Raw genomic sequence first — 57,671 nt, 5'->3', positions numbered from 1 at the left:
CCTAAACGCTCATTGAGAAAATCAAAATCAACAGTTTCCATATCCTGATCTTGATTGCTGCAGCTATAAACAAAACATTCTTCTCCTGTTTTTTGATCTATATGTCGTTGCACACACTGAGCACAAATCTCTTTCATCATACATTGCATCGGAGAATTAATTGATGATATTGCCACGTGGCTTGGTTTTAGATATGGTTTTAAGGTTGATTTTCTCGCTTCATTTACAGCTTTCATCATTCTGCCGGAACCAATAGTAATAATTTTATCTATAGCGTTTAAATTAATTGTGGGCACACCTAATTCTCCTTTTTGATAAGAGATTATTGCACCCACTATATTGCCGTGAAAGGATTTATCTTGATCTCTGTTTGTTTCTAATAATCCTTCTTCACATGCCCAAACTACCACACTTGATGCATTCTCTATCAGTGTTCGTTTAAATGCATCATTTAATTTTTTATAGCCAGCAAAATACAAAACCTTACTGTTATTTTCAAGGCATGCCTTACCTATCGAAAACAGTACTGCATTTCCAACTCCACCACCAATTAACATTATATTCTTCACGTACTATTTTAATCATGGCAATTTATTTTATTCAACTGTTTTTAGGCAATGCCATTTTTAGAAACATCGTCAAGTGTCATTATTAAAATTTATGGTAAATTAATCTATCAACACATACAACTCCGGGGAGTTTATTATTGACTATTTACAATAAATAGTATAATATAGTTAATAAATATTTAATATTTATAATAAATCATTAAGTTAATATATTAATAATTTGGAGTGAACTATGTTGACACAAACAGAACTTGATGAACAGCTTATCTGGGCTCTTAGTAAAGATCCTTGGAGAATAGATGAAGAAGAAGTAGAAAAATCAATAAAGGACGGAGCAAGTGCTAATGCAGTAAACCCTGATGGATATACTGCTCTTTATTATCCTTTGAGCTTGGGAAGATCTGACACTCCCACAAATTGTAGGAGGGTAATGGAGATACTTTTAAATGGAGGTTCAGACGTTAATAAAGTGTACCATGATGGATATACACCTCTTCATGACGCTTTGCAATTAGGAAAGTCTCATCCAACTGGAGATTGGAAGGAAGTAACGGAGCTACTTTTAAGTAGAGGGGCAGATCTCAACATTAGAGTAAAACACATCTATGACCACGGAAGTATAACTTTGTTACACGCTGCAGCTAGAGCAGATGTAAATGCTGAGAGAGTAACATTTTTATTGGATAAAGGTATAAATGCGAATGAGCTAGACAAGAAAGGTAGGACTCCTTTGCATCATGCTGCACAAAATGGACAGGTAGAGGTGATAAAAGCTCTTTTAGATAGAGGTGCAACAATTGATGCTCTCGATAAAGATAATAGTACTCCTTTGCATGAAGCCGCAGAAGAACGCAGAACAGGAGCAGTAAAGCTTCTACTCCAAAAAGGCGCAAAACCCAATATACAAGATCGCTATGGCAAGACACCGTTGTACGCAGCGATATCAAGCGCTAGTGGAAGGTTTCTTAAGGGTCACACCGAGATTTAATAAATGCACTTGTGGAAGCAGCCCTTGAGTGCGTTTATTTACCAGATAAGAGTGGAACAAACCCATTTGAATGGGCCAGTGATGCAGCTAATGAATATTACTTTGAATACCTACAAAGTGCTATTGCTAAAACTGAAGGTAAGGCAGCACAAAAATTAAAGGTATCTGTAGAACCGAAGCTTGGTATTAATAATGCTGAGCCAGATCCTAGTAGCAACCTCAGTACAGCAAATGTTAAAGCTAGACAACAAAGAGGAAAACAGTGTTTAATCATGTAGTATAAGTTTCTTTCATGCCATTCAAACTGGAATCCATCAATATGGATTCCAGTGTTATGGATTACGTTAGTTGCTTATCCTGCTTTTTTAACCACATAAACCCAAAAATAGCTATGAGTAAACATGCAGGGATAATGGATGTTGCTTTTATTAGCAATTCGGCACTGTAAACAGGATTTTCCTGTATAACCGTTCTATCCCAATATAAATCTATTATTTTTGCAATTCCAGTGTGAAAAAAATAACCAAAAACCATGATGATCATATTTGATACAGCTGTGGCCAGGCCCACCAAGTTATTATTTACATAACTTAGTGCTTTGTAAATTGTCACCACTTGATATCCAGATGCAAACCCAATAATGAAAAGTGCAGGTAGTGCAATGTATAAGCCACCAATCTGAGTAAAAAGTAATAGAAAACCAGCGATCATTGCAAATGAACACGCAATAATTGCCTCATAATGTTTGTTTTTATACTTTTCCAATAAATAAGCCAAAGAGAATGATCCTGTTAACATTCCTATCAATATTACGGAAGTGAGAGAAGATGCCAAGTCTTCACTTATTTCATATACTTCAAAAAAGAATGCCTTTGCCCAACCATCTGCAAAACCTTCCATTGTACCAACCATAAGCCCACCAAAAAAGCTAATTAGAATGATATGCTTGTTGAAAAACACTGTTTTTAAGTCTTTAATGCTGACTTTTTCTTGTTGAGTATTGATGCTCGGTGTTACAAAAAATAGTAACAGAGCAAGTAAACAACCGAATGCCGAAAATATATAGAAAACACAGCTCCAGCCAAATTTATTTAGCAAGAAGTCAAGCGGTAATCCTCCACATATACCTCCTAATAACCCTATTATTATGGATAAGCTTGCCATTCTTGCTGATTTTTCTTGTGAAAAATACATGCTTGCAACTTTAAAAAGTCCAATTGCTGAAGCAGATGATCCAATTCCCACAATTATTCTACCAATTATTGAATAACTCCACTCATCAAAGCATATGAGAGGTAATGTTCCAGTAAATGTTAAAACAATACATGCAGGCAAAACAAATTTTGGTCCAAATCTATCAAGAAGAATACCAATAGGAATATGAGCAAGCGTATAACCTATATAGTATATACCACCAAATTGACCCACATCTGCAATGCTTATATTAAATTTTGTGATTAATTCAGGTGCGATTATGTTTGGAATTACGCGCAATATGTATTGATAAGCATAGAACAGGGATGCCAACAACCATATTAAAAAATTTCTCTGTAGCATTAACTTTACCTCAAACCTGGGATTATAAACACTTTAGTTAGAAAAACAAAGTTTTATAAATATTTATTTTGCTTTAAACCTCTTGCATAATCATTTAAAGGGCGGTGATTACTGGGATTGTAAAGGTCACGCAATTCGACGGCAAAAAAGGGAAACAGGTGCAAAATTTTTCCTATGATGTTCTGTGATACCATAAAGATTAATGGCATTAATGTGTTCTTTTGTTCCATACCCCTTATTTTTATGCCAATTATATTCAGGGTGTTTATCATGTAGCTCTTGCATAAATCGATCTCTGGTTACTTTTGCAATTATTGAAGCTGCTGCAATTGATGTACTCAAATTATCGCCGTTTACTATGGACTGTACCTGCCATTTTACTTCAGGTGGTTGATTGCCATCCACCAAAACATAATCAAGCTCTAGATTCAGATTTATCAACGCACGTTCCATTGAAAGTTTCATTGCTTTTAAGATATTATACGCATTTATTTCCTCCACACTTGCTATTCCTACACAAAATTTTGCAACAGATATTATTTTTTCATATAGAATTTCTCTAAATTTAGGAGTCAATTTTTTCGAGTCGTTAATTCCATCGATAATTATACTTCTATCTGTAAACACCACAGCTGCAGACATTACTGGACCAGCTAGCGGACCTCTACCAACTTCATCCACTCCTGCTATAATTCCGGATAATCTATTTTCTAATGTAAAATCTGGGTATGTCATAAGTTTTTATAATAAGCAAGTTACTGTAAAAACTGAAAAGATAATAGAAATTATCCAAAATTTCATAACTATTGTGTTTTCAGGCCACCCTTTCTTTTCAAAGTGATGATGTATTGGTGACATAAGGAAAATTCTTTCCCCCTGCCCATATCTAAATTTTGTATATTTAAAATATGATACTTGAATGATTACAGAAAAAGTTTCTATCACAAAGATCATTCCAATAATAGCAAAAAGCACTTCTCTTTTAATGAGAATGCTAGTTAATCCCAGTGCTGCACCTATCGAAAGACTACCAACGTCACCCATAAATATTTTTGCTGGATGTGTGTTAAACCACAAGAAACTTAAAATTGCTCCTATAAATGCAATGCAGAATAAAATAATGTTTATGTCTGCTTGAGTTATGTATGCAATTAGCCCCAAAGCAGCAAAGGAAGTTATTACTTGAGTTGCAGCAAGGCCATCCAAACCATCAGCAAGATTTACGGCATTGGAAGAGCCTACAATTACAAATGCGGTAAATGGAACATATAGATAGCCAAGGTCGATTATCATCTCTTTAAATAGGTACGTTTTTGTAAAGCCTTCGGCGGAGTATACCTTAAGTATAGACATACCAATCAGAGCGACAATAAATTGAATAAGTATTTTAGCTTTTCCACTTAAACCTCGATGATGATTTGCCTTTAATTTTAAATAATCATCGATAAATCCAAGCAGAGCAAAACAGAGAGTTACAAATATCAAGAGCAGAATTTCAGGTGTTAACTTAACCCAAAGTAAAATCGGGAATAAAGAGGAAATCAATATTACTATCCCACCCATGGTCGGAATATCTTTTTTTGTAATCAAATGATTTTCTGGCCCGTATGGTCTAATTGGTTGCCCATCTTTACTGATTTTTTTTAGAAGCTTTATAAAATAAGGAAAAAGAATCAATCCAAAAAAAAATGAGGTAAAAAATATTTTTGTGGTTAAAGTCACCTATCTCTTTAAAATTTATTATTATACCCTGTTACTCACAAATGTTATAGCACATAAATATCTGCTATTTGGCATAAAAGTGTGTATGGTAAGAAATACTTTTCTTTTAAACAACAAATATGAAAAATCTGAATGACGCTATATCCAAAATCACTGACTATAAATTTACAAATGAGGATATACTGGAAGAAGCATTAACTCACCCAAGCGTCAATAGAAAAAATAGTCAAAACCAAATTATAAGCTATGAAAGATTAGAATTTTTGGGTGATAGCGTTTTGAACATGGTTGTATCTGCTATGCTGTTTAAATTATTTTCGGAAGAACAAGAAGGAGCGTTGGCAAGAAGAAAAACAGATTTAGTTTGTGGAAGCACCATTGCTAACGTTGCTAAAGAGATAGGGCTAAGTGATTTTATCATCATGAATAATAGTGAACGCTGTAATGGAGGAAAGTGTAACTTAAAAAATTTAGAAAATGCGCTCGAAGCACTGATTGGTGCAATTTATATTGATGGTGGATTTGAAAATGTTGCAAGATTTATCACTCAATACTGGGAAAAGTTAGCTAAAAACACACTCAATCCTCCTCAGGATCCTAAAACCTCATTGCAAGAGTGGACTCAAAAAAGCAAATTGCCTCTACCAGAGTATAAGCTTGTAAAACAAACTGGACCAGCACACATCCCTGAATTTACTATATCAGTTTGCATAGAAAATTATGGTGAAGTTTTTGCATGCGCTTCTAGTAAAAAAGTTGCTGAGCAAAAAGCTGCTGAATTGATGCTAGAAAAAATCGAAGAAAATAATTTGGAATCATAAAGCCAGTATCTGGCAGTAAACAAGACCTGCTGCAAAAGGGATTGCTATTTTTATAGTAATTTATTTTGAAAAAAAATCTTATTTTAAAGCCACTTACAGAAGCAAAGTACATAAATCTGGTCATTTTTTTAACCTTCAAAAATCTCCTCTTTTTCCTTTTGCAGCAGGTCTATAGAAAAAAGATAAGAAAATCAAGAAGTTGCAAGCAGAAAGGTGGTAGTCGAAAATGTGATTGGTTTGCTATAGTGTCAGATTTTAACTTATATAAATAGCGATAAGAGGGGCGGTAAAAATGAAGCTATCCATGCGATCGAGCACTCCCCCGTGGCCAGGTATAATACTTCCACTATCTTTAACACCATAAGCTCGTTTGATAAATGATTCAGTGAAATCGCCAAGTTGTGCTAAAATAGCAATTGCAAGACCAATGATTGGAGAGTAAAGAATTGAAAACAGGCCAAAAAATACCGATCCAAAAATTGTACACACCATTCCAGCTAATATTGCGCCAAGAAGTCCTGACCAAGTTTTACCAGGGCTAATTATTGGACAAATTTTTGCCCCACCAAAATTCTTACCAAATAAATAGGAAGTAACATCGACTCCCCAGATGGTTAAGATGAGCCATACTAACGCGTATTTTCCCTGCGGTAGATTATACAAATGTATTAACGAAGCATTTGGTAATGCAATTAGTAATAATGCAAAAATGTATAGAATTTTATTCCCTCCTGTTAAATTATACCACTCAAAAGAAGATAAAACTGCTATTGAAAAAATTAATAGGTAAAATGATAAATCGCTAAAGTATGTAGCAAAAGAAAATATAAACAATATCACTATTGCAGACAGCATCCTGATTATGAAATTATTATCTACCATATCTCCTCTTTCTTTTTTTATATTCTTCTAATGCTTCACTCAAATCTTGACAAGAAAAATCAGGCCACAAAGTGTCACAAAAGTGTAATTCGGCATAAGCTGCTTGCAACAACAAAAAGTTGCTTAGCCTCTTTTCCCCACCGGTTCGAATTAAAAGATCTAGCTCCGGAAGATCTTTAGTATACAGAAATTTTTTAAATTCATCTTCTGATATTTGACCGATATTACTTTTGGCAATACTATTAACAGCATGAATGATTTCTTGCTTCGCCCCATAACTGATTGCTACGGTGAGTAATAAACCATCATTCTTGTGTGTAATTTCTTCTACTTTTTTCATTCGATCCAGTACTTTAATAGGTAATAAACTTAAGTTACCAATAAAATTCAACCTAATGTTACAGTTGCAAACAAAGTTTATTTTATCTTCATTAGTTAAAAATGAGCAAAATAAATCAAATAGACTATCAACTTCATCTTTAGGCCTTAGCCAATTCTCCATGGAAAACGCATATAAAGTTAAGTAAGGTATAGTAAGGGCTGTACAATACTCAGCAATATCATATACAACCTCACCGCCTTTTCTATAACCATCAGCTTTTATTTTTCCTTGGTTATTTGCCCACCTACCATTACCATCCATAATAATTGCTAAATGTTTTGGTAAAGACTCAAAGTTCAATACATTTGTCATTTAGTGACTCAATATATCCTTTTCTTTTGTGGATAATTCGCTATCAATCTTTTTTATATTATCATTAGTAATTTTTTGTACTTCGTCGTGAAGGCTATGATAATCATCCTCCGAAATTTGTTTATTTTTTTCCATGTTTTTCAATTCTTCTATGATATCTCTACGTATATTTCTAATGGCGATTCGTGCATTTTCAGCAAATTGGTGCAATAATTTCACTAATTTTTCACGCGTTTCCTGGGTTAAGTCTGGAAGGGTTATACGTATGGTGCTGCCCTCAGCCACAGGATTTAAATTAAGATTAGCATTTAATATAGCATTTTTTACTTCACCTATAACACTTATATCCCAAACTTTAATTGATAGAGTTTTATTGTCTGTAACTGACACACCTGCTAGTTGGCTGAGTTTTTGGTGCCCTCCATAGATATTTACAACTATACCATCAAGCAATGATGCACTAGCTCTTCCGGTTCGGACACCTTTAATATCGTCGTTGAAAGATTGAATAGTTTTTAACATTCTATCTTTTGTTTTAGTTTTTATCTCATTTAACATAAATTACCTATTGTTTAGAATCTGAAACTATAGTATAAGTCCCTTTGCCTTTAATAATATTGACTATTTTTTCTTCCTTCAAAGAAAAAACTATAATCGGAATCGAATTCTCACGCGCAAGCGAAATTGCTGATGCATCCATAACTCTTAAATCGCGTGTCAGCAAATCTGTATAAGAAAGTCTGTCGTACATTACAGCATCCTCATTTTTTTTCGGGTCAGCAGAGTATACGCCGCTTACTTGTGTGCCTTTTAGAATTACATCACAATTCATTTCAACAGCACGTAAAGCCGCAGCTGTGTCTGTAGTAAAAAATGGATTACCTGTCCCCGCTGCAAATATTACCACTCTACCTTTTTCTAAGTGACGAATAGCTTTTCGTCTGATGTAAGATTCACATATAGCGGCCATTGGTATAGCAGACAATACTCTTGAAATTACCGAGTTTTTTTCTAAAAAGTTCTGTAAAATTAAAGCGTTGATTATGGTTGCAAGCATTCCAATATAATCACTGCTTGCTCTTTCACAGCCACTCAAAGAAGCAGATGCTCCACGAAAAATGTTTCCACCACCAACAACAATACACACCTGAACTCCAAGTTTATGAATATCGGCGATATCATTGCATAACTGGCTTATTATACCCATATCATGACCAAAAGGCTGTGACCCCATCAAAGCCTCTCCAGAGATTTTAAACAGTACCCTGGAGTATTTTACTTTACTTTGTTCACCGTCTGAGGTAGTCATTTTTAGCTATTTAATTTGCACCACCTAAAACAAGTAACTTGTAATCAGACAATTTAATAGGACAATTCAAGCTCAACTCACTTGATTTTATAAAATCAAAAACCTTCATCTTATCATCCTTTATAAATTTTTGCTCTAGTAAGACAACTTCTTCATAGTATTTAGCCATGCGACCATCTACTATTTTTTTTGTTACCTCTTCAGGTTTATTTAAGGCTTTTACTTGTTCTTCAATTATGTAACGTTCATTTTTTAATTTTTCTTGATCTAAATCATCTATAGACAAAGCCTCAGGTTTCATAGCAACTATATGCATTGCTATTTGTTTTCCAATCTCTTGTAACTTTGCTTTATTGCCGGATGATTGCAGTGCAACTAAAGCACCAACTTTACCGAGGCTAGAAGTAGAACCATGTACATAACCTGCAACAACTCCACCTTTAGTTTCCAAATAACAAATCTTATTTAGCTCCAATTTCTCACCAAGCACTGAGCTTCCATTCATCACTGCTTCTTGTGTCGTGCCAATATCCGCATATTTAACATTTTTTAATTCATTCACGCTAGTAGATCGCTCTTTGCAAGCAAGTAAAGCTAAATTTTCAGCCAGTTCAATAAACCTTTCATTTCGAGCAACAAAATCAGTTTCACAATTTAATTCAACCAGAACACCACAATTTTCAATCAAATGCATAGCAATCAGGCCATCTGAAGCTACTCTGTCGGACTTTTTATCAGCTTTAGCAAGTCCTACCGCACGTAACTTATCAGCTGCTTTATCAATATCACCATCACACTCTTCTAACGCTTTTTTACAATCACTTAGACCAAGTCCCGTTCTATCACGTAATCCCCTTATGTTATTTGGATTCACCTTCATCTGTTTCTACCTCCCTTTCGTCTTTTTTATAAATTTTACTACGCCTTTTTTTAGTTTGTACAATACCATTTTCCTTTTCATGAATAAATTCATCATCCTTTATATCATCAATGCTAACACCAGACCTCGTTAAGCTGGATTCTATACCAGCTAATATAAAATCAGCGGCCAATCTACAATATAGCTCTATTGATTTTCTCGAATCATCATTTCCAGGTACAGGATAAGTAATACCATCTGGATCAGAATTAGTATCAAGTATTGCAACTATTGGAATTCCTAATTTTTTAGCCTCGCTGACTGCAATATGCTCTTTATTAGTATCAATAATAAACAAGATATCCGGAATTGCCCCCATTTCTCTAATACCACCTAATGCCTTATCAAGTTTGTGTTTTTTCTTTTCAATATTTCCCAATTCTTTTTTCGTTAAAATGCTACCCTCATCATTCAATATTTTCTCATACTGGATTAAGGTCTTTATTGAAGAAGAAACAGTTCCCCAGTTAGTCAACATGCCACCGAGCCAACGGTGATTTACATAGTATTGACCACAACGAATTGCTTCACTTGCAATAATATCCAAAGCTTGAAATTTTGTACCAACAAATAGAATACGACCACCCTGAGATGCAACGTCATGCAAAGCTTTCATAGCAACCTGCAACAGTGGTAATGTTTTTCGCAAATCGATTATATGTATACGATTTTCTTGATGCACCCCATATATATAGGGAGCCATTTTTGCATTCCAGCGACCAGTTTTGTGACCAAAATGTACACCAGACCCGGCTAAATCACGCACAGTGACTTCAGGCAAATTTGCCATATTTATTCCTCCAAATAGTTTATCCTCCATGGCACGACCCTAATGGGACTACTTGTATTTGCCATGTGTGAAATCAAATTATTTATATAGTAATATAAAAGACAACAAAGCGCAAACAAAAAATATTGACAAATGATGGCATGTTTATTAACTTTAAAACTATAAGTCAGCATTACTTTAAAAAATGGGGGGTGTAGCTCAGTTGGTTAGAGCGCATGCCTGTCACGCATGAGGTCGTGAGTTCAAGTCTCATCACTCCCGCCACTTTGTTCTTTGCATAATAATGATGTAATTTGTGAAAAAATTTCCAATATAAAGAGTAGGGAGCATTTTGACATTAAAAAAAATAAATAACCCTTGTGTATATTGAGAAATTAACAGTTAGTTGACAAGATCATTAATTTAATTATTACTAATATAGTATTAATCCTGGAGGTTAGAAAAATGTCTGATTCACCTGATTCTGTTTTTGCAATACCATCTCCTTCTCTATCACTATCAGGGTGTGATTTAAAAAATTCGAAAAGGCCTGTTTCATGTTCAACCAACATAGATAAAGTAACTAAATTAAAGTTTATAGTCGCTATTTTTTCACTATGTGCATATAGTTTCACAGCTGGTCTATGTTTTCATTACGTTATTTCAACTGTTTCTATAGTGATTTTTGTTGTTTCTGCAATTATTGTATTGATTTCAGTAGTATATCTTGCCAGTTCAATTGTTTCTTCATTAAATGGTAAACAAAAAATAGATTTTAGTGAAAAAGAATCTGCCCAACCGGCTCAGCGACAAGAATATACGGCACTCCGACAATCAACGCAAGGGCTTGAGTATAATGCCACTCCTTCGCCTTCTCCGCCACCGCCTCCTCTGCCTCCACTGCCATTAAGTTAAGGAAGGAATGGCTAAAAATTGAACAAAAAAGTTTGTAGTGATTAAGGAGTTATGGCAAATGCTAAAACAAAATAGAGCAAACTTTAAAGTAGATAAACTCTTAGATGTAAATTAGTTAAGAAATAGCTTATTTAAAAGTCATTTTACAGAAGATTTGACAAAAGTTGCTCCAGGAATACTGTCTTTCAGAAATGAGTAGGGTAGTATTCAAAATACGTGTTTTCTAGCCCTTTTTTGGTAATTGAGTGAACGAACATCAGATATCTTATGAAGATCAACTTTCCTCCCCTTCCTTACAACTAAAGTGTTTGTTAAAAATAACTTAGATAATTGCTCCATAACGCAATCCATGTCCGATTCTGTAGAAAAAATATCGAAAGCTAAGTTTTTAATTGCATTAAATGAAACAGATTTATTAATGCTTTTTTCAAGCTTACTATCAGCTAGGTCTGCATTCAATGCCTCTTCTACATCTTCTGTCATAATACTTTCTAGGTTGCTAATAAAAATGGTTGACCAAAAATCCTGCTTAATAGTTTCAACACTTTTACCTGTAAAATTCTCTAAGCCTAACCTTCCTTTGAGTTTAGAAAAAAATGTTTCTATTCCCCAACGTAAGTAGTATAACTCTTCAAATTCCTCAACCTTAAATTGCTGCTCATCTAATAATGATGTAATTAGCACTTCAATTTCACCAGAGGAAAGTATGATTTTAACTAGCCTAAATTCCATTTCATCAGGTAATCCTAGCTTTCTTAGCTGCCTTGCCACTTTAATAGGTGCAGTAGCTACTGCTATTGTACTAGAGGGACTGCCCGGCTTAAACATATCGTTTACTTCACTAAAAGATGAACTTGGACAACGAATTACATAATTAATTTTCCTTTCCGTAAGCTCGGCAATAAATCGATAAGATACATACCCTCTATCACAGATTAGTAAGTCATCTGAACTGAGGCCTTCAAGCATATCGGTTGCTAAATCAACTTCATAACTGTCACCTCTACTTAACACCGATTTTATTGCAATATTATTTAGCACATCATAACAAGCTTCAAAGGTTGCACTTGTATAATCTTCAAACCTCTGAACTCCATTCCATACTGCTCTTGAGCCAAACTCCTCTATTACCTCATCACTTTTTGGTAGAATTAATATAGAAGCATCAAATGCAAGTACCCTGAAACCATGGTGAGTTTTAAACTCCTGATCCTGGTAATATAGGGAAACTACATCATCATTAAGTTCTGAAAATGCAGTATACTTTAGCTTCTGTCTTACTTGGGTAAAAGCACTTGCAGTAACTGTATAATCTCTCATCGTGTACAGAATAAATTCATTGAGCATCACTTGTAATGATTTCACACTTTTTCTGAAAATCAAAATGAATACATCAATAAAAGGCAATTTTCTTTTTCGTAGAAAGTCTTTTGGTGATACTTTGTGATCATTTATAAAGTTTAAACTTATCAATTTATTTTTTATGAATTCGATTATTGTTTTTTTTACTCATATTATTTTTCCTTTAAGTTTAGGAATTTTACTTGATTTATTAATATAGTCCATCCTTTTCTCTTAACTTAATGGCAGTGAACTTGTGGTGTTCCGTTATTTGCTGTAACAGGTTGAGAACCTATTGCAGTAGGCACAGTGGTGTTAGGCTGATCACCTTGTGGTTGTTCTTCAGGAGGTTTAGCGATTTGTGGCGCACTATCTGGTTGACTTTGAAGATTGTTCGAATCTACCACAAAAGCTTCTTCAAGGTTATTTCCACTTATAAGCGATGGTTCTAAGTCAAAATTTTCTGGAGTACTACTATAAAATTCCTATTCTCTTATTTTAAAGTCTATAGGGATAAAAGTAGAAAGCGGTGCTTGTTACCATAATAGATGATGATCATGTTTGATTGCAACTCTCATTACAGTGGTAAATTCAGATCTAATTTCGAATTTTAGGTGTATCAAGTTAAAAAAGAACCTTTACACGTGCCCATAGAGCGCAACTTTAAGCTTTGCTGGTCAAATTAAATCTTATCTTTTACTATCCCTTCTATAAATGCGTCTAGAAACTCAACACATCAATCTTTCATTTTGCATGATTTTATGTTAAGGCAGAAGTCGCTGCAAGCTCAAAATACTCAATTTGTTTTATAGTCTAGTTAATACTAATTGAAATTGTTACCTTATAGTCTAATCTTACTAAAAAAATTAAGAGCCTATCCAATGAAAAATTTGCAGTGTTTAATCTTTTAATCAGGGAAATGTCTGCAAGAGATGTTTGTAGTACATGTGCTGTCTCTTTATTGCTCCATTGATTATCATCTACTGATTTATTTATCATTTGTATCAGTGTTTCTTTTGTATGAGATTTAGTAACATCTAATATTTCCATTCATCTTACTATTATATTAAAGTTAACATAAAATTAGCAGAAACCTTACATAAATCCATCATAAATTATTGGAAAAACACCATAAACTATGAGAAAGTTGTGCTAGTAAGAAATATTAATGGCAACCTATAACGGTAGACCCCCTGCGAAACAACGTGAAGCAAGTTGCTGATAAAATCTGGTAAGAAATCCCCAGCCCAAAAATTATTAAAAACTATGCCGCAAATTCACAATTCCGGCAATAATATTAAATCTCAAGTTGTATTTCTTCTGAAAATTGCGGTAAATATTTGACATAATCTTAAAAATTTTGATCTCTCTAATCTTATTTTCCACACGCATCCTGAACGATGCCAGCTTTCGATTATGCTCCTTTTGCTCCTCCGTTAATGGCTTTTTACGGTATTTTTTGTACGGAATCACAACGTTTTTCTGCAACTTTTGCCAACCTTGATAGCCAGAATCAGCATATTTTATGCTATCTTTGGGCAACAATTTTTCCTGTTTTCTTATGCGAAAATCATCGATCAGGCAAAATAATTCTGTTATATTTTTATTCATGGGTAACCTCATTTAGTTTTCAAATATTTCCTGAGTTTACCCTGTTTCCTTGGCTTTTCTATTCTTTTCTAATCCATAGTTGGGGTTTATACAACTTTGTTATGGCCTATAACTACGCAAAAGACTTAAAACTCTTAAAGGTCTGACTCCATATCAATTTATATGCAACCAGTGGACAAATTCTCCTGAGTTATTTATACTTAATCCATGACATCACACTCTGGGACTGTACATACTGTTCTGATTAGCTATATAAAAACTTGGCATATTACTTACTTTTAGTTAATATAAATAATTATACAAATTAATAAATGAGCTATGGCAAGCAATCCAGAAGAAAAAAGTAGTGATAAACAAAAAGCACTAGATAATGCAATAAGTCAAATTGAAAAAGCATTTGGTAAAGGTGCGATAATGAGGCTAAAGCAGAATCCGGTGGAAAAAATAGATACAATATCTACAGGTTCGATTGCTCTTGATGCAGCTTTAGGTGTTGGAGGGCTACCAAAGGGACGTATAATTGAAATATTTGGCCCTGAGAGCTCTGGTAAAACCACTCTTACTTTACACGTAATCGCTGAAGCACAGAAGAAAGGTGGAGCATGTGCATTTATTGATGCAGAGCATGCACTGGACGTAATATATGCTCGTAAGCTTGGGGTGAACACCGATGATTTGGTAATTTCGCAACCTGATACTGGAGAGCAAGCATTGCATATCGTTGAGTATTTGGTATGTTCTGGTGCAGTTGATGTGATAGTTGTTGACTCTGTTGCAGCATTAACTCCAAGAGCTGAGATTGAAGGCGATATGGGTGATCAGCATATGGGATTACAGGCGAGACTTTTAAGTCATGGGCTCCGGAAACTAACTTCTGCTGTTTCAAAGGCAAACTGTATACTGATATTCATCAACCAAATTCGCATGAAGATAGGGGTGGTATACGGCAACCCAGAAACTACTACAGGTGGAAATGCATTAAAATTCTATACTTCTATAAGGCTTGATATAAGAAAAATTGGCACCGTAAAGGATAAGGAAAACATAACAGGAAACGAAACAAGAGTTAAAGTTGTAAAAAACAAAGTCGCACCTCCGTTTAGAGAAGCAAAATTTGATATAATGTATAATGAAGGCATATCGAAGCTTGGAGAAATAATAGAAATGGGAACAAAACTTGGTATTGTTGAAAAGGCAGGTGCTTATTACTCATATAATAATACACGTCTTGGACAAGGAAAAGAGAATGCAAAAACTTACTTAAAAACAAATAAGGAAGTTGCAAATGAAATAGAGATGAAAATAAGAGATTTGTTAAGAAACAGTGATAACCCTATTACGGATGATGAGGATAGCCAGCAGCCTTTAGAAGAATCAACTTTCTAATTTGAGAATGATTTTATCAACATCAAGTTACAAGTTTGTGGTTTTCAAAAAAAGCTTTTCATGAGAAGTTATAAGTGATAAGTTGTTAATAATAGATTATTGTTATAAGGTTATGTGTTTTAATTCGCCTAATATAAACAAGGAAGGTTACTTATTTATAATTGTTTCCTTTATAGTAACGTGTATAGCGTTCTCTATATCTTGGGGATTTGGTATTACATGCCTGTTTCCATCACTATTGTGTACTTATTTCTTTCGTGATCCAGCAAGGGCTGTCCCAAATAATCAGGACCTAATACTCAGTCCTGCTGACGGTGTGATTTCAAAAATTGAAGAGGTTAGTTATCCATTGTCAGCTGAAGAGAAAGAAGAGAAGAAATTCACGCTTGTTAGCATATTTTTAAGCGTCCTGAACGTCCATGTGAACCGCGTACCAATATCTGGTATAGTAAAAGAAATGAACTATAAAAAAGGCAAGTTTGTATCTGCAATGAGCAATAGGTCTAGTAATGAAAATGAAAAGCAGGTTATTGTTATTGAATATCAAGAGGGAAAAGAAATTATCGTAGAACAAATAGCTGGATTAATAGCACGGCGTATCGTTTGTAAATTAAAAGTGTCTCAAAATGTTAAAGCAGGTGAAAGATTTGGAATTATAAGATTTGGCAGTAGAGTTAATATCTATGTTCCAAGTGATATAGAAGTTAGAGTTTCAGAAGGGCAAACCGTTGTTGGTGGTGAAACAATTATAGCAAGCTTAAGCAAGGAAAGTGCTCAAGAGAAGATGACTTTTGATATTATATGAGCAGTGACGGCAGTAACGGTGGATTTTTACCTGTTGCTAAGTTATTCCCGAATTTTATCACTTTATTGGGCTTATGTTCTGGTCTTACTTCACTGAAGTTTACATTTAATGAACAATGGGAACAATCAGTAATTTTTATCATTATTGCTGCAATCATAGACGGAATGGATGGCAGAATAGCTAGAATTCTAAAGTCAACTAGCAATTTTGGAGCACAGCTTGATTCTTTTGCAGATTTTCTAAATTTTGGTGCAGCACCTGCTTTTCTTTTATATTTTTGGAAGTTAAAAGAAATTGAAGTCATAGGGTGGATACTGGTAATGATATACGTAATCTGCATCTCGATAAGGCTTGCAAGGTTTAATGTATCGTTAAATATAGAACAACTTGACTGGGAAAAATTTTTCTTTTCTGGCATTCCAGCTCCAGTATGTGCATTACTTTCTTTGTTGCCAATAATTATTACCCTTCAATCTCAGGAAAGCGAATATTTACTTCTTATAGAACAATTTTTAAATATAAGGAATATAGCTTGTTACTTTCTGGTTGTTTCATTTTTTTCAGTAAGTCACATTCCAACTTTCTCTGCAAAATACATCTATATTCCTAAAAGCCTATCTTATATATTTGTATCATTATTTGGAATATTCATAATATTTTTCATTAGCAAGCCTTGGATAACCTTACCAATTTTAGGTGTAGTGTATACACTTACTATTCCAATAAGTGCTGGGCTTTATATGTATTTTTCATATAAAGCTCGTTGATATAGTTAACTAAGTTCGCCCAAAATCCTTGTAATACAGCCTCTAAATTTATCCCAGAAAAATTCTCTGATCATTTTATTTTTTAGCTTTTTATTCTCTAGTATGAAATCAAAATCTAGTTCGCCAGATAATAACTTAATAGTCAGAGGGGAACTTTACACACAATTACTTATTTTCCCTTAAGTTGACCCCATTACGTGAACGGTTACTAAATGCGTATGTGCACCCTGAGCGACTTGAACGCCCGACCTTTTGATCCGTAGTCAAATGCTCTAATCCAACTGAGCTAAGGGTGCACTTATAAAATCGACTTTAGCAGATTTTATAGCTTAATTCAATTATTTTGGTTAAGCTCGTATTAACAAAATTAGATTTCTTGCAAAACTCTATATTTACAATTGGAAGCTGTTTATGTGAGTTAGGCAAGGTCTATTTTATGGCTCAATAATTTTATATTTGCTTTGGCATAACCTCTCCACATGTATTGTCTAATTGTTTATTCACTAAATCAAACTATTATCTATTATCGTGGTTATCCTTCAGTAAAATTCATTATTTTTCGCTTTTATTTGAAGCAGAAACTCCATTAAGCGCTTATTGGAAATTGTTCACCAAAAAACTTTTAAGCCCTTTTTGTTAGAGTAAGTATAGTTAACTATACATCAAGCTAATCGATAGTTCGGGTTCGTACAGTTGTGAGTCCATACCGCTCATTTTTTAGCTATATTGCCATAAATTATTGATATACTCGGCAATTTTTGCTCTAGTAATTGCTTGTTAATAGCTGAGTGTATACGGTTGATTATTTTAGGTGTGTCGTTTGTATTGCAGTTAACTAAAATAAAAAGCATTTTACTCTCATTAATATATCCTAGAAAGTCATCATTACGGCAATTTTTGTAAAAGTGCTCTATAACAACTTTCAGCGCATCATTTGTTTCACAGTCACTATTTAAACCAATCACTCCTATAGCTGCATTAATTTGATGTTGAAAAGCAAAATTCAATACAATGCATAACTCTAGAATAGTGGACTCATTATCTGGTATATCAAGCGAGTCATGGTTTTTATATTTTTTACTCATTAGATATTTATCTCTAAATATTCCTAATTTGTAAGAAAAGCTAATATCACGTACCAATAGTTCATAATTTATCTTATTACTAGTAAATTGTGTAGTGCGGAAAACTTTTACTTTTGTCTTTACGTTTTCTCCTTTAGCATCAATTAAAGAAAAATCTATTACTTTAGGCAGTATATCAAGTAAATCATGTCCATTTTCGGTATAATCCAAATAATTTTTCATATTATTAGCTGCTCTTGCACTTAAAATATCGACTAATGGTTTATTAAGTAATTTCTCGCTCTCGTATTTTAACAAATCCATTGCTGCTTGATTCAGCCCTAAAATTAACACAGTTTTTTTCTCATTATCTTGGCAGATAGAAATTACAGCATCATCTTTCCTCCTTGCAGTTATGAAATCATTCATACTTTTACTTTATATAATACATTTATAAGTATAATAACATTATATTAAGTTTTATTTACTTATTAATATACTTCATCAGGCATTATTGAAACTGCTCTTCAATATCTAGAGGTTCTAAGCTTAAATTAATAATTGAAATATTCTCTTCATTAAAGCCTATATCTTTGATTAACATATCCTCAGTGATATTTAAAAGGTCAGGTGGAGAAATAATAGTCCTATTATTGCCAGCTCTCATTCCCACAACCCCAAGCTCTATAGCAAGTGGTACTTTTTTATTGCCTACTTTAAATTGTACCGTTTGGTTTTTAACTATATACTCTCCATTACTCTCACTTACACTATATTTAACTGATATCTCATCACCACATTTTACTTGTTTTCCTGATTTATTAGCTAAGTCATTAAAAATCATCAGGTCATTTACTGACTCTGGATATCGATTCTTTATTTCGATAAGTTTGACATAATAAGAATTGAAATTCATTTTGTTATTATTAGCAGGATTGTTTATTGTAATTACACGTTCCCCGCCTTCCTTCATCCCCATTACCCCTAAACTCATCTCTTTTAGGTTGTCTTGACCTATTTCCAAAGTAACATCAGAAACTTGATTAAGAAGTGGAAGCGATGTTGCTAGATTATTATTCTGTATTTTATACATTTGTAACAGGACTTCCTGACCACAGAGGGCTTTGCTACCACTACCTTCGGTAATTTCATAAAAATTTATCGAATCTTTTTCTTTTTGCTGCGCTATTCCTTGTAAATATTCTGTGAGTCCATGCTTTTCGATATAGCGGTCAAGTGCTGATTCAAGTATTGGCTTCACCAGGTAGTATGCTATTGTTTGCACTAGACCATCATGTGTGGCATTTATTTCATAAAGCTTGTCCTTTTTTTCTGGCTTACCTTTATTTATATAGACAATAGTAAAAACGAAAGCAGAGGTTAAAGTAAGAATTATTACCATGTAGATAAGTAATTGTAATGTAATTTTCCTAACCATCTTTTTTTATTTGATTTAACAAAGTATATAAATAATCAGTATTCCCTGAAAGCACACTCAAATTATCCAAGGCCTGTTCAAAGAGATCATCTATATAATCCCCTACCCTACCTTTGCCAAGCATAGATACTAAATTTTTCACCTTATCTTGTTCATAATCTGCAATGTCATCCTTAGCTTGAAAAATAAGCCCTAGGTTTACCCCATAATTATACAATGCTTTTTGTTGTTCACCTTTAGCACCACCCATTATAGCGCCTATTTCACACGAAGCTGCAAATAGTTTCGCAGTTTTCATCAAATGGATTTTTTTTATTTTGTCAAAATCTATATGCTGGCTATCAATATCCAAAATCTGGCCACCTACCATTCCATTAGTACCTATTGCTTTAGAGAGCACTTTTATGATTTCACAACATCTGGCGCTGTCTTCATCTAGTAGTGAAGGTAATACTTCAAAAGCCAGAGTTAGCAGTGCATCTCCAGCAAGAATTGCTGTTGCTTCATCAAATTTTTTGTGACAGCTCAACTGACCGCGACGAGTGTCACTATCGTCCATGCACGGCAAATCATCATGTATAAGAGAGTAAGTATGGATAAATTCAATCGCTGCGGCAATTGGCATTACTTTTTCAGCTTTCACACTAAACACTCTCGATGAAGCTATAACCAAAAATGGACGTATATATTTCGCGGGCGCAAATAACATATAACGCATAGCTGATATGAGCTTATCCTCCCTATTTCCAGGTAAATGCTTATTTATTTCTGTAATGAGCAAATTTTTAATTGTTTCGTCTAGCATCTTTAAATTTATTAAATATTGCAAATACAAAACTTTTTTTATAACATCGAAGTATAAGTTATTTTTGGTAAAAAATGAACAGCGAACTAGCAAAAGCCACTAAAGAAGATATAGAAATAAAAGTAAAAAAGATTATATTAGAGCACATCAGTAAGGATGTAGAAAAATTCGGTAGTTCTTCAAAATTATCAGATCATGGTGCAGATAGTTTGGATGCAGTTGAAATAATCATGGCAGCAGAGGAAGAGTTTGGGATAGAGATTCCTGATGAAGATGCACAAAAAATGGAAACTATGGAGCAAATAGTTGAGTACATTAGTAGTAAAAAAGGCTAATAGTTAGTGTTAAATGAGCAGAAGAGTAGTAGTTACTGGTATTGGCTTGATCACTCCGCTAGCAGCGGATGTTAAAAATACTTGGGCCAGGTTAATAGATGGTAGATCTGGTATAAAAGCAATTAGTACGGATAGATTTGATTCTTCTGATCTTGCTTGCAAGGTTGCAGGGCAAGTGCCGTTGCAATCTGACAACATTGAAAATTACTTTAACCCAGTAAATTATATTTCGGAAAAAGACCTAAAAAGAACTGATCGTTTTATTCATTATGGCATTGCAGCAGCGATTCAAGCAGTAGATGACTCATTGCTTCTGGAAAATCAGAATATTAATCGAGAACGTGTTGGTGTAACTATTGGCTCTGGCATAGGCGGACTTCCGTCAATTCAAGAAAACGTTATCACTATGCAGGAAAAGGGTCCAAGACGTGTCAGCCCATTTTTTGTCCCTGCAAGTTTAATAAACTTAATATCAGGACATGTTTCTATTAAATATGAATTTACTGGTCCAAACGATTCAGCAGTAACAGCATGCGCAACAGGCGCGCACGCAATTATAAATTCAGCAAGAGCTATAAAACTTGATGAAGCGGATATAATCATCGCAGGTGGAGCAGAAAGTGCGCTATGTAGAGTTGGAATTGCAGGTTTTGCATCGATGAAGGCGTTATCAACTAAATTTAATGATAGGCCAGAAGAAGCTTCAAGGCCATGGGACGAAGAACGTGATGGATTTGTCATGGGTGAAGGAGCGGGTGTTTTAGTGCTGGAAGAATATGAGCATGCAAAAAAGAGGGGAGCAAAAATATACGCTGAACTTGTTGGATATGGGCTCACAGGAGATGCGTATCACATAACTGCACCACACCCAGAAGGAAGAGGTGCATTTAAAGCAATGGAGCTTGCTCTTCAAAGTGCACAAATCGATTCTAACAAAATAGGGTATATAAATGCGCATGGAACTTCAACACCACTTGGAGATAAAATCGAAGTAATAGCAATGAAGCAACTATTTGGTGATTACGCTTATAAAATACCAGTTTCTTCAACTAAATCTTCGATAGGGCACTTGCTTGGTGCTGCAGGAAGCGTTGAGGCAATATTTAGCGTCCTCGCATTAAACAGTGGGATTATCCCGCCAACTTTGAATTTACACAACCCATCAGAAGGGTGTGATTTGAATTTTGTACCATTTAAAGCTCAGGAACATAAAGCTCAATATGCACTTTCTAATTCGTTTGGTTTCGGTGGTACTAATGCATCGCTTATTTTTGGACAAGTGTAGTCGGTGCCATCCAAGTAGCCTTTCTCTTGTCACCCTTGTAAAGGCCAATGGGTTCTCAGTAGATTCGGCTCTTAATAGAGAAAAACTTTTGAAAAATTGGAAAAGGGAATGGAAAATCAATTTAGTTGCAAGAAAAAATCCAAACTGGTATGATTTGTATTACGAAGTTACTAACCAGTGTCCGCTACTTGGATGACACCATTAGTTAACACTTAACACTCGTTCTATCGCTTTGCAGGATGTTCGTACAGTTGTGGAATAAATCGTAGTATGACGTCGAGAAATCTTACTTATTTCAGCTATATATAATTTAAAAATCAACCCACTTTTACACAATATTGATCATCTTTAAACAGCAACCTGACATTTTTTATTCCCTGATTACGAAGCTTTGACGCCGTTGATTTGGCGGCATGAATGTTTTCAAAAAATGCAGTATATCCCTTACTTTCTGTAGAAATTTTTTTAGGATGACGTTCTTGTATTGCTTTTTCATACTGTTTTTTATAACGTGGATTTTTTTTGACTAATTGTTCTGACATTTTCTTTAAATATTTGATTTTTACTCTTGCAAGTCCATCTTCATGAAATCCTAAAATGCTTGCTGCCTCTTCTGAGAGATCTATTATTCTATTTTTAAAAAATGGCCCCCTATCGTTCACCCTTACAACAAGATTTTTTCCATTTTTTAAATTAGTTACATGCACAAAGCAAGGTAGTGGCAATGTCCTATGCGCTGCTGTTATTAAATGACGATTAAATATTTCACCATTTGCTGTCGGTTTATTGTGATCTTCTATCCCATACCAAGATGCTATACCTATTTCTTCATAGTTGTCATAACTTTTTGGATGATAAGTTATACCATTGATTGTATAACTACTACCAATTTTATAATGACCTGATTTGCCGTGATGTTTGTTGTGAAAACTACAATCACTTATTAAAGTGAATATTAGACATAAAAATACTAATCTTTTTATCATGACTTTAGTAAAAGGATTCGCTATTTAAGGATTTTAGATTATAATAAATTTAGTAACAAAGTAAATCCCTAAAGGTGAGCAGTACTAAAATAGTGCATATTATCGGCATAGGCGGAATCGGGATGAGCGCCATTGCTGAAATCCTTCATCATTCTAGCTATAAAGTGCAAGGCAGTGATGCACATTCAAATAATAACACAAATAGGTTAAAAAAGTTTGGGATAGAAGTGTATATTGGTCATAGCGCTGAGAATATTAACAAAGCTCAAATAGTTGTATATTCCTCTGCAATAAAATCTGATAATGTGGAATTAGTTGCAGCAAAAAGTAACAATAAAACCATTTTACACAGATCAGACATCCTTGCTGAACTTTTAAAAAATAAATATGTGATAGCAGTTTCAGGTTCAAGCGGAAAGACAACAACAACAGCAATGATTGCTTCCATTTTTGACCATTCTAATATTGATGCAACTGTCATTGTCGGGGGAATTTTAAATTCATATCAGAGCAATGCAAAAGTCGGAAAGGGTAACATTTTTTTGATTGAAGCTGATGAATCAGATGGAACTATGCTAAAGATTCCTGCTAATATTGCAGTTATAACCAGTATTAACGATGATCACATAGATCATTATGGTACATTTGACGATATCAAGGAAGCATTTCATCAATTTATTAATAAAGCAGATTTTGCAGTTTTGCCTGACTCTATGGATATTAATTATGATGGAAGTAACGCAATAACGTTTGGATTTGAGGGTGGCAATATTAAGGCTATTAACATTAGACAACACGACAATATCATAGAATTTGATGTGCTAATTGCCCCCTCTCTTTTGTCATCCCAGCTCGTGACACTGGGATCCACAATTATAAAAGATGTAATATTGTCAGATGCAATTGGAATTCACAAAGTGAGTAATGCTTTGGCTGCAATATCAGTTGCAATAAAATTAGGAATCAGTGAAGAAAGTATTAGAAAAGGTCTTGCAGAATTCAAGGGAGTAGCAAGAAGGTTCTCTTTAATTGCTGACGTTAATGGTGTTAAGTTAATTGAGGATTATGCACATCATCCAGATGAAATACAGGCGACTTTAACAGCTGCACGTTCAATTACTAACGGAAAAATTGTTGGAATTATTGAGCCACTTCGTTTTGCTCGCGTTCGTAATTTTTTCAACGAATTCATAAGAATTTTCATGATGTTTGATTACGTAATTCTCACCCCAGTTCACCCACCAGAAGATGAACCTATTCACGGGTTTGGAATTAATGATATACAAAAAGCTCTGATAAGTAATGGCTTTGATAATGTAAAGATTACGAAGGATTCTCTACTCATTTCACGTTTTATTAATGGTTCGACAAATTGCGGTGATATAGTATTATTTATTGGTGCTGGTAGTAATATCGCTAAGTTAGCAAAAGAAACTGCGGAGCATATGAAAAAAGTAAAGGTTTAATTCGATGAAAAAAATAATTAACAATATATTTGCAAGAGAAATTTTAGACAGCAGAGGTTACCCAACTGTTGAGGTAGAAGTTGAACTTTGTGATGGATCAATGGGTAGAGCTTCTGTACCTTCTGGGGCTTCAACTGGTAAACTGGAAGCTTTGGAGCTCAGAGATCAAGATGAGAAAAGATATTGTGGGAAGGGAGTGCTTAAAGCTGTTCAAGCTGTAAATGGCGTAATAGCGAATGAAATCATAGGAATGGATGCAGCAGACCAAGGCGCAATTGATAAAGCGTTAATTGAACTGGATGGAACAAAAAACAAGTCTAAACTTGGAGCAAATGCAACTTTAGGCGTATCACTTGCTGCTTCAAAAGCTGCGGCGAACAGTTTTAATATGCCTCTATATAGATATTTAGGGGGAATTCAGGCGAATATTATGCCGGTACCATTAATAAATATCATAAATGGTGGAGTACACGCAGATAATGAACTAGATTTTCAGGAATTTATGATTCTTCCTGTCGGAGCTGAAACTTTTAGCGATGCAATCAGAATGTCCGCAGAGGTATTTCACAACTTGCGTAATATTCTTAAGAAAAAAGGCTACAGTACAAATGTAGGAGATGAGGGAGGCTTTTCTCCAAACATTAAAAAAACTGAAAAAGCTCTTAATTTGATAATTCAAGCTATAGAATCTTCTGGTTATTCCACGAACAATCACTTTGCACTGGCACTCGATGTTGCTGCATCTACTTTTTATAAAAATAAAATTTATAAATTTGGAAATAAGGAATTAAGCTCAAAGGAACTTGTAAAATATTATGATAATCTTATGGAAAAATATCCAATAGTTTCCATAGAAGATGCGATGGATGAAGACGATGATGAGGGATGGAAGTTGCTTACTGAAAGACTGGACAATAAAGTGCGGCTGGTCGGTGATGATTTATTTGTTACAAATTGTGAGATGATAAGTCAAGGCATAGCAAAAAATATCGCAAATACTGTACTTATAAAGCCAAATCAGATAGGAACTTTAACAGAAACTTTCAGTGCAATTGAAATGGCAAAATCACATGGATACGAAGTTATTATTTCTCATCGTTCAGGTGAAACAGAAGACACAACAATATCCCATATAGCAGTTGCATCAAATTGTGGACAAATAAAAACCGGCTCCCTATCGCGTTCTGACAGGCTAGCAAAATATAATGAATTAATGAGAATAGAAGATATGCTGGGAAAAAATTCTCAATATTATCGTGGGTTAGCATGGGGTTCATAGACGAAGTAAGATTGTATTTAAAAGCTGGTGACGGTGGCGATGGCTGTGCAAGTTTTCGTCGAGAAAAATTTGTTGAATTTGGTGGCCCAAATGGTGGTAACGGTGGAAGTGGTGGAGACATAATTTTCATCAGCAACGCCAATCTCAACACTTTGCTTAATTTTCGTTATAGAAGACATATTAAGGCAGATAGTGGAAAAAATGGTGCAGGTAGAGATAGATCTGGCATGGCAGGCAAAGATGTTATACTTAAAGTTCCTGTTGGCACACAAATAATCGATGAAGAAACCGAAGATGTTATAGTAGATCTTGACAAACCTGACATGGAATTTTTAATAGCACAAGGAGGAAAAGGTGGACTTGGAAATACTAACTTTAAATCTTCCACTAACAAAGCTCCGAGGCATTTTACTCATGGTAAACCTGGCGAAGAGAAACCTGTTTTACTAAAGCTAAAGGTTTTATCAGACGTTGGAATTATTGGTATGCCAAATGCAGGTAAATCGAAATTTTTGACTCGTTGTTCAAACTCAGATACAAAAGTAGGTGATTATCCATTTACTACCTTGAGGCCACATTTAGGTGTGGCAAAAGTGGACGATGGCGAAGTCGTAATAGCAGACATTCCTGGAATAATCACTGATGCTCACCTTGGAGTTGGGCTTGGACATAAATTCTTAAAGCATATAGAAAGATGTAAAGTTTTACTTCATTTAATTGACGTAACTCATGATGACGTTATTTCGGCTTATAATTGCACACATAATGAATTGGAGCGTTTTAATACCGAACTTGCTCAAAAAGAAGAAATTGTAGTATTAAATAAATGCGACTTACTTACAGAGCAGGAAGTGTTTGAAAAAAAGAACCACCTAACTAAGCATCTTGATAAAGAGGTTCTATGCTTATCAATCGACGATGATTTACAGAACATTTTAAGATTGTTAAACACTAAATTGCAAACAAACCAAACAAAAGAAAGTAAAGTGTATGACCCTTTTAAGATGTAAATCTTAGATATAGCTAATATAAATGTTTTATTGTTTAGTTTAGGAAGTACTATAGTAACGAGTTTTAAGCTTCTGTCAAACAACTTATAAAATTGATCTGTATCAATAACTTTTTTCATGCGTAGGCCCTGTGGAATTTGGTATTAGGGCTTGACTTACACGCTTGATACTTTTAAAATTTTTGTTTTAGTCCCGTCTACAATGTCAATAATGGTATTAAGCGTATTTCAAATAATATTAGTTATTGTTCTAGTAACTTTAGTTCTTTTGCAACCTCCTGGTAGTAGCTCACTAAGTGGTTTTAGTATCTCTGAGCAGGGGCTCAATTCAATGGTTTCTGTTAAATCTTCTGCAAATCCGCTCAGCAAAATAACAGCTATACTCGCTGGATTGTTTATTATAAATACATTGCTGTTATCAGGATTATCTTCAAAAGACGTGCATAAAAAATCGATTGCAGAGAAAATTATATTAGAAAAAAAACAAGAAAAAGAATCTACTTCTGTTCCATTTGAAAATTAATGAAAGAGGCGGCCGGTACTAGATTTATTTTTGTAACAGGCGGAGTTGTATCATCACTTGGGAAAGGTCTTGTTTCTTCAAGCATTGGTGCGCTGCTTCAAGCCCATGACTTTAAAATACACATTAGAAAACTTGATCCTTATTTAAATATCGATCCTGGAACAATGAGCCCAGCTCAACATGGAGAAGTATTTGTTACAGAAGATGGTGCTGAAACTGACCTGGATTTAGGTAATTATGAGCGTTTTACCGGAATTAAGGCAACAAAGGATGACAACATAACAACTGGTAAAGTGTATCATGAGTTATTAAAAAAAGAAAGACATGGTGATTATCTAGGTAAAACTGTGCAAGTCATCCCGCATGTTACAGATTTAATTAAGTCTTTTATTTCTAATAACACGGAAGATCTAGATTTTGTAATATGTGAAATAGGCGGTACTGTAGGTGATATCGAAAGCCAACCATTTTTAGAAGCTATACGTCAAATTAGTTATAAATTGGGAAAACAGAGAGTTATTCTTATACACTTAACTTTAGTGCCATATCTTGCTGCAGCGCAGGAGTTAAAGACAAAACCGACGCAACATTCAGTTCGAGAGCTAAATTTTGCAGGATTACAACCGGACATTATATTGTGCCGTAGCGAAAAAAAAATCTCCAAAGATCAAAGGGAGAAAATAGCTAATCTTTGTAATGTTCCTTTATCTAATGTTATACCTGCTCCTGATGTAAGCCATATATATGAATTACCAGCACTCTATAGCCAATATGGGCTTGATACACAAATTTTAGAGCACTTTAATTTAAGTAAGCCAAAGCCAAGTTTGACTTCATGGCAAGAAATAATAAATACCATTCAGAATTCAACACAGAAAATTATTATATCAATAGTTGGGAAGTATACAGAATTTCCAGATGCGTATAAGTCGTTGGTAGAAGCACTGACTCATGGAGCGATTTTGAATAAAGTAAAAATCAAAATAAACTGGGTGAATTCCAGAGTGCTAAATGAAAAAACTGTAGAAGAAAAATTAAAAAATTCTCGTGCAATTCTTGTGCCTGGAGGTTTCGGTGATCATGGAATAGAAGGTAAAATTTTAGCAATAAATTATGCCCGTACAAATAATATTCCTTTTTTTGGCATATGTCTTGGTATGCAGCTTGCGGTTATTGAGTTTGCTCGCAATGTTATCAAATTTGAGGATGCACACTCTGAAGAATTTTATGATTGCAAAAACCCTATTATAAAATTACTTGATAGCCAAAATAACAACTTAGGTGGAACCATGAGGCTTGGTGCATATAAATGTAGCATAAACTTAGATTCCAGAATGATGAATATATATGGTAGTTCTACCATTTCAGAGAGACATAGACATAGGTATGTTATCAATTCTGATTATAAAGATGATTTAGAGAAAAATGGCTTGATATGTAGCGGTATATCAGAAGATGGTACATGTGTAGAAGCAGTGGAACTAGAAAATCATCTATGGTTCATTGGTGTGCAATTTCATCCAGAGTTTCAATCAAAGCCATTTTCTCCACACCCTCTTTTTGTATCATTTGTTAAAGCAGCAGTTGATAAAAAAATAAAAATCTGATAGAATTTAATCAATGAGGTTAACAGAGGGGGGGTAAGTGTTAGGCGATTTGATATCTTTTAATGGAGAATTTCATAAAAGTGTAAAAAAACTATTAAAATACATAGAGGTTAACAATCCTAGCAAAGAAGAATTAGATGAACTTAGGGATCAGTTCGTAGAAAATGCAATACTGGATATAGAAAGAACGCATGGTACAAAGGAAATAAAGGGATTTGAATCAATAGAAGAAATAAAAAAGCATTTAAAGCAAGAAGAAGATAAGTGTAATTCAAAGCAATTAAGTCGAACTGCAAAAGAACATGGCCATGCAAAAAGAAAAATTATTGATGACAATAATAACATGTTATCATCAGGAGACCCCCTGCAAAACAAGCAAAAAACAGATGAAAAACATTAAAAAGCGTATAAAATGAAAATTGTAGAAGAGTAAAATGGCAATAAGTTACGTAAAAATAGCAAGAACACCATATATTTTTAGACAATTGACAGGGCTAACAACATCTGAATTTGAAAAAATTGTGGCAAAAGTGCGTCCAGAGTGGGAAAAAATGGAGGCGAAAAAGAAATGTCACGGAAGAAAATCGCATGTTGAGGAGCTAGAAGACAGGATTTTATGTGTTCTAATTTATTACAGAACGTACATAACGCATCCATTTTTAGGGTTTTTGTTTAATTTGCACAACTCAAATATTTGCCGACTTTTGAAGAAAATGGAGCCATTATTGGCCAAAAAAATTACTATAAAAAAGGATAGAACGCTGACGCCAGAAAGGATTTTAAAAATTTTAGCAGACGTCACGGAGCAACCGATAAAGCGGCCGAAAGACAGCAAAAAACGTAAGAAAAGTTACTCAGGAAAAAAGAAAACAACCACGATGAAAACCGAAATTGTGATTGAGGAAAGTGGACAAATTTTGTCGGTTTCAAAGTCACATCGAGGCCGAATGCATGATTTTCGCATAAGAAAACAGGAAAAATTGTTGCCCAAAGATAGCATAAAATATGCTGATTCTGGCTATCAAGGTTGGCAAAAACTGCAGAAAAACGTTGTGATTCCGTACAAAAAATACCGTAAAAAGCCACTAACGGAGGAGCAAAAGGAGCATAATCGGAAGCTGCCATCGTTCAGGATGCGTGTGGAAAATAAGATTCGCGAGATCAATGTTTTTAAGATTATGTCAAATATTTACAGAAATTTTCAGAAGAAATACAACATGAGATTTAATATTATTGCGGGTATTGTGAACTTGCGGCATAGTTTTTAATAATTTTTGGGCTGGGGATTTCTACCAGATTTTATCAGCAACTTGCTTCACGTTGTTTCGCAGGGGGTCTAGGCAATAACGTTATTAATGTTTTTGATGTAAAGGTTAAATTCAATGAGCCAAGAAGTGAGGTCTACGGTTTGAGAGATGTAAAAAAGATTAAGGAAAAAAACTGTATTTGCTGTAATAGTCAGTAAATGTTTAACGACTTTTACATGAAACTCGCCATCGAGCAAGCTAAAATTGCGAAAAAAATGGATGAGGTTCCAATAGGAGCTGTAGTAGTAAGTGAGAATAATGTAGTTGCTTCTGGATACAACATGACTATCATGTCTAATGACCCAACTGCGCATGCGGAGATATTAGCAATCAGACAGGCATGTAAATTACTTTCAACTTCAAAGCTTTGTGGTTCTGACATGTATGTAACTTTAGAACCGTGCCCGATGTGTGCTCAAGCTATCTCCTTTGCAAGGATTAGACGATTATACTTCGGGGCTTATAACCCAAAAGGCGGTGGAGTTGAAAATGGTGCTAAAATATTTCAATTTTGCAATCATGTTTCTGAAATCTATGGTGGAATATTAGAAGAAGAATGCTCTTTCTTGCTAAAGAATTTTTTTGAAGGGTTAAGAACCTGTCTTGAAAACATTTAGATGTACAGTCCCAGAGTATGATGGCATGGATTAAGTATAAATAACTCAGGAAATTGTGTGCACTGGTTGCATATAAATTCATATGGGGTAAGACCCTTAAGCCGCTTTGTATTGCTCAACGTACTGCCTCTGTCGTTCTGGCGCACCCATGTAACCACAACTCCTCCTTTAAATGGTAACTTCTCATATATCATGCCATCAGGACTGTACATCTAACTCGACCATAAAACATAAGACCCCCTGCGAAACAACGTGAAGCAAGTTGCTGATAAAATCTGGTAAGAAATCCCCAGCCTAAAAATTATTAAAAACTATGCCTCAAATTCACAATTCCTGCTATAATATTAAATCTCATGTTGTATTTCTTCTGAAAATTGCGGTAAACATTTGACATTATTTTGAAGATTTTTATCTCGCGAATCTTATTTTCCACACGCATCCTGAACGATGCCAGCTTCCGATTATGCTCCTTTTGCTCCTCCGTTAGTGGCTTTTTACGGTGTTTTTTGTACGGAATCACAACGTTTTTCTGCAGTTTTTGCCAACCTTGATACCCAGAATCGGCATATTTTATGCTATCTTTGGCCAACAATTTTTCCTGTTTCCTTATGCGAAAATCATGCATTCGACCTCTATGCGACTTCGAAATCGACAGAATTTGCCCATTTCCCTCGATCACAATTTCGGTTTTTATTGTGGTTGCTTTCTTTTTTCCGGAATAACTTTTCTTACGTTTTTTGCTGTCTTTCGGCCGCTGTATCGGTTGCTCCGTGACGTCTGCTAAAATTTTTAAAATCCTTTCTGGCGTCAGCGTTCTATCCTTTTTTATAGTAATTTTTTTGGCCAATAATGGCTACATTTTCTTAAAAAGTCGGCAAATATTTGAGTTGTGCAAATTAAACAAAAACCCTAAAAATGGATGCGTTATGTACGTTCTGTAATAAATTAGAACACATAAAATCCTGTCTTCTAGCTCCTCAACATGCGATTTTTTTCCGTGACATTTCTTTTTCGCCTCCATTTTTTCCCACTCTGGACGCACTTTTGCCACAATTTTTTCAAATTCAGATGTTGTGAGCCCTGTCAATTGTCTAAAAATATATGGTGTTCTTGCTATTTTTACGTAACTTATTGCCATCTTCCCTCTCCTAAAACTTTCATTTTACATGCTTTTTAATGTTTTTCATCTGTTTTTTACCTTTTCGCAGGGGGTCTATACTATGAGAAAAATTCTACCAACTTTTTGGCCAGATATTAACGCTGCTATTGATTTTATTTTTCAAAAATCGGGAAAAGCTTATCTTGGTTAGCTATACTTATTTACTCTTCAATTTTCTCAAAAACGCAAAAATGGTATAGATCTTTGTGAAAACAATTTCCACAAGGAAAAGATTATGGAAAGAAAAACACGAAAACATAGCAACAACACTAAGCATGCTGATATAGGGGGGAGGTCGGGTTATGCTAAAATTGATATACGGACGGAGTGGGATTTGAACCCACGGTATGCTTATCACATACGTCAGTTTTCAAGACTGGTGCCTTAAACCGCTCGGCCATCCGTCCACTCCTCTTTTACCACAACATTTCACTTTAAGCAATCTATAAAAATTGTTCTCTTCCCTAATCACTGACCTTACCCAGAAAAAGCAGAGATAAAGTTAAAACGTTTTGCTAAGAAAAACAGTACATCAAATTCTATGTGTAATGTCCTCATTGCACAGATTAGTGGAGGATAAGTTAGCTGTAGGCGGGGCGTATCCATGCTTGAACCACTTTGCTTGTCACAAGCCTTTTTCACCGTTGCAAATAATGCAAGAGCTATTACAAAAACTCCAAAAAATATTCCAGTAGCTATATCAGGATTAAAAGCTTCTGCACCAACAACCAAGGCATAAATTCCAACTGCTGCGCATGGAAGCAAAGCCATCATAAAACCATACATCAGTTCTTTCTCTGTCCTAGTTTGCTGTGATAGATCACTTTGTGTTGTAGAGTTTTGACCTACGTTATGCGCAGAAGTATCTTGATTTTGTAATATTTGTTTTTGTTCCATGAAGATTGGAGCATTTGAGTGAGGGTCAGCCTTGACTAGAACATCAAAACTCATGGGTTTTGCAAGAACTATGTAACGTGCCCAATCTTCTAATGACATGTTGTCGGAGTATTGTACAGTATTGCCTTCTGTCTGCTTGGATTCTAGTAATTTGATTGTATTGTCAATTGCTTCTACTAATGTTTTCAATTCTTGTATTTTATTGTGGTCTAATATGAAATTATGAAAAAAATAAATTTGACTCGGAGAGCCTTGGTCATAATTTAATGGCAATTTTAGTTTAGCATTGGTATTTTTTAAGATTTGAATAAAGATCCTGAGACAAATTTCTTTATCATAACTATATTGAGTATTTATTTTATTAAACTCATTTTTGATGTGACTTTGCATCATATCAAAAATTAACTTATGTTCTGGTAAGAATCGCGTATTACACGCATAATGAACAATGTGATTGATTTTCAAATCATAATCCAGCATTTCAGATTCTGCTTGAGCAATACCTTCTTCATCCTTAATATATTTTTTATAACCCTCTTCAAGTCTTTCGAGAAGCTTTTCTCCTGATAATGTAGTGATATCATCAATTTTTAACTAACTCTCATCAGATGTAAACATATCAAAGTAACATAATCCTTCCCTTTTTACATCTCTTCCAACCCTTCCCATAAGTTGAAGCAAAAACATTGGATCTAGCATTTCAGTTTTATCTTTTATTATAGCTGCAACTCTGCTGAGTCTTGGAGCATCAATTCCTATTGCCAGCTCTTTAGAAAGGGCATTTGGCACAAAGCCTGCCTTGATCATGTTAAGAATATTCTTTCTATCGCTATCACTGATACACTGATAGATCTCTTCTCCGTTGCTTTTGAAACGCTTTACATTTCCATTAAAATAATGAACAACTGCATCTTGCTCACAAAACTTTCTAATGTCAGGAAACGTGCTAAAAATATGTTCATATAGTTCTTTATCTCCAGGATAATTACGTTTTATGCTACTTGCATATTCAGGATAACCTTGATGCTTTTCTAACCTGAGTATAGCACCTGATAGTTCTGAATTGAACTCCAGATTGTCAGAATCAATAATACCATATTTATCCTTGATAAACTGACTTACTTCAACTGCTTTACCGCTCTTTTTATACTCATTTAAAGTATCAATTATATTATGAAGTTTAATATATGGAAGTAATTGGCCACCAACTTCAACGTTTAAATTTTGCTCTACCAGAGATTTTATATTATTTTTTGTCAATCCAGTATTCAAATCTTCAATAGCTTCAACAAACGATTCTATACGTTTCGCCTTTCTCTCTTTAATATTATCGTTGTTAATAATAGCTCCTGTAACATCTCTTGCCCATCTTTCCTCAGTAGCAACAAGACCTTCCTTATAAGCCTGAATATCTAGTGATTGGTTGATAAAATCTAGAAATGGCTTTGATAATTTGGACAGGTTACTTCCATGGCTTTTTATCTCACTCTTAAATTTATTTACTGCATCTTTATATTCATTAAGTTTGTCATGAGTATTTTCGATTTTTTCTGTATATGCTTTTTCTGGATCTACAAATCGCAAATCATATTGGTTCATGGAAGATATGGAATTTTCCATTTCATGTGAAGTTTTAAATTTCATTTTATGATAATGGACCACAGGTATCTTCCCAGTTCCAAGCTTTGTTCTTTCCTTTGGAGAAAGTAAAATTTGCAAAATTATTTCAAATAGTGCATTCAAAAATTTATCTGGTGTAGCACTGAAGAAAGCAATAGGGTTGTTACGTGCTATTGCAATTGCTCGTGCCAGTAGCACAGCGTTTTCTTTTAATTTTGGAGCTTCATCAGTTAGGAACAATGCTAGTTCCTCGCTATTTTCACCGTATATTCTCTTGAGCAAGTCCCATTGTGTATTAAATGCTTCATCGAACGTTGTAGTTGCGTATCTGGTATTTCCCTCAAAAAAAGGTTCTCCAAATTCCATCGCAACTTCACCAGGTAAAAATTCTTTATCAAATTTGTTTGATTGATTTCTTAAAGTATCGCTTGGAACCATAGTGATGCATGGAATATTCGCAAGGTATGCCCAAAGTTTTAATAAGGCTATATCACCAGTCTTTCCTGAACCTGTTGCTATGTTATTTGCTAGCCTAAATCTTTCCTTTAATGGTGTTTCTTCATCTTTTAATATTTTTATGACTTTGTAAAAATTAGCAAAACGCAAATTAAATGGAACTTTTTTACCTAGTCCACCAACTGTTAAATCTAGCGATCTATATTCATCACGCAAACCAACAGCAAATGCCCAGTTATTATTTTGATCTTTCTCAATAGAAACTTCACTATTAGCCCATAGATCTATGATATCTTTATCACTATAGTCCAGCACATCCTTAACTCCTGGAACTTCTGGTTTAGTATGCCCACCTAAAACCTTAAGCTTATAGTTATCACCTTCTTGGGTAATCTCAACTTTATAGTTTTCTTTGTTTATTGTGATACTTACTTCTTGTTTACCACTATCTATTGCTTCAGAAATCACTTCTTGCAATGACTTTCCACCATCAACTTTAAGTTCATTCAGCTTGTATAGCAGCAAATAACTGTTGTATACTTGTGTTGCCGATTCAGAAATTTTCTCTTCTGGACTTCTTGTACCAACAAATCGCTTGTTAAGTTCTTCCACTTTGCCTTCTAGGATATCTTCTGCTTCTTTGAGATTGGATACTATTTTATCAATAGCGTTTTCGTGTTCGTTACCAATTTGGATACTCCTTACATATTTTTTAGTATTAGCCATATTTCCTACGACTTTCTCGATTATTTTTTTTAGTAAGTATTTATTATTATCAGCAATGCTATTAACATTAGTAATCTTATTAACAAGAGAGGGAAGCTTGTTGGATTTTTCAAAAACAGATTGAATATTGCCCATTGAAAGCCCGTGGTACCACTTGCGATCTTTTATATCATCTGTTGTGTTACTTTCATTTGCCAACGTAAAGCAGCGCGAGCTTCTCTTTCGCTCCTCATAGCAATTTTTGCAACCTCAGCAACTTCCATAGCAATTTCAGAACCGTTTAAACATCCAATAATCCTATCTAATTCTTCTATATCAGCATCCGTTACATGATCTTTCTTCAATTGCTTATTTAGTACATCTATCAATTCCAATAACTTATTATCTGCCATGTCATCATCTCCTTAAATACCACTAGTATATATAATAATTCTAGCTAATATTTTAACATTCGTCAATTTGAAGTAATCAATTACCAGTAGTGAAAAATGCTGTAAATATAAATTATGGATTTTTATCGTATCATTGCTATAATCAATGTCTTTATAAGAGAAATATTTAAATATTGATGAATGAACTACAAAAATTAAGCATTGCGCAGATGCGTGATGGGCTCAAAAAAAAGAATTTTTCTGCTGTGGAACTTATAGAAGCGCATATCAATGCAGTTGAAAATGAAAAATTAAATGCGTTTATAACGAAAACTCCGGAAATAGCAATGAAAGCTGCAAAAGCTGCAGATGAGCACTTCTCTAAGCAAAATAATGATAATTTGATTTCACCACTCATGGGTATACCTGTTGGTGTTAAGGATTTATTCTGCACTAAAGGGATCAAAACAACAGCAGCTTCAAAAATGCTAGAAAATTTCCTACCAACTTATGAGTCTACGGTTTCTAATTTGCTTTTGCGAAGTGGGGCGGTCATGCTCGGCAAGCTTAATATGGATGAGTTTGCCATGGGTTCTGCAAATACAAATAGTTATTTTGGCCCTGTTGAAAATGTGTGGATAAGAAAAAGTGATGGAGAAAAAGTTGTACCTGGTGGATCATCTGGTGGTTCTGCTGCAGCTGTTGCAGGATTCTTGTGTGCTGGAACGCTCGGGAGTGATACTGGTGGTTCTGTACGTCAACCAGCAGCTTATTGTGGAGTAGTCGGAGTAAAGCCAACATATGGAAGATGTTCACGCTTTGGCATGATCGCATTTGCAAGTTCTCTGGATCAAGCAGGAGTGATTACACGTTCTGTTTCTGGTGCGACATTAATGCTGGAAGCAATCTGTGGCTATGATAAAAAAGATTCAACATCAAGTGAAAGGCCAGTACCTAAATTTTCTAATTTTATAAATAGCGATATCAAAGGTAAGCGTATTGGTATACCAAAAGAGTATAGAATGGATGGAATCTCAGATGAAATAATCCTTCATTGGGAAAAAGTTGCTTCTTATTTAAGAGAGAATGGTGCTGAGGTTGTCGAAATCACCCTGCCACATACCAAGTATGCAATACCAGTCTATTATTTAATTTGTTCTGCTGAAACTTCATCTAATCTTGCTCGTTATGATGGCGTGCGTTATGGATTCAGGGTTGATGCTGACACGCTTGAAGAAATGTATTCATTAACAAGGGCAGAAGGCTTTGGTAAAGAGGTGAAAAGAAGAATTTTAATTGGTTCTTATGCACTCTCTTCAGGTCATTACAATGAATATTACGAAAAAGCACAATGTATTAGAGCATTAATCAGAAATGATTTTGTAAAAGCGTTTGAAAAAATAGATTACATACTCGTTCCATCTGCTCCAACAGAAGCTTTTGGCTTAAATGAAAAACCAGATCCGCTTGTAATGTGCATTAATGATGTGTTTACTGTGCCGGCAAGTCTAGCTGGTTTACCTGCTATTTCCGTTCCTGTTGGGCTTTCTAATGAAGGTTTACCGCTTGGCTTACAAATAATTGGAAATTATTATGATGAAGCTGGAATTTTAAACGTAGCAAATGTGATAGAGCAACATTGTGGTAGCATAATAGAGCAGAATAATTGAATTACATTAGCTTGCGAGTCAAAGAGTAGTGTTTGAAAACGTGATTGTGTTGCTCAGAAGCCCTAAAATTATCGTAGATCGATATCTAAACAGACAAAAACGTTTCGGGTTGAGCTTCCTGGGTGAATTTTGAAAAATTACACATTTTCGTTATGGCCATTGCAAATTAGTAAAAAAATTCTATAATAAAAAAAAACATAGGTATTAATATATGGCAAATCATAAAAGTGCTAAAAAAATGATAAAAGTAATAGCAAAGCGTACTTTGATAAACAAGATGCGTAAAAATAAAACTCGTACTGCTATTAGAAAGCTAGTTGATATAATCAAGGCTGGTGATAAAGAGAATGTCGTTCTAGCATTTAGAGACGCTGAGTCTAATTTACATAAATGTGTCAACAAAGGTGTTTATCATAGAAACACTGCTGCGCGTAAAATAAGTCGCTTAAATGCAAAAGTAAAAGCATTAATGACGGCATAGTATGGTTAATGTAAAGTTAATCGAATTTATATATACTTTTTTACCCTGTATAAAATTTAAGTAGCTTGAGTGATGGATAAGAAAGCGTTTTTAGAACTAAGCGATGGATCAAAAATTGAGCTTCCCGTATTGAGCGGAACAACAGGCCCTGATGTGCTGAATATTAAAGATTTGTATAAGACAACAGGATTATTTACTTATGACCCAGGATTTGTTTCCACAGCTTCATGTTCTTCCCAAATTACATTTATTGATGGAGATAAGGGAATTCTTAAATATAGAGGACATGATATAGCTGATTTAGCAGAGAATAATAATTTTACAGCTGTAATTTACTTATTACTCTATGGTGAATTACCCAGTTCAGAGCAACACAAAAATTTTCTTTTAAAAATACAAGATTTATCAAAAGTATCAGAGCAAGTTGTAAACGTCATTAAAGCGTTTCCAAGCACCGCTCACCCTATGTCGATTTTAATTGCATGTTTTGCAAGTTTGGCAGCATCTTACCATGAAGAATATGGAAACAATGTCAATGATAAAAATTTAGATTTTGGGATTTCTGCAATAGCACAAGTTCCTGCTATTGTTGCAATGATCTATAGGCACATTGATGGACAAGAATTTATAAATGCAAATAGTGGGCTCAGCTACAGTGAAAATTTTTTAAGGATGATGTTCGGCAATGCTGTGAATAGCGACAAAAGTGCTCTATTTGCAAAAGCTCTGGATAAGATTTTTACTCTCCATGCTGATCATGAACAAAACGCTTCTACAGCTGCGGTTAGGCTTTCAGGGTCAGCTGGCTCTAATTTATTCGCCTGTCTTTCTGCTGGAGTGGTTACACTTTGGGGACCAGCGCATGGTGGAGCTAATGAAGCAGTGATAAACATGCTAAAAGAAATAGAACAAAGTAGAGATGTTGACAAATTTATTGAAAGAGCTAAAGATGATAAAGATCCATTTAAATTAATGGGATTTGGGCATCGTGTCTATAAGAATTACGATCCGCGTGCGCGCATATTGAAAGACGGCTGTCATGAGGTTTTAAGTAAATTAGAACAAGGCAATGGACTGCTCGAGATTGCAAAAAAATTGGAAGAAATAGCTTTAAAAGATGAATACTTTACCCAGCGCAAATTATATCCAAATGTTGATTTTTATTCAGGCATCATAATGAATGCTATTAATATCCCTTCAAGGATGTTTACTCCTATTTTTGCACTTGCAAGAACCACCGGTTGGGTAGCTCAGTGGTACGAAATGGTAAATGATAAAGAAACAAAAATCTGCAGACCAAGACAACTCTATGTGGGTAAGCATAGCACTTCTCAAAGTGAATGATAAGGGTATAATGTAACATTTTGGTATGAGGAAAGAAACGTCATACCACAAATAAGTCCCACTGCCATTAAGTTAAGGAAGGAATGGCTAAAAATTGAACAAAAAAGTTTGTAGTGATTAAGGAGTTATGGCAAATGCTAAAACAAAATAGAGCAAACTTTAAAGTAGATAAACTCTTAGATGTAAATTAGTTAAGAAATAGCTTATTTAAAAGTCATTTTACAGAAGATTTGACAAAAGTTGCTCCAGGAATACTGTCTTTCAGAAATGAGTAGGGTAGTATTCAAAATACGTGTTTTCTAGCCCTTTTTTGGTAATTGAGTGAACGAACATCAGATATCTTATGAAGATCAACTTTCCTCCCCTTCCTTACAACTAAAGTGTTTGTTAAAAATAACTTAGATAATTGCTCCATAACGCAATCCATGTCCGATTCTGTAGAAAAAATATCGAAAGCTAAGTTTTTAATTGCATTAAATGAAACAGATTTATTGAAGATCAACTTTCCTCCCCTTCCTTACAACTAAAGTGTTTGTTAAAAATAACTTAGATAATTGCTCCATAACGCAATCCATGTCCGATTCTGTAGAAAAAATATCGAAAGCTAAGTTTTTAATTGCATTAAATGAAACAGATTTATTAATGCTTTTTTCAAGCTTACTATCAGCTAGGTCTGCATTCAATGCCTCTTCTACATCTTCTGTCATAATACTTTCTAGGTTGCTAATAAAAATGGTTGACCAAAAATCCTGCTTAATAGTTTCAACACTTTTACCTGTAAAATTCTCTAAGCCTAACCTTCCTTTGAGTTTAGAAAAAAATGTTTCTATTCCCCAACGTAAGTAGTATAACTCTTCAAATTCCTCAACCTTAAATTGCTGCTCATCTAATAATGATGTAATTAGCACTTCAATTTCACCAGAGGAAAGTATGATTTTAACTAGCCTAAATTCCATTTCATCAGGTAATCCTAGCTTTCTTAGCTGCCTTGCCACTTTAATAGGTGCAGTAGCTACTGCTATTGTACTAGAGGGACTGCCCGGCTTAAACATATCGTTTACTTCACTAAAAGATGAACTTGGACAACGAATTACATAATTAATTTTCCTTTCCGTAAGCTCGGCAATAAATCGATAAGATACATACCCTCTATCACAGATTAGTAAGTCATCTGAACTGAGGCCTTCAAGCATATCGGTTGCTAAATCAACTTCATAACTGTCACCTCTACTTAACACCGATTTTATTGCAATATTATTTAGCACATCATAACAAGCTTCAAAGGTTGCACTTGTATAATCTTCAAACCTCTGAACTCCATTCCATACTGCTCTTAAGCCAAACTACTCTATTACCTCATCACTTTTTGGTAGAATTAATATAGAAGCATCAAATGCAAGTACCCTGAAACCATGGTGAGTTTTAAACTCCTGATCCTGGTAATATAGGGAAACTACATCATCATTAAGTTCTGAAAATGCAGTATACTTTAGCTTCTGTCTTACTTGGGTAAAAGCACTTGCAGTAACTGTATAATCTCTCATCGTGTACAGAATAAATTCATTGAGCATCACTTGTAATGATTTCACACTTTTTCTGAAAATCAAAATGAATACATCAATAAAAGGCAATTTTCTTTTTCGTAGAAAGTCTTTTGGTGATACTTTGTGATCATTTATAAAGTTTAAACTTATCAATTTATTTTTTATGAATTCGATTATTGTTTTTTTTACTCATATTATTTTTCCTTTAAGTTTAGGAATTTTACTTGATTTATTAATATAGTCCATCCTTTTCTCTTAACTTAATGGCAGTGAAATAAGTCCACAGCTGTACGAACATCCCATAAAGCGATAGGACAAGTGTTAAACGTCAACTAACGGTATCATCCCAGTGCCCAAGCCCCCCTGCGAAACAACGTGAAGCAAGTTGCTGATAAAATCTGGTAAGAAATCCCCAGCCCAAAAATTATTAAAAACTATGCCGCAAATTCACAATTCTGGTTTCTCCTCCGTTAGTGGTTTTTTACGGTATTTTTTGTACGGAATCACAACGTTTTTCTGCAGTTTTTGCCAACCTTGATACCCAGAATCAGCATATTTTATGCTATCTTTGGGCAACAATTTTTCCTGTTTTCTTATGCGAAAATCATGCATTCGACCTCGATGTGACTTTGAAATCGACAAAATCTGCCTATTTCCCTCGATCACAATTTCGGTTTTTATTGTGGTTGTTTTCTTTTTTCCTGAGTAACTTTTCTTTCGCTTTTTGCTGTCTTTCGGCCGCTTTATCGGTTGCTCCGTGACGTCTGCTAAAATTTTTAAAATCCTTTCTGGAGTCAGCGTTCTGTCTTTTGTAATGTTGTCAGACCCGTTAATTGCCTGAAAATATACTGGATCTTTGAAACTTTTGCATAACTTATTGCTATTTTACTCTTCTTATACGCTTTTTAATGTTTTTCATCTATTTTTTTACTTTTCGCAGGGGGTCTAATGGCATGAATACCACATTTGCAGTACATGTACAAAAATAGAAACAGGACTTTCTCACATATTTGCCATTACCAGAGGGAACTTTTTGTGTTAGCTATGTACTTTCACTTTCCTTTTAGTCTTCTTACGATGTTTTCTTTACCGATAAAAATTAATAATTTAGCAAGCTCTGGGCCAATTTCCCTGCCTGTTAAGACTAAACGTAGCTGCATAAATAGGTCTTTTGCCTTTATATCCAGACCATCTCTAATAGTTTTTACCCATGTAGGCAATGTGTTTTCATCGCAGTCTCCTTCAGGTAAGGTACTCAGCGCAATTTTTATAAGCTCTTTACTCAGAATTACAGGCTCTATATTGGATTTGCATATTTGCCACCACTCAGCCACTTCAGAAAATCTTTCTATGTTGTTCCTTATAAAATACCAAAACTCTGAAGAATCCACTCCGACTTGAGCTAAGCGTTCTTTTACCATTTCAAATGACATTTGCTGTAAAATTTTGCTATTTAACTTATGCACTTCACCCAAGTTAAATTGTGTAGACGCTGAACTAAATTTTTTAATATCAAATGAATCAATCAAAGATTGCATATTAATATGAGCTTCAATCGAATCTGATGTTCCAAGCTTCACTAAATAACTACTCAGCGCCATTGGTTCAATTTCATCCTCCTTTATGGATTTGATATCCAGACCTCCAATTCGCTTAGATATCTTATTATCATCAAAATGCAGCAGGGAAAGATGAGCAAAAATAGGAATTTTCGCTTTCAATGCTCGCATCATTTGGATCTGTACAGCGGTATTAGTCAAATGATCTTCTCCACGCACAACATGTGTTACGTTAAAATCAATGTCATCAATTACAGAAGGTAGCATATATGTATAATTTCCATCTTCGCGTTTCACTACGGGATCACTAATGCTACTGGTTGAAATATTTATTTCACCTTTAACTTCATCATTCCATTTTACAACTTGGTCTCTGTTTAATTTAAATCTAAAATGTGGCTCTCGCCCCTCTTTTTCATAATGAATTTTGTCTTGCTCAGTTAGAAGCAATGCACCCCTATCATAGACCGGAGGCAACCCTTGTTTTAACTGCAATTTTCGTTTAATGTCTAACTCTTCTCTTGTTTCATAACACACATAAACATGCCCTTCTTTTATTAATTGTAAAAATACTTCATGATAACGCTGGAAGCGCTCTGATTGCTTAAAGCTTGAATGCCAATCTATACCAATCCATTTCAAATCTTGTATTATATTATCTATGTACTTAATATCCGAACGCTCAAGATCAGTGTCATCCAAACGCAGCAAAAATTTTCCACTTTTATTACGCGCATATAGCCAGCAAACTAAAGCAGTACGAATATTTCCGACATGGAGATAACCAGTTGGACTTGGGGCAAATCTTGTTAACATTTAATTTATAAACAATTACTTATTACTATATTTACTCTGATTTATTTTAATTTTATACAAATATATTATAGTTTTCTTAAGTTAAAAGCTATTTAAAAACATAGTTGATGATGGCATGGAAGTAATACAAAAGATCTTGTAATCTTGTGAATTGCAGCTCATCTATTGAACATTTTTATAACTTCATATATTATGTTTTAAGTTTGTAAAGAAAATACTATGAGCTTCATCATTGCAACTTTCTACCAATTTGTAGAGCTTTCTAACTATTATGACATGAAAGACGAGATAAAAGCTGCGTGTGATGATGTGGAATTAAAAGGCACTATCCTCCTTGCAGAAGAAGGTATTAATGCAACTGTATCCGGCAAAAGAAGTGCAATTAATAGAATATTTGGCTTTCTACATTCTGATAACAGGTTGAAAGATCTTGCATGGAAGGAAAGTACAGCAGAGTATCAACCATTCAGCAAGATGAAGGTGAGATTAAAAAGAGAGATTGTCAACCTTGGTGTGAGCAATCTTGATCTTTCTCTAAGAGGCAAGTATGTTGAACCAGAACATTGGGATGATTTTACTTCTCAATCTGACGTTCTAGTAATAGACGCACGAAATGAGTACGAAGTGAAGCTCGGAAAATTTAAAAATGCAATTAATCCAAATATTCAGTGTTTTCGCGACTTTCCTCAGTGGGCAGAGTCATTTTCTGAAAGTAAAGACCTAAAAGTTGCCATGTATTGCACTGGAGGAATTAGGTGTGAAAAATCAATATCATATATGAAAAATCTTGGATTTAACAATATTTATCACCTTAAAGGCGGCATCCTTTCTTACCTTGAAAGAACTCATAATAAAAATAGTAATTGGAAAGGTGAATGTTTTGTCTTTGATGATAGAGTTGCTGTTGATAATTCACTCACTCCAAGCAACGAGATAAAATGCATATTCTGTTCCAGCCAAGTTTCAACGGATGAACTGAAGTCAGTTCCACGTGGACAGGTAGTTTGCCACAACTGTAAATGCAACATAGTTTCCAATTGATACTTCAGATACTTTCTTCACTTTCATAAAGTAGTTTAAAATTAGAGAGAGCTGACAATATATATAATAGATAGAGGTTGTCCGTAAAATCAACTTGAAGTTGTTAATCGTCATGAACAGGCTCGCCTTCCTGTATCGATATATATTCCTGGAGCAACTATATTCTAATTATTATACATATTTTTCTTAATCTGTGCTTTTAATTTCATAATGCGCTGATAGGCTTCATTAATTCGTTTTTCTGAGATTTCGCCTAATTGGATACTGTTGTAAATAATATCAATAAGCTGTTTTGGATTTTGCGTGATAGAAATCAGTCGGTTACCAAATAGCAATATATCCACACCAGCATTAATAGCTAATTTAATAGCATTTGCCAATCCGTATTGATCACTAATCGCTCTCATTTGCATATCATCTGTTATAACCACACCATTAGATCCCCTGCGAAACAACGTGAAGCAAGTTGCTGATAAAATCTGGTAAGAAATCCCCAGCCCAAAAATTATTAAAAACTATGCCTCAAATTCACAATTCCTGCTATAATATTAAATCTCATGTTGTATTTCTTCTGAAAATTGCGGTAAACATTTGACATTATTTTGAAGATTTTTATCTCGCGAATCTTATTTTCCACACGCATCCTGAACGATGCCAGCTTCCGATTATGCTCCTTTTGCTCCTCCGTTAGTGGCTTTTTACGGTGTTTTTTGTACGGAATCACAACGTTTTTCTGCAGTTTTTGCCAACCTTGATACCCAGAATCGGCATATTTTATGCTATCTTTGGCCAACAATTTTTCCTGTTTCCTTATGCGAAAATCATGCATTCGACCTCTATGCGACTTCGAAATCGACAGAATTTGCCCATTTCCCTCGATCACAATTTCGGTTTTTATTGTGGTTGCTTTCTTTTTTCCGGAATAACTTTTCTTACGTTTTTTGCTGTCTTTCGGCCGCTGTATCGGTTGCTCCGTGACGTCTGCTAAAATTTTTAAAATCCTTTCTGGCGTCAGCGTTCTATCCTTTTTTATAGTAATTTTTTTGGCCAATAATGGCTACATTTTCTTAAAAAGTCGGCAAATATTTGAGTTGTGCAAATTAAACAAAAACCCTAAAAATGGATGCGTTATGTACGTTCTGTAATAAATTAGAACACATAAAATCCTGTCTTCTAGCTCCTCAACATGCGATTTTCTTCCGTGACATTTCTTTTTCGCCTCCATTTTTTCCCACTCTGGACGCACTTTTGCCACAATTTTTTCAAATTCAGATGTTGTGAGCCCTGTCAATTGTCTAAAATATATGGTGTTCTTGCTATTTTTACGTAACTTATTCCCATCTTCCCTCTTCTAAAACTTTCATTTTACATGCTTTTTAGTCGTTTTCACCTACTTTCTACCTTTTCGCAGGGGGTCTATTGAAGTTCAGCTTTTGACGTAGTAATTTTGTTATAATTTCGTAAGAAAGAGTAGAAGGTAGCCCACTACTATCAATATTAGTATTGACTACATGTGCTGTCATGATAACAGGACAGCCTTCCGGTTGTGTTATCAACGTTTTATATGGGATTAATTCGTATGCTTTCCAGGTTTTTGTAACATCAACAAACCCCTCATGGGTATCTCCAGTGGAACTTCCATGGCCTGGAAAATGCTTATAAGCGCAGAGTATTCCCTTTTCCTTATATGCCTTGGAAAATATTGAAGTATAATGTGCAACCTTTTCTGGATCACTAGAGAAACTACGCCCCAATACCCCAATACCCCAATACCCCAATAACAGGATTTTCTGGATTAACATTAACATCTAACACAGGAGCAAAATTAAAATTAATTCCTACTTGTTTTACTATATCAGCCATTTGGTGTGCATATTTACTCGCTTGCTCATCCGTACCACGACCAATATCCGCTGCAGATAGGGTTTTCGGAAAGCCGTATCTAGGCTTTAAACGTTCAACCATTCCACCCTCGTAATCTATTTCTATAAGAAGAGGAAAAAGGTCATTTTTATTGTTTAGTGCTGCTTGCTTAGTATAAACTTGCAGCTGCTGAGTGAGACGTTTAACTTGCTCAGGGCTTTCAATATTTTTATCAAAGTTATTTTTTTCTTTATTTTTGTCAAATAAAATAACACCCCCTATTTGTTGAGCCAAGATTGCTTGAACAATAGGATCTTCAGGATTTAGTTCTTTTCCTTCAAATCCAATCATTAACATCTGACCTATCTTATGTCTAAGCCCAACTTCACTTATATTTTCTTTTCTGTAATTGATAAATTTATAAAAACCAACAATAATAAATAAAAAGACAACTAAGATTAAAATTATTTGAAAAAAATTCTTTATCATAATCAATATCCACTCCCTATTTAATTTTCTTAACGCAAATATGCTAAAAATTCTTCCATTCTCCATTATGCATATGTATAATAATAGTATATGTTAAGAACAGGAAAAAATATAACCAATGAAATTTTGAAAAAGCTTAAAGATATTAAAGAGGAATTAAATAAATCGATACGAGACAAGTCAGTAATAAAGCTGTCTACGTACGATAACATGCTTGAAGATATTAAAAAAATTGTAGAGCTAGCTGAGGGGAATCATAGTCAAAAAGAAGTATTAGATGAGTTGAAAGCACTTTATAAAGGGATTTATGCAATATTCACTAGTATTTCTATTGATTGGGATGCACATAAGAATACATTGAGTGCTGAACAAATCAATGTAAGTCATGAAAATTTAGAATTGATTTTAAAAATAATAACTTTAATCAAAAAATTAGATGAAAAATTATCTGATAAAATTATCAGCTCTGATGAAATTATAGCACCTAATGAAATCGCATCATTTCAGGATAAGATGAAAAAAAAGCTAGAAGAAATGCAAAAGCAGCAGCCTTCACAAAACACAGCAAATCAAGATAATGATGGTGCTCAAAGTGTTGATGCAGAAGAAGGATACACTGAGTTAGAAAAAGAAGCTAAAATAGAATTTAGTAAATGTGTACTATTTTTTATAGCAGAGATAGATCTCCTTGAATATAAACAATTGCTCTCCTAGTGCTTAAAATGTAAACTTGTCTTAAATTCAAAGCAAAAAAGTATGAAGAATATAAGGAATTTTGCAATAATAGCACATATAGATCATGGTAAATCAACACTTGCTGATCGTTTGATAGAAAAATGTAACGGTCTTGAAGCAAGAGAGATGACAAATCAGATACTTGATTCGATGGATATAGAGCGTGAACGTGGAATTACAATTAAGGCGCAAACAGTACGGCTCAATTATATAGCAAGTGACGGCAACCAATATTGCTTAAACCTTATGGATACTCCAGGACATGTTGATTTCTCATATGAAGTAAGTCGCAGTTTAGCTGCGTGCGAAGGTTCACTTTTAGTGGTGGATAGCAGTCAAGGTGTTGAGGCACAGACTCTTGCAAATGTATATAAGGCAATTGACAACAATCATGAAATAATAGTTGTACTTAACAAAGTTGACCTGCCTGCTGCGGATCCAGAGAAGGTAAAGATTCAGATCGAAGAGGTAATCGCTATTGATGCAAGCGAGGCGGTTTTAATATCAGCCAAAACTGGGCTTGGGATAAAGGATGTGCTTGAAGCTATAGTAGCAAAACTTCCAGCTCCAAAAGGTGATCCAAATGCACCACTGCAAGCAATTTTGGTTGATAGTTGGTACGATACTTACTTGGGAGTAGTAATTTTAGTGCGAATTAAAAATGGAGTGCTAAAAAAAGGTATGAGAATTGTTATGATGTCCAACAATGCTACATATCAGGTTGATAACATCGGTATTTTTACTCCTAAAAAAGTAATGACTGGTGAGCTTTCAGCAGGTGAAGTTGGCTTCATTACTGCTTCGATGAAGGAGGTAGCAGACTGCAAAGTTGGTGACACTATCACTGAAGAAAAAAGGCCTTGTAGCGCAGCATTACCTGGATTTAAAGAAGTTCATCCTGTGGTATTTTGTAGTATTTTCCCGAATAAAACAGACGATTTTAAATATTTAAGAGAAGCACTGGAAAAATTACATTTGAATGACGCTAGTTTTACCTTTGAAGCTGAAACGTCAAATGCGCTTGGCTATGGGTTTCGCTGTGGTTTTTTGGGAATGCTGCACTTAGAGGTTGTTCAAGAAAGGCTTGAGAGAGAATTTGATTTGGATCTAACAGCAACTGCACCGAGCGTTATATACAGAGTGACAGTGCACAGTGGCGAAGTTCTTAACATTCACAATCCAAGCGACATGCCAGATCCAACTAAGATTGAAATGGTGGAAGAGCCATGGATTACTGCAACCATAATGGTTCCTGATCAATACTTAGGTGAAATCATATCTTTATGTGAAGAAAGAAGAGGAGAGCAGGAAGATTTATCATATGTTGGTAATACGACAACAGCGCTCTTAAAATATAAATTACCACTGTCCGAAGTTGTCTTCGATTTTTATGATCGATTAAAATCAATTTCCAAGGGATATGCAAGTTTAGATTGGGAAATCTCTAGCTATCAAGAAAGTCAAATAGATAAGTTAAGCTTTTTAATTAATGGAGAACCTGTTGATGCACTGGCTTGCATCGTTCATAAGAGCAGAGCAGAAAAAAGAGGTCGTGAAATCTGTGCGCGTTTGCAGGATTTAATACCACGTCAGCAATATAAAATTGCAATTCAAGCAGCAGTTGGTGGCAAAATTATTGCCAGAGAAACAATTAATCCATATAGAAAAGATGTGACAGCTAAACTTTATGGTGGTGATGTGACACGAAGAATGAAACTACTAGAAAAGCAAAAAAAGGGTAAAAAGAGAATGCACTCTGTAGGAAATGTAAACATTCCACAGAATGCCTTTATTCAAGCTCTGAAGTTAAGCGACTGAATAATTCTATGTTTTTTCTACTAATACGCTAATTATATTCTTGACTTATGGTATTAATATGTTAATATATATAGATTGACATATAGTTAGGTAGAATTATGAGTAAATCAATAAAGGAACTGGCAGAAGAGCTTTTTCAATATTTTGAAGAAGGTAATGAGCAGGGGATAGTGTTGCTTTTAAATAATTGCAATAGAGATAAACGTCTTGATAAAGTCCATTATAATTCACAGCTTAATAGTCAGGGAATTCTTCCGGTTGATAGTGAGCATTTTTCTAATGGTGGTGCATCCGTGCATAATACAGCGCTTAAGCTTGTAAAGCATATTAGACTAGAACTGTGGGAGGATTGTATACGCCTGGCTACAAATAACCTCGACTGTGCTTGGGGAGATCACCCAGCTACAAAACAGGCAATAAAAGATCAGATTACTAAAATGGAATACGAACGTGGAACCAGAGAACTCATAGCAGATACTATGAAAGAGCCTAAAGCTAATGAATCAGATGATGATTTTGAACTAGTAGAAACGCATGAAGAAGATTTTGAACTAGTAGAAGAGCCTAAAGCAGGTTTTGTAATGGTTGGTAAATATGGTGGAACACTAGATCATCCTAATATTTCTCATATGGGTAGTAAATCAAAGGACAGTATATAGTCTTTTTATGAAGTTAGGTTGGCGTTTCAGTTACGTCAACCACTAAAACCTCATATTCTATGTCACTTTTAGGAGTTCTTTTCGGCCTGGCAACGCAAAGTCTGGATATTTTATCAGAGCAGAGTATCCTCTACACATTTTACCGTTTGATAGGTAAGGCAATTATGGAAGTTTATCATTTATATCGGGAAGTACTATAGTTGCCTTTAAAACTTTGTTCACAGAGCCTAGCTATTTAGTAAAAATATTGTTGCTAGCCCAAGAAATATTAAGGCCGAAAGGATGTCAGTTGTTGCTGATGTCAGAATTGAAGAAGAAACGGCAGGGTCGGATTTTAAACGATGGAGCATTATAGGAATGAAAGCACCGATAAATGTTGCAATAATTGACATCATAATCATTGAAGCCATAAAGATCATTCCTATTTTGAAGTTGTGAAATCTTATTGCTAATACCATTACTGAGATGGTAGATAAAATTATTCCATTTATAAGACCTATTATCAATTCTTTTATAAGTATTCTTTTTGCATTTTGCTCAGTTAAATATTTTGTTGCAATTGCCCTAATGGTTAGCACTACCGTTTGAGATCCTACGTTTCCACTCATCGATGCGATTATCGGCATAATTATTGGAAGTGCTATGAACATTTCTATTACGTTATCGAAAAAGCCAACCACTATAGAGCATATTGTTGCAGCTAAGAGGTTAAACAATAACCATGGTAGCCTTTTAATTATAGTTTTATGTATAGGTGCATTTATATCAGCTTTAGCCGACACACCACTTATTTTGAGCACATCTTCTTCTGTTTCCTGTTGAACAACTTTTATTACATCTTCAATTAAGATCACGCCGATAATTTTCCCATGCTTGTTTACTACCGGAGCTGATAACAGAGAGTAATCTTGCAACACTCTTGCTACTTCCTCTTGATCCACTCCAGTTTTTATGATTTTTATATCACGGTCCATTATTTCCTCTATTATGGTTTCCCCTGAATTGGATATCACTTTATTTAAGTTAACGCTGCCTATTGGTTCCAGTTTTGAATTAATAATAAAAATTTGGTAAAAATTTTCTGGTATTTTTTTATAGTTGCGCAAAAATTCCATCAGCTGATTTATTGTCCAATAATATGGAGCTATAACCATATCTTTATGTATCAGTCTTCCTGCGCTCTCTTCTGGATATGATAGCAATTCCTCTACTGATTTTTTCGTTTGATCTGGCAGATAGCTGAGTATATTTTCTAGATGTTTGCCATCTAAGTCTTTTACTATGGTTACTATGTCTTCTATATCTAAAAGCACCAGTAAACGTGCAGTATTTTCTGCTCCTAATGTTTCTATTATTTTTATCTGTAAATCTGGTACAACATGCACTAGAGCATCACTTAACAAATAGTGGTCAAGGACATTTACTAATTCTTCCCTATGGTCATTAATTGCCGTTGATAAAAAATAAGCTAGCTGAACACTATCTATAGTTTTTATAATCTCATTAACCTTTTCTAGATCTCGGTTATCAATTGACTCTATCAGATCTTTAACAACCTTTTGATCTAGGTCGTAGTGAAAATTTGTTTCAACATTCATTATTTTACCTTGATTTTTAATAAATATACATGCTTGATTCCTTTGATCATTAGAGTATAATGAAGTTGTTTTGAATTAACTACTATATGGTTAAATTTCTATTTTGTTTACTGTTATTATTGGTGATAGTAAATATATTAAAATCTAAAACGTAATGAAAACTTATTCAGAAATTCTCGAACACTTTCAGAGTTTAAATAAAAGTGTTTCTCTTGTCAGGAGGTGTCTTTGACATAGAAAAATTAAAGTTGCGTCTTGAAGAGTTGAACTCCCAAGCTGCAGATGATAATCTATGGCAAGATAACCAAAAAGCACAAGAAATTTTAAAAGAACGTTCTAAAATTAAAAATGATGTAGAGTCGTTCTTAGAGCTAGAAAGTAATTACAATGACGCCATTGATTTAATGAAATCCGCTATTTACGAAAATGATGAAGATTTTTTTTCCGAAGTTGAAAACGAACTTACAAAGCTAGAGAAACTAATCAAGCATAAAGAAACAGAGTCATTATTTGCCGGTGAAGCAGATAACAATGATTGTTTTTTAGAAATTCACTCAGGAGCCGGTGGAACGGAGAGCAATGATTGGGCTGAAATGCTTATGCGCATGTATGTAAGATGGGCAGAAATTTATCACAACTTTAAAGTTGAAATTATAGAAAAATTAGATGGTGATGCAGTTGGTATAAAGTCTGCAACTATAAAAATTATTGGAGAAAAAGCCTACGGGTGGGCAAAAAGTGAAAGTGGTATTCATAGGCTTGTGAGAATATCCCCATTTGATGCAAATGGTAAACGTCATACAAGTTTTGCAAGTGTAGGTGTGACTCCAGTGATTGAAGATTCAATCAGCATTGTTGTGGACGAGAAAGATTTAAAGATCGATACTTATCGTGCTTCTGGTGCAGGTGGACAGCACGTAAACAAAACTGAAAGTGCGGTTCGCATTACGCATATTCCAACAGGAGTTGTAGTGCAATGTCAAAATGGTCGTTCTCAACATAAAAATAAAGATGAGGCGCTAAAACTGCTCAAAGGACGCTTATATCAAATTGAGCTGGAAAAGAAAGAACAAAAAATGGCAGAAGAATATGGCAGAAAGTGCGATATAGGTTGGGGTAATCAAATCAGATCATACGTTGTGCATCCATATCAAATGGTGAAGGATTTAAGAACTGGATATGAAGTAGGCAATATAAATTCTGTTTTTGATGGTAACATAGATTGTTTTATAGTCAGCGTATTAGAGCTTATCTGCAAAAGAGTATAATGAGACTCAGTTGCAAAAATAATAGGTTATGCAATATTATTTGTAGTTACTTAAATAGTGAGATGTAATAACATTCATTTGACATTAAAGCAAAATGAAATTCAGTAATTTTTATGATATTATGAATGAATATCAAGCATTCTGTCCAGAGGTGGTAAGCACTGCTGAAAAATCAGGCATCTGCGGTATTGATTCTTTAATTGCAAAAATAAAAGAAAATAATTTAATAGATCAGATGATATATATTATGTTATAATAAGTATAAGCTAATATAGTTAAGAATGTCTTTATATTATAATAATATTCACTTTATAAGGTGTTTTTTATAGATTTTATGTTATAATTTTAACTATGGTAAGGATAAGGACAAATTTAAAAAAAGGATTAAAGCGAAAGTTTTTAGCACTTATTTTGTTGCTAAGTGCTTTATTTGTCTCATATTTTTTAGTAAGGAATACAGATGACACTTCTAATCGCATTAAAGTTAAAGAAATAAATATAGGAGTTGATAATGAAAAGTGAACAGCCAAAAAATAAAAAAGAGAGTTTTTACATAACATACTACCTAGAGGCTTTGATTTCAGAGAAGTCTCCTACAGGCAATACTTTAGAAAGTTATTGTTCAGATTTACATCAACTTGAAGAATTTTTATCAAAAAGTGGCACTACTTTGGTTGGTGCAAATAAAACTAATATCAGAGATTATGTGAAATTTCTATGTACACAAAAGAAATATAAAAGCAGTTCTATATCAAGAAAAATATCTGCTACGAAGAATTTTTATAAGTGTCTTTTTAATGATGGAGTAATAGATTTTAATCCAGCTCCAGCTAATGATGATGAATTAAAAAATCCAAAATTTTCTCGTCCTTTGCCTAAGTGTTTAAGCGTTGAAGAAATATTTTTGCTAATGGATACCGTGAGAAAATCAGCAAATGAGTCAAATAAAGAAATAAGTAATAAAAGGCTATGTGCTATTTTAGACATTCTTTACTCTTCTGGCATGCGTATTTCTGAATTAATTAATATGAAGATACATGAAGTATCGCAGGTAATAAACAGTAGTGACAAAGAATGTTATATAATAATAAAAGGTAAGAGCGGGAGAGAGAGGCAAATCCTTTTTAATGAGCAAGCATTAAAAAGCCTGAGAAGTTATTTATCCGTCCGTGACAATTTGCTTTCTAATGGAAAGCAATCTGACTGGTTATTTCCGGGCGATAAACTTAATAAACCAATTACAAGACAAAGAATTGGTCAATTAATCAAGGAATTGGCAAAAAAGTGCAACATTGATGAAAATAAAATTTCTCCACATGTGATCAGACACTCTTTTGCTACTCATCTGCTTGATAGTGGGGCGAATATTGTGCTAATACAGAAGGTTCTTGGCCATACTAATCTTTCTACAACGCAAATATATACTTATGTTGCTAATAAAAAATTAAAGGAAAAATCAGCTGACTCGCACCCTATCACTCAGATGATCAATAATGAAACTTATTGAATTTAACTTGCAATAAAGTTAGATTCAAATAAGTGTATGTTAGATCTGTGATTTCAAGTTTTTTGTTTAATTTTTTCCTTATATTATGGCAACTATTCTTTACTCTGATTACTCTCCCTGTACTATTCTTTCCTGCGCATATAATTAACATTTTCCTTGCCTTCGCAGTAAGAGTTGTATTATTCATGCTTCGTTTATTATGTGGAGTTAAATATGAAGTAAGAGGAGTGGAAAATATTCCAAAGCAGCCTTTTATAATTGCATCTAAACACCAATCCCCTTTTGAAACATTTATTTTTATACTTCTATTTAGAGGTGCGGTTTTTGTTTTAAAGCGTGAATTGAAATGGATTCCATTTCTTGGTTTGCATCTCATGGCATTAAAAATGATTTTTATTAATCGCTCAGATGGTATTAGTTCTATACGTAATATAATTAAGTTAGCAAGAATGCGTATAAAAGAAAATAGAAGCATAATAATATTTCCAGAGGGTACAAGAACAACTGCAAAACAAAATACAAAGTATCAGCCAGGTATCGCTGCTTTATACAGCACATTATCCGTTCCTGTGTTACCTGTCGCTTTGAACACTGGTTTGTTTTGGCCAAAAAATATACTTTCCTTGAGAAAGAATGCTGGAAAGGCAACAATAGAAATTCTGCCTCCAATATATCCTGGACTGAGCAAAGGTGATTTTTTGCAAACTTTAGAAAAAATCATTGAAGAAAAAAGTCGTCAGATCTCATAGACAAAAACAAGCAGAATTATTAATATATTTTACATTAAAACTAAAATCTTATAAGCTATTCAACCGTGACAGATTTAGCTAAATTTCTTGGGCGATCAGCGTCTAACCCTTTTTTTATTGCAGTAAAGTAAGCAAGAAATTGAATAGCAACGCTGTAGATGATCGGAGAGATAAAACTATCAACTTCTGGCAATTGCACCACATCTGCACAAATTTCTTTTAGGAATGGCGCTCCCTGTTTGTCGCTGAAAGCAATTACTTTGCCTTTTCTTGCAATGATCTCCTGTATGTTGGATAGTGTTTTAAAAAATAAATTATCATAAGGAATAATCGCTATAACGAGCATAGTGGAGTCTATTAAAGCAATAGAGCCATGCTTCATTTCTCCTGCTGCAATACCAATCGTATTAATATATGAAAGCTCCTTTATTTTCAATGCGCCTTCCATTGCAACTCCATATGAGCTTCCTCTGCCAATCAAGATAATGTTATTATGTTCTAATATACTATCGGCTACATGTTGAATTTTTACCACGTTCAAAACATACTCAACATATTCGGGAATAGAGTTGATAGCGCTCCTTAGCTGTTTTATTTTATTTTCATCTAGTATGCCTTTTATTTTTGCAAGTTCTACAGCAAAGCATGCTAAAGTTGCAAGTTGTGTAGAAAAGGTTTTCGTTGAAGCAACACCAATTTCAAGTCCTGCAAGGGTGTGTAATACAATATCTGAAATCTTCTCTATGCTGCTGCCAAATGTATTGGTTATGCTTATTATTTTTTGCTTTTGGGATTTCGCATAGCGCAATGCTTCCATAGTATCTGCAGTTTCGCCAGATTGAGAAATAAACAATCCTACACTATCCTTTTCTGTTTTAATGTTGCTGTATCTAAACTCCGATGAAATTTCTAAATATACTCGAACTTGGGCAATGCTCTCAAACCAATACTTTGCTATTAACCCAGCAAAATAAGATGATCCGCATCCAATTATGGTAATATGAGTAAGTTCAGAAAATAGTTTTTTATTGGCAAATATAACCTCTTTATATTTACTGTAAAATTGATTTATTGTTCTGTTTAATGCACATGGCTGCTCAAAAATTTCTTTTAGCATGAAACTAGAGTAACCATTTTTGCTGATTAGAAAGTTGCTTGGACTACTATTTTCTATATGGCGTTTAACTTGCATACCGTTATTATATATACTAACACTACTGGATTTTATTACTGCAATGTCGTCATCTTCTAAATGCGATATTCTTTCCACGAATCCACTTAAAGCATTAGAGTCAGATGCAGCAAATACTGAGTTACAATTATAGCCTATTGCTAAAGGCACATTCCTTTTTGCAACAAATAAAACATCTGGGCATTCTGCAAATAATAGGACTAAAGCAAATGAGCCATGTAAACTGCTTAAACACCTAAACAGAGAATCAATTGGAGACATCCCTTCATTAAGATATAAGGTTAACATGTTTGGTATAACTTCAGTGTCAGTGTCAGTGTGAAACAGTAGTCCTCTTTCTTCTAGACTTCTCTTCAGCAGATTGTAATTTTCAATTATTCCGTTATGTGCAACAACAACTTTTTTCGTATGAATTGGATGAGCATTTTTAAGACTTGGAACTCCATGCGTAGCCCAGCGAGTATGTGCTATGCCGACAGTACTGCTGAACATCTTGCTAGCATCAACAATTTTGTATAACCTTTCAACCTTGCCCTCGGACTTTTTGACTTCTATCTCGCCTTCTTTATTTATGATTGCTATGCCTGAAGAGTCATATCCCCTGTATTCCAATTTCTGCAATCCAGTGAGTAAAGTTTGTATTACTGATCCACCGCTACTTACTACCCCAAATATTCCACACACAAATAAACTACCAAGCGAACGTTTTTTTAAAGCTATGAGGCATTTTTGCCTTTATCATCTTTTTTCTTTTTTCCTTCCTCTGATTTATTTTTATCTTTTTTATTCTCCTTTTCAATTTCAGTTTTGTCTTTGTCAATTGGCTTAACTACTATTTTTTGGGTTTCTTTGTTTAAGACTTCAGATATAGCAGATTTTAAGACTTTTATTTCAATTTTTGGCGCTATTTCTATTATTAATTGTGCATTTACTTCATCAACTTTGTTAACTTCACCGAAGATGCCTCCAGAAGTAATTACCGTATCACCACGTTTTATTTGATCTATAATTTTTCTGTGTTCTTTTAGTTTTTTATGGTGTGGCCGAATAATAAGAAAATAAAATACTACAAATATTAAAATCAATGGAACAAAGCTGGCGAAAGATGCACCGACGCTTGATGCATTACCAGCTGCATCTGCTGCAAAAACTTCAGAAATCAACATATTTAATCCTATCTATTAACAATTAACTTAAGCAAACCTATTTAAGTATTAATTATAACATCATATCAAGTACAGACCTATAATGAAAGAAAATAGTTGCAATGTACTTTTTAACTCATTTTTTGGTAGTTCACAACAATTCATGTTATAGCCGATTGGTTTGAGGA

At 34.3% G+C, this 57,671-nt stretch carries 55 protein-coding genes, 3 tRNA genes and 9 pseudogenes (1 of these 67 only partly in view); 31 read left to right on the top strand and 36 right to left on the bottom strand.

Going from position 1 to position 57,671, the window contains the following annotated elements; genetic code table 11:
• Nucleotides 1-569, bottom strand: the 5' portion of a protein-coding gene (locus AAGD89_RS03045; protein WP_341808790.1) for an oxidoreductase. The gene continues 61 nt to the left of window position 1, outside the view; the window shows 569 of its 630 coding nt (coding positions 1-569); the start codon lies at nucleotides 567-569; its stop codon lies beyond the left edge, outside the window.
• Between the two features lie 232 nt (nucleotides 570-801).
• Here AAGD89_RS03045 and AAGD89_RS03040 point away from each other — a divergent pair, with 232 nt between their 5' ends.
• Nucleotides 802-1,557 carry an ankyrin repeat domain-containing protein gene (locus tag AAGD89_RS03040; protein ID WP_341808789.1) on the top strand — a complete coding sequence of 252 codons (756 nt, stop codon included), beginning with the start codon at nucleotides 802-804 and terminating at the stop codon, nucleotides 1,555-1,557.
• Nucleotides 1,558-1,568: 11 nt separating this feature from the next.
• Nucleotides 1,569-1,835: a hypothetical protein gene (locus tag AAGD89_RS03035; RefSeq protein ID WP_341808788.1), complete on the top strand. Its 267-nt coding sequence runs from the start codon at nucleotides 1,569-1,571 to the stop codon at nucleotides 1,833-1,835.
• Between the two features lie 61 nt (nucleotides 1,836-1,896).
• Here the strand turns inward: AAGD89_RS03035 and AAGD89_RS03030 are convergent, their stop codons facing one another.
• From AAGD89_RS03030 to mraY, 3 genes are all read right to left on the bottom strand, one after another.
• Nucleotides 1,897-3,114 (bottom strand): MFS transporter, encoded by a 1,218-nt coding sequence (locus tag AAGD89_RS03030; RefSeq protein WP_341808787.1) that lies wholly within the window; start codon nucleotides 3,112-3,114, stop codon nucleotides 1,897-1,899.
• 126 nt (nucleotides 3,115-3,240) lie between these two features.
• Nucleotides 3,241-3,849, bottom strand: a complete 609-nt coding sequence (locus AAGD89_RS03025) for a ribonuclease HII (protein WP_341808786.1) — start codon at nucleotides 3,847-3,849, stop codon at nucleotides 3,241-3,243.
• 6 nt (nucleotides 3,850-3,855) lie between these two features.
• On the bottom strand, nucleotides 3,856-4,836 hold the full coding sequence (gene mraY / locus AAGD89_RS03020) for a phospho-N-acetylmuramoyl-pentapeptide-transferase (RefSeq protein WP_341808785.1): 981 nt from the start codon (nucleotides 4,834-4,836) through the stop codon (nucleotides 3,856-3,858).
• 119 nt (nucleotides 4,837-4,955) lie between these two features.
• On the opposite strand from mraY, the gene rnc reads away from it, so the two are divergent.
• Nucleotides 4,956-5,657, top strand: a complete 702-nt coding sequence (gene rnc / locus AAGD89_RS03015; protein ID WP_341808783.1) for a ribonuclease III — start codon at nucleotides 4,956-4,958, stop codon at nucleotides 5,655-5,657.
• A gap of 255 nt (nucleotides 5,658-5,912) precedes the next feature.
• Here the strand turns inward: rnc and AAGD89_RS03010 are convergent, their stop codons facing one another.
• From AAGD89_RS03010 to rpsB, 6 genes are read right to left on the bottom strand one after another with little or no spacing between them, the layout of a single operon-like run.
• Nucleotides 5,913-6,539: a phosphatidate cytidylyltransferase gene (locus tag AAGD89_RS03010; RefSeq protein WP_341808782.1), complete on the bottom strand. Its 627-nt coding sequence runs from the start codon at nucleotides 6,537-6,539 to the stop codon at nucleotides 5,913-5,915.
• Nucleotides 6,529-7,233 carry a polyprenyl diphosphate synthase gene (gene uppS / locus AAGD89_RS03005; protein ID WP_341808781.1) on the bottom strand — a complete coding sequence of 235 codons (705 nt, stop codon included), beginning with the start codon at nucleotides 7,231-7,233 and terminating at the stop codon, nucleotides 6,529-6,531. The genes AAGD89_RS03010 and uppS overlap by 11 nt, the downstream gene beginning before the upstream one ends.
• Complete coding sequence (gene frr, locus AAGD89_RS03000; RefSeq protein ID WP_341808780.1) at nucleotides 7,234-7,791, bottom strand: ribosome recycling factor; 558 nt, start codon at nucleotides 7,789-7,791, stop codon at nucleotides 7,234-7,236.
• A 7-nt stretch (nucleotides 7,792-7,798) separates the two neighbouring features.
• A complete protein-coding gene (pyrH, locus tag AAGD89_RS02995; protein ID WP_341808779.1) occupies nucleotides 7,799-8,542 on the bottom strand; it encodes a UMP kinase in 744 nt (247 codons plus the stop codon).
• A 10-nt stretch (nucleotides 8,543-8,552) separates the two neighbouring features.
• Nucleotides 8,553-9,422, bottom strand: coding sequence for a translation elongation factor Ts (gene tsf / locus AAGD89_RS02990; RefSeq protein ID WP_341808778.1), 870 nt, complete (start codon nucleotides 9,420-9,422; stop codon nucleotides 8,553-8,555).
• Entirely contained in the window at nucleotides 9,403-10,251 is an 849-nt protein-coding gene (gene rpsB, locus AAGD89_RS02985; RefSeq protein WP_341808905.1) for a 30S ribosomal protein S2, read from the bottom strand. The genes tsf and rpsB overlap by 20 nt, the downstream gene beginning before the upstream one ends.
• 187 nt (nucleotides 10,252-10,438) lie before the next feature.
• Here rpsB and AAGD89_RS02980 point away from each other — a divergent pair.
• Nucleotides 10,439-10,515, top strand: a tRNA-Asp gene (locus AAGD89_RS02980).
• Between the two features lie 180 nt (nucleotides 10,516-10,695).
• On the top strand, nucleotides 10,696-11,145 hold the full coding sequence (locus tag AAGD89_RS02975; RefSeq protein WP_341808777.1) for a hypothetical protein: 450 nt from the start codon (nucleotides 10,696-10,698) through the stop codon (nucleotides 11,143-11,145).
• Nucleotides 11,146-11,352: 207 nt separating this feature from the next.
• On the opposite strand, the gene AAGD89_RS02970 is transcribed toward AAGD89_RS02975, so the two are convergent.
• The 4 genes and pseudogenes from AAGD89_RS02970 to AAGD89_RS02955 all read right to left on the bottom strand — a co-directional run.
• Nucleotides 11,353-12,639, bottom strand: a complete 1,287-nt coding sequence (locus AAGD89_RS02970) for an IS4 family transposase (protein WP_341808904.1) — start codon at nucleotides 12,637-12,639, stop codon at nucleotides 11,353-11,355.
• Nucleotides 12,640-12,725: 86 nt separating this feature from the next.
• Nucleotides 12,726-12,893: a hypothetical protein gene (locus AAGD89_RS02965; protein WP_341808776.1), complete on the bottom strand. Its 168-nt coding sequence runs from the start codon at nucleotides 12,891-12,893 to the stop codon at nucleotides 12,726-12,728.
• A 406-nt stretch (nucleotides 12,894-13,299) separates the two neighbouring features.
• Nucleotides 13,300-13,536: an XRE family transcriptional regulator gene (locus AAGD89_RS02960; protein WP_341808775.1), complete on the bottom strand. Its 237-nt coding sequence runs from the start codon at nucleotides 13,534-13,536 to the stop codon at nucleotides 13,300-13,302.
• Between the two features lie 207 nt (nucleotides 13,537-13,743).
• Nucleotides 13,744-14,064, bottom strand: a pseudogene (locus AAGD89_RS02955) (transposase family protein); the annotation flags it as partial.
• Nucleotides 14,065-14,183: 119 nt separating this feature from the next.
• Between AAGD89_RS02955 and AAGD89_RS02950 the strand changes: the two are divergent.
• The 4 genes and pseudogenes from AAGD89_RS02950 to AAGD89_RS02935 all read left to right on the top strand — a co-directional run.
• Nucleotides 14,184-14,308, top strand: a pseudogene (locus AAGD89_RS02950) (IS481 family transposase); the annotation flags it as partial.
• Nucleotides 14,309-14,415: 107 nt separating this feature from the next.
• Nucleotides 14,416-15,483, top strand: coding sequence for a recombinase RecA (gene recA / locus AAGD89_RS02945; RefSeq protein ID WP_341808774.1), 1,068 nt, complete (start codon nucleotides 14,416-14,418; stop codon nucleotides 15,481-15,483).
• 112 nt (nucleotides 15,484-15,595) lie between these two features.
• Nucleotides 15,596-16,288 (top strand): phosphatidylserine decarboxylase, encoded by a 693-nt coding sequence (locus AAGD89_RS02940; protein WP_341808903.1) that lies wholly within the window; start codon nucleotides 15,596-15,598, stop codon nucleotides 16,286-16,288.
• Entirely contained in the window at nucleotides 16,285-17,055 is a 771-nt protein-coding gene (locus AAGD89_RS02935; protein ID WP_341808773.1) for a CDP-alcohol phosphatidyltransferase family protein, read from the top strand. Before AAGD89_RS02940 ends, AAGD89_RS02935 begins: the two co-directional genes overlap by 4 nt.
• A 221-nt stretch (nucleotides 17,056-17,276) precedes the next feature.
• Here the strand turns inward: AAGD89_RS02935 and AAGD89_RS02930 are convergent.
• The 4 genes from AAGD89_RS02930 to AAGD89_RS02915 form a co-directional block, all read right to left on the bottom strand.
• Nucleotides 17,277-17,351, bottom strand: a tRNA-Arg gene (locus AAGD89_RS02930).
• 414 nt (nucleotides 17,352-17,765) lie between these two features.
• Nucleotides 17,766-18,548 (bottom strand): hypothetical protein, encoded by a 783-nt coding sequence (locus AAGD89_RS02925; RefSeq protein WP_341808772.1) that lies wholly within the window; start codon nucleotides 18,546-18,548, stop codon nucleotides 17,766-17,768.
• A gap of 82 nt (nucleotides 18,549-18,630) precedes the next feature.
• Nucleotides 18,631-19,557, bottom strand: coding sequence for an FKBP-type peptidyl-prolyl cis-trans isomerase (locus AAGD89_RS02920; RefSeq protein WP_341808771.1), 927 nt, complete (start codon nucleotides 19,555-19,557; stop codon nucleotides 18,631-18,633).
• Nucleotides 19,550-20,362 carry a polyprenyl synthetase family protein gene (locus AAGD89_RS02915; protein WP_341808770.1) on the bottom strand — a complete coding sequence of 271 codons (813 nt, stop codon included), beginning with the start codon at nucleotides 20,360-20,362 and terminating at the stop codon, nucleotides 19,550-19,552. Before AAGD89_RS02915 ends, AAGD89_RS02920 begins: the two co-directional genes overlap by 8 nt.
• 74 nt (nucleotides 20,363-20,436) lie before the next feature.
• Between AAGD89_RS02915 and acpP the strand changes: the two genes are divergently transcribed.
• Both acpP and fabF read left to right on the top strand, forming a co-directional pair.
• On the top strand, nucleotides 20,437-20,697 hold the full coding sequence (acpP, locus tag AAGD89_RS02910; RefSeq protein ID WP_341808769.1) for an acyl carrier protein: 261 nt from the start codon (nucleotides 20,437-20,439) through the stop codon (nucleotides 20,695-20,697).
• Between the two features lie 13 nt (nucleotides 20,698-20,710).
• Nucleotides 20,711-21,982 (top strand): beta-ketoacyl-ACP synthase II, encoded by a 1,272-nt coding sequence (gene fabF, locus AAGD89_RS02905; protein ID WP_341808768.1) that lies wholly within the window; start codon nucleotides 20,711-20,713, stop codon nucleotides 21,980-21,982.
• A 317-nt stretch (nucleotides 21,983-22,299) separates the two neighbouring features.
• Here the strand turns inward: fabF and AAGD89_RS02900 are convergent, their stop codons facing one another.
• Nucleotides 22,300-22,968 (bottom strand): septal ring lytic transglycosylase RlpA family protein, encoded by a 669-nt coding sequence (locus AAGD89_RS02900; RefSeq protein WP_341808767.1) that lies wholly within the window; start codon nucleotides 22,966-22,968, stop codon nucleotides 22,300-22,302.
• 122 nt (nucleotides 22,969-23,090) lie between these two features.
• Here AAGD89_RS02900 and murC point away from each other — a divergent pair, with 122 nt between their 5' ends.
• The 8 genes from murC (at nucleotide 23,091) to AAGD89_RS02860 (ending at nucleotide 30,776) form a co-directional block, all read left to right on the top strand.
• On the top strand, nucleotides 23,091-24,434 hold the full coding sequence (gene murC, locus AAGD89_RS02895) for a UDP-N-acetylmuramate--L-alanine ligase (RefSeq protein ID WP_341808902.1): 1,344 nt from the start codon (nucleotides 23,091-23,093) through the stop codon (nucleotides 24,432-24,434).
• A 4-nt stretch (nucleotides 24,435-24,438) separates the two neighbouring features.
• Entirely contained in the window at nucleotides 24,439-25,713 is a 1,275-nt protein-coding gene (eno, locus tag AAGD89_RS02890; protein WP_341808766.1) for a phosphopyruvate hydratase, read from the top strand.
• A complete protein-coding gene (gene cgtA, locus AAGD89_RS02885) occupies nucleotides 25,701-26,723 on the top strand; it encodes an Obg family GTPase CgtA (protein WP_341808765.1) in 1,023 nt (340 codons plus the stop codon). The genes eno and cgtA overlap by 13 nt, the downstream gene beginning before the upstream one ends.
• Nucleotides 26,724-26,924: 201 nt before the next feature.
• The gene (secG, locus tag AAGD89_RS02880; RefSeq protein ID WP_341808764.1) at nucleotides 26,925-27,245 is read left to right on the top strand and encodes a preprotein translocase subunit SecG; all 321 of its coding nucleotides are present in this window, start codon (nucleotides 26,925-26,927) and stop codon (nucleotides 27,243-27,245) included.
• Nucleotides 27,245-28,852, top strand: coding sequence for a CTP synthase (locus tag AAGD89_RS02875; protein WP_341808763.1), 1,608 nt, complete (start codon nucleotides 27,245-27,247; stop codon nucleotides 28,850-28,852). Before secG ends, AAGD89_RS02875 begins: the two co-directional genes overlap by 1 nt.
• 37 nt (nucleotides 28,853-28,889) lie before the next feature.
• Nucleotides 28,890-29,252: a hypothetical protein gene (locus tag AAGD89_RS02870; RefSeq protein ID WP_341808762.1), complete on the top strand. Its 363-nt coding sequence runs from the start codon at nucleotides 28,890-28,892 to the stop codon at nucleotides 29,250-29,252.
• A gap of 34 nt (nucleotides 29,253-29,286) precedes the next feature.
• Complete coding sequence (locus AAGD89_RS02865) at nucleotides 29,287-30,120, top strand: transposase family protein (protein WP_341808761.1); 834 nt, start codon at nucleotides 29,287-29,289, stop codon at nucleotides 30,118-30,120.
• A gap of 215 nt (nucleotides 30,121-30,335) precedes the next feature.
• The gene (locus tag AAGD89_RS02860; protein WP_341808901.1) at nucleotides 30,336-30,776 is read left to right on the top strand and encodes a nucleoside deaminase; all 441 of its coding nucleotides are present in this window, start codon (nucleotides 30,336-30,338) and stop codon (nucleotides 30,774-30,776) included.
• Here AAGD89_RS02860 and AAGD89_RS02855 read toward each other — a convergent pair.
• From AAGD89_RS02855 to AAGD89_RS02830, 6 genes and pseudogenes are all read right to left on the bottom strand, one after another.
• Nucleotides 30,773-30,883, bottom strand: a pseudogene (locus AAGD89_RS02855) (IS481 family transposase); the annotation flags it as partial. The gene AAGD89_RS02860 and the pseudogene AAGD89_RS02855 overlap by 4 nt on opposite strands.
• Before the next feature lie 197 nt (nucleotides 30,884-31,080).
• A pseudogene (locus AAGD89_RS02850) lies at nucleotides 31,081-31,914 on the bottom strand (transposase).
• Between the two features lie 340 nt (nucleotides 31,915-32,254).
• Nucleotides 32,255-32,342 (bottom strand) — tRNA-Ser (locus tag AAGD89_RS02845).
• 70 nt (nucleotides 32,343-32,412) lie between these two features.
• Entirely contained in the window at nucleotides 32,413-33,312 is a 900-nt protein-coding gene (locus AAGD89_RS02840) for a hypothetical protein (protein WP_341808760.1), read from the bottom strand.
• 114 nt (nucleotides 33,313-33,426) lie between these two features.
• A complete protein-coding gene (locus AAGD89_RS02835; RefSeq protein WP_341808759.1) occupies nucleotides 33,427-35,832 on the bottom strand; it encodes a hypothetical protein in 2,406 nt (801 codons plus the stop codon).
• Nucleotides 35,799-36,026 carry a hypothetical protein gene (locus tag AAGD89_RS02830; RefSeq protein ID WP_341808758.1) on the bottom strand — a complete coding sequence of 76 codons (228 nt, stop codon included), beginning with the start codon at nucleotides 36,024-36,026 and terminating at the stop codon, nucleotides 35,799-35,801. The genes AAGD89_RS02835 and AAGD89_RS02830 overlap by 34 nt, the downstream gene beginning before the upstream one ends.
• A gap of 176 nt (nucleotides 36,027-36,202) precedes the next feature.
• Here AAGD89_RS02830 and gatA point away from each other — a divergent pair, with 176 nt between their 5' ends.
• From gatA to AAGD89_RS02810, 4 genes and pseudogenes are all read left to right on the top strand, one after another.
• On the top strand, nucleotides 36,203-37,675 hold the full coding sequence (gene gatA / locus AAGD89_RS02825) for an Asp-tRNA(Asn)/Glu-tRNA(Gln) amidotransferase subunit GatA (RefSeq protein ID WP_341808757.1): 1,473 nt from the start codon (nucleotides 36,203-36,205) through the stop codon (nucleotides 37,673-37,675).
• 10 nt (nucleotides 37,676-37,685) lie between these two features.
• Nucleotides 37,686-37,808: pseudogene (locus tag AAGD89_RS02820) on the top strand (IS5/IS1182 family transposase); the annotation flags it as partial.
• 78 nt (nucleotides 37,809-37,886) lie between these two features.
• Complete coding sequence (gene rpsT / locus AAGD89_RS02815; protein WP_341808756.1) at nucleotides 37,887-38,156, top strand: 30S ribosomal protein S20; 270 nt, start codon at nucleotides 37,887-37,889, stop codon at nucleotides 38,154-38,156.
• A gap of 72 nt (nucleotides 38,157-38,228) precedes the next feature.
• Nucleotides 38,229-39,500, top strand: a complete 1,272-nt coding sequence (locus tag AAGD89_RS02810) for a citrate synthase (RefSeq protein ID WP_341808755.1) — start codon at nucleotides 38,229-38,231, stop codon at nucleotides 39,498-39,500.
• Nucleotides 39,501-39,783: 283 nt separating this feature from the next.
• On the opposite strand, the pseudogene AAGD89_RS02805 reads toward AAGD89_RS02810, so the two are convergent.
• The 4 genes and pseudogenes from AAGD89_RS02805 to gltX all read right to left on the bottom strand — a co-directional run.
• Nucleotides 39,784-39,993, bottom strand: a pseudogene (locus AAGD89_RS02805) (IS4 family transposase); the annotation flags it as partial.
• Nucleotides 39,994-39,996: 3 nt separating this feature from the next.
• A pseudogene (locus tag AAGD89_RS02800) lies at nucleotides 39,997-41,179 on the bottom strand (IS4 family transposase); the annotation flags it as partial.
• Nucleotides 41,180-41,497: 318 nt separating this feature from the next.
• Nucleotides 41,498-41,863 (bottom strand): annotated as a pseudogene (locus tag AAGD89_RS02795) (transposase family protein); the annotation flags it as partial.
• Between the two features lie 233 nt (nucleotides 41,864-42,096).
• Nucleotides 42,097-43,419, bottom strand: coding sequence for a glutamate--tRNA ligase (gene gltX, locus AAGD89_RS02790; RefSeq protein WP_341808753.1), 1,323 nt, complete (start codon nucleotides 43,417-43,419; stop codon nucleotides 42,097-42,099).
• A gap of 219 nt (nucleotides 43,420-43,638) precedes the next feature.
• Between gltX and AAGD89_RS02785 the strand changes: the two genes are divergently transcribed.
• A complete protein-coding gene (locus AAGD89_RS02785; RefSeq protein ID WP_341808752.1) occupies nucleotides 43,639-44,460 on the top strand; it encodes a rhodanese-related sulfurtransferase in 822 nt (273 codons plus the stop codon).
• 164 nt (nucleotides 44,461-44,624) lie between these two features.
• Here the strand turns inward: AAGD89_RS02785 and AAGD89_RS02780 are convergent, their stop codons facing one another.
• The 4 genes and pseudogenes from AAGD89_RS02780 to AAGD89_RS02765 all read right to left on the bottom strand — a co-directional run bounded on the left by AAGD89_RS02780 (nucleotide 44,625) and on the right by AAGD89_RS02765 (nucleotide 46,878).
• Complete coding sequence (locus tag AAGD89_RS02780) at nucleotides 44,625-44,891, bottom strand: glycoside hydrolase family 3 N-terminal domain-containing protein (RefSeq protein WP_341808751.1); 267 nt, start codon at nucleotides 44,889-44,891, stop codon at nucleotides 44,625-44,627.
• 77 nt (nucleotides 44,892-44,968) lie between these two features.
• Nucleotides 44,969-45,801 (bottom strand): annotated as a pseudogene (locus AAGD89_RS02775) (transposase).
• Between the two features lie 56 nt (nucleotides 45,802-45,857).
• Nucleotides 45,858-46,214: a glycoside hydrolase family 3 N-terminal domain-containing protein gene (locus AAGD89_RS02770; protein ID WP_341808750.1), complete on the bottom strand. Its 357-nt coding sequence runs from the start codon at nucleotides 46,212-46,214 to the stop codon at nucleotides 45,858-45,860.
• Nucleotides 46,204-46,878, bottom strand: coding sequence for a glycoside hydrolase family 3 N-terminal domain-containing protein (locus AAGD89_RS02765; protein ID WP_341808749.1), 675 nt, complete (start codon nucleotides 46,876-46,878; stop codon nucleotides 46,204-46,206). Before AAGD89_RS02765 ends, AAGD89_RS02770 begins: the two co-directional genes overlap by 11 nt.
• A gap of 24 nt (nucleotides 46,879-46,902) precedes the next feature.
• Here AAGD89_RS02765 and AAGD89_RS02760 point away from each other — a divergent pair, with 24 nt between their 5' ends.
• The 3 genes from AAGD89_RS02760 (at nucleotide 46,903) to AAGD89_RS02750 (ending at nucleotide 50,024) form a co-directional block, all read left to right on the top strand.
• Nucleotides 46,903-47,526 carry a hypothetical protein gene (locus AAGD89_RS02760; RefSeq protein WP_341808748.1) on the top strand — a complete coding sequence of 208 codons (624 nt, stop codon included), beginning with the start codon at nucleotides 46,903-46,905 and terminating at the stop codon, nucleotides 47,524-47,526.
• A gap of 42 nt (nucleotides 47,527-47,568) precedes the next feature.
• Complete coding sequence (lepA, locus tag AAGD89_RS02755) at nucleotides 47,569-49,365, top strand: translation elongation factor 4 (protein WP_341808747.1); 1,797 nt, start codon at nucleotides 47,569-47,571, stop codon at nucleotides 49,363-49,365.
• 98 nt (nucleotides 49,366-49,463) lie between these two features.
• Nucleotides 49,464-50,024, top strand: coding sequence for a hypothetical protein (locus AAGD89_RS02750; RefSeq protein WP_341808746.1), 561 nt, complete (start codon nucleotides 49,464-49,466; stop codon nucleotides 50,022-50,024).
• Between the two features lie 227 nt (nucleotides 50,025-50,251).
• Here AAGD89_RS02750 and mgtE read toward each other — a convergent pair whose 3' ends face one another.
• The gene (gene mgtE, locus AAGD89_RS02745; protein WP_341808745.1) at nucleotides 50,252-51,622 is read right to left on the bottom strand and encodes a magnesium transporter; all 1,371 of its coding nucleotides are present in this window, start codon (nucleotides 51,620-51,622) and stop codon (nucleotides 50,252-50,254) included.
• A gap of 154 nt (nucleotides 51,623-51,776) precedes the next feature.
• On the opposite strand from mgtE, the gene prfB reads away from it, so the two are divergent.
• From prfB to AAGD89_RS02725, 4 genes are all read left to right on the top strand, one after another.
• Nucleotides 51,777-52,890, top strand: a protein-coding gene (gene prfB, locus AAGD89_RS02740; protein ID WP_341808744.1) for a peptide chain release factor 2 whose coding sequence is annotated in 2 segments (ribosomal slippage) — nucleotides 51,777-51,851 and nucleotides 51,853-52,890 — 1,113 coding nt in all. Because the reading frame shifts where the segments join, the coding sequence is not laid out codon by codon here.
• A gap of 94 nt (nucleotides 52,891-52,984) precedes the next feature.
• Nucleotides 52,985-53,146 (top strand): hypothetical protein, encoded by a 162-nt coding sequence (locus AAGD89_RS02735; protein WP_341808743.1) that lies wholly within the window; start codon nucleotides 52,985-52,987, stop codon nucleotides 53,144-53,146.
• Nucleotides 53,147-53,401: 255 nt separating this feature from the next.
• Entirely contained in the window at nucleotides 53,402-54,397 is a 996-nt protein-coding gene (locus tag AAGD89_RS02730; RefSeq protein WP_341808742.1) for a tyrosine-type recombinase/integrase, read from the top strand.
• Between the two features lie 47 nt (nucleotides 54,398-54,444).
• Nucleotides 54,445-55,146 (top strand): 1-acyl-sn-glycerol-3-phosphate acyltransferase, encoded by a 702-nt coding sequence (locus AAGD89_RS02725; RefSeq protein ID WP_341808741.1) that lies wholly within the window; start codon nucleotides 54,445-54,447, stop codon nucleotides 55,144-55,146.
• A gap of 55 nt (nucleotides 55,147-55,201) precedes the next feature.
• On the opposite strand, the gene glmS is transcribed toward AAGD89_RS02725, so the two are convergent.
• Nucleotides 55,202-57,022, bottom strand: a complete 1,821-nt coding sequence (gene glmS / locus AAGD89_RS02720) for a glutamine--fructose-6-phosphate transaminase (isomerizing) (protein WP_341808740.1) — start codon at nucleotides 57,020-57,022, stop codon at nucleotides 55,202-55,204.
• 32 nt (nucleotides 57,023-57,054) lie between these two features.
• On the bottom strand, nucleotides 57,055-57,504 hold the full coding sequence (yajC, locus tag AAGD89_RS02715) for a preprotein translocase subunit YajC (protein WP_341808739.1): 450 nt from the start codon (nucleotides 57,502-57,504) through the stop codon (nucleotides 57,055-57,057).
• Between the last annotated feature and the right edge of the window lie 167 nt (nucleotides 57,505-57,671).

Source organism: Wolbachia endosymbiont (group E) of Neria commutata (assembly GCF_964026735.1).
Classification (GTDB): Bacteria; Pseudomonadota; Alphaproteobacteria; order Rickettsiales; family Anaplasmataceae; genus Wolbachia.
The sequence above is the reverse complement of the archived record's forward strand: the minus strand, read 5'-3'. Positions and strand labels throughout refer to the sequence as shown.

Excerpts from the sequence above, each read along its gene's own strand:
- AAGD89_RS03040 (WP_341808789.1), top strand. The coding sequence starts at position 802 with ATGTTGACACAAACAGAACTTGATGAACAGCTTATCTGGGCTCTTAGT.
- AAGD89_RS03030 (WP_341808787.1), bottom strand. The coding sequence starts at position 3,114 with ATGCTACAGAGAAATTTTTTAATATGGTTGTTGGCATCCCTGTTCTAT.
- AAGD89_RS03025 (WP_341808786.1), bottom strand. The coding sequence starts at position 3,849 with ATGACATACCCAGATTTTACATTAGAAAATAGATTATCCGGAATTATA.
- rnc (WP_341808783.1), top strand. The coding sequence starts at position 4,956 with ATGAAAAATCTGAATGACGCTATATCCAAAATCACTGACTATAAATTT.
- AAGD89_RS03010 (WP_341808782.1), bottom strand. The coding sequence starts at position 6,539 with ATGGTAGATAATAATTTCATAATCAGGATGCTGTCTGCAATAGTGATA.
- uppS (WP_341808781.1), bottom strand. The coding sequence starts at position 7,233 with ATGACAAATGTATTGAACTTTGAGTCTTTACCAAAACATTTAGCAATT.
- frr (WP_341808780.1), bottom strand. The coding sequence starts at position 7,791 with ATGTTAAATGAGATAAAAACTAAAACAAAAGATAGAATGTTAAAAACT.
- pyrH (WP_341808779.1), bottom strand. The coding sequence starts at position 8,542 with ATGACTACCTCAGACGGTGAACAAAGTAAAGTAAAATACTCCAGGGTA.
- tsf (WP_341808778.1), bottom strand. The coding sequence starts at position 9,422 with ATGAAGGTGAATCCAAATAACATAAGGGGATTACGTGATAGAACGGGA.
- rpsB (WP_341808905.1), bottom strand. The coding sequence starts at position 10,251 with ATGGCAAATTTGCCTGAAGTCACTGTGCGTGATTTAGCCGGGTCTGGT.
- AAGD89_RS02975 (WP_341808777.1), top strand. The coding sequence starts at position 10,696 with ATGTCTGATTCACCTGATTCTGTTTTTGCAATACCATCTCCTTCTCTA.
- AAGD89_RS02960 (WP_341808775.1), bottom strand. The coding sequence starts at position 13,536 with ATGGAAATATTAGATGTTACTAAATCTCATACAAAAGAAACACTGATA.
- recA (WP_341808774.1), top strand. The coding sequence starts at position 14,416 with ATGGCAAGCAATCCAGAAGAAAAAAGTAGTGATAAACAAAAAGCACTA.
- AAGD89_RS02940 (WP_341808903.1), top strand. The coding sequence starts at position 15,596 with ATGTGTTTTAATTCGCCTAATATAAACAAGGAAGGTTACTTATTTATA.
- AAGD89_RS02935 (WP_341808773.1), top strand. The coding sequence starts at position 16,285 with ATGAGCAGTGACGGCAGTAACGGTGGATTTTTACCTGTTGCTAAGTTA.
- AAGD89_RS02925 (WP_341808772.1), bottom strand. The coding sequence starts at position 18,548 with ATGAATGATTTCATAACTGCAAGGAGGAAAGATGATGCTGTAATTTCT.
- AAGD89_RS02920 (WP_341808771.1), bottom strand. The coding sequence starts at position 19,557 with ATGGTTAGGAAAATTACATTACAATTACTTATCTACATGGTAATAATT.
- AAGD89_RS02915 (WP_341808770.1), bottom strand. The coding sequence starts at position 20,362 with ATGCTAGACGAAACAATTAAAAATTTGCTCATTACAGAAATAAATAAG.
- acpP (WP_341808769.1), top strand. The coding sequence starts at position 20,437 with ATGAACAGCGAACTAGCAAAAGCCACTAAAGAAGATATAGAAATAAAA.
- fabF (WP_341808768.1), top strand. The coding sequence starts at position 20,711 with ATGAGCAGAAGAGTAGTAGTTACTGGTATTGGCTTGATCACTCCGCTA.
- AAGD89_RS02900 (WP_341808767.1), bottom strand. The coding sequence starts at position 22,968 with ATGATAAAAAGATTAGTATTTTTATGTCTAATATTCACTTTAATAAGT.
- murC (WP_341808902.1), top strand. The coding sequence starts at position 23,091 with ATGAGCGCCATTGCTGAAATCCTTCATCATTCTAGCTATAAAGTGCAA.
- eno (WP_341808766.1), top strand. The coding sequence starts at position 24,439 with ATGAAAAAAATAATTAACAATATATTTGCAAGAGAAATTTTAGACAGC.
- cgtA (WP_341808765.1), top strand. The coding sequence starts at position 25,701 with ATGGGGTTCATAGACGAAGTAAGATTGTATTTAAAAGCTGGTGACGGT.
- secG (WP_341808764.1), top strand. The coding sequence starts at position 26,925 with ATGTCAATAATGGTATTAAGCGTATTTCAAATAATATTAGTTATTGTT.
- AAGD89_RS02875 (WP_341808763.1), top strand. The coding sequence starts at position 27,245 with ATGAAAGAGGCGGCCGGTACTAGATTTATTTTTGTAACAGGCGGAGTT.
- AAGD89_RS02865 (WP_341808761.1), top strand. The coding sequence starts at position 29,287 with ATGGCAATAAGTTACGTAAAAATAGCAAGAACACCATATATTTTTAGA.
- AAGD89_RS02860 (WP_341808901.1), top strand. The coding sequence starts at position 30,336 with ATGAAACTCGCCATCGAGCAAGCTAAAATTGCGAAAAAAATGGATGAG.
- AAGD89_RS02840 (WP_341808760.1), bottom strand. The coding sequence starts at position 33,312 with ATGCTGGATTATGATTTGAAAATCAATCACATTGTTCATTATGCGTGT.
- AAGD89_RS02830 (WP_341808758.1), bottom strand. The coding sequence starts at position 36,026 with ATGGCAGATAATAAGTTATTGGAATTGATAGATGTACTAAATAAGCAA.
- gatA (WP_341808757.1), top strand. The coding sequence starts at position 36,203 with ATGAATGAACTACAAAAATTAAGCATTGCGCAGATGCGTGATGGGCTC.
- rpsT (WP_341808756.1), top strand. The coding sequence starts at position 37,887 with ATGGCAAATCATAAAAGTGCTAAAAAAATGATAAAAGTAATAGCAAAG.
- AAGD89_RS02810 (WP_341808755.1), top strand. The coding sequence starts at position 38,229 with ATGGATAAGAAAGCGTTTTTAGAACTAAGCGATGGATCAAAAATTGAG.
- gltX (WP_341808753.1), bottom strand. The coding sequence starts at position 43,419 with ATGTTAACAAGATTTGCCCCAAGTCCAACTGGTTATCTCCATGTCGGA.
- AAGD89_RS02785 (WP_341808752.1), top strand. The coding sequence starts at position 43,639 with ATGAGCTTCATCATTGCAACTTTCTACCAATTTGTAGAGCTTTCTAAC.
- AAGD89_RS02765 (WP_341808749.1), bottom strand. The coding sequence starts at position 46,878 with ATGGAGAATGGAAGAATTTTTAGCATATTTGCGTTAAGAAAATTAAAT.
- AAGD89_RS02760 (WP_341808748.1), top strand. The coding sequence starts at position 46,903 with ATGTTAAGAACAGGAAAAAATATAACCAATGAAATTTTGAAAAAGCTT.
- lepA (WP_341808747.1), top strand. The coding sequence starts at position 47,569 with ATGAAGAATATAAGGAATTTTGCAATAATAGCACATATAGATCATGGT.
- AAGD89_RS02750 (WP_341808746.1), top strand. The coding sequence starts at position 49,464 with ATGAGTAAATCAATAAAGGAACTGGCAGAAGAGCTTTTTCAATATTTT.
- mgtE (WP_341808745.1), bottom strand. The coding sequence starts at position 51,622 with ATGAATGTTGAAACAAATTTTCACTACGACCTAGATCAAAAGGTTGTT.
- AAGD89_RS02735 (WP_341808743.1), top strand. The coding sequence starts at position 52,985 with ATGAAATTCAGTAATTTTTATGATATTATGAATGAATATCAAGCATTC.
- AAGD89_RS02730 (WP_341808742.1), top strand. The coding sequence starts at position 53,402 with ATGAAAAGTGAACAGCCAAAAAATAAAAAAGAGAGTTTTTACATAACA.
- yajC (WP_341808739.1), bottom strand. The coding sequence starts at position 57,504 with ATGTTGATTTCTGAAGTTTTTGCAGCAGATGCAGCTGGTAATGCATCA.